46 protein-coding genes, 1 tRNA gene and 2 pseudogenes (1 of these 49 only partly in view) are annotated in these 56,973 nt (G+C 64.6%); 16 read left to right on the forward strand and 33 right to left on the reverse strand.

What is annotated here, in order from left to right:
* Nucleotides 1-165: 165 nt before the first annotated feature.
* Genes phnE (SJI00_RS00005) through SJI00_RS00020 form a run of 4 tightly spaced genes read right to left on the reverse strand, consistent with a single transcriptional unit; the run spans nt 166 to nt 3,387 of the window.
* Nucleotides 166-927 (reverse strand): phosphonate ABC transporter, permease protein PhnE, encoded by a 762-nt coding sequence (gene phnE / locus SJI00_RS00005; protein ID WP_322459733.1) that lies wholly within the window; start codon nt 925-927, stop codon nt 166-168.
* Entirely contained in the window at nt 924-1,748 is an 825-nt protein-coding gene (gene phnE, locus SJI00_RS00010; protein WP_322459734.1) for a phosphonate ABC transporter, permease protein PhnE, read from the reverse strand. Before phnE (SJI00_RS00010) ends, phnE (SJI00_RS00005) begins: the two co-directional genes overlap by 4 nt.
* Nucleotides 1,742-2,539: a phosphonate ABC transporter ATP-binding protein gene (locus SJI00_RS00015; protein ID WP_322459735.1), complete on the reverse strand. Its 798-nt coding sequence runs from the start codon at nt 2,537-2,539 to the stop codon at nt 1,742-1,744. Before SJI00_RS00015 ends, phnE (SJI00_RS00010) begins: the two co-directional genes overlap by 7 nt.
* Nucleotides 2,536-3,387: a putative selenate ABC transporter substrate-binding protein gene (locus SJI00_RS00020; protein WP_322459736.1), complete on the reverse strand. Its 852-nt coding sequence runs from the start codon at nt 3,385-3,387 to the stop codon at nt 2,536-2,538. Before SJI00_RS00020 ends, SJI00_RS00015 begins: the two co-directional genes overlap by 4 nt.
* Nucleotides 3,388-3,535: 148 nt before the next feature.
* On the opposite strand from SJI00_RS00020, the gene selD reads away from it, so the two are divergent.
* The 3 genes from selD to SJI00_RS00035 all read left to right on the forward strand — a co-directional run bounded on the left by selD (nt 3,536) and on the right by SJI00_RS00035 (nt 7,818).
* A complete protein-coding gene (selD, locus tag SJI00_RS00025) occupies nt 3,536-4,570 on the forward strand; it encodes a selenide, water dikinase SelD (RefSeq protein WP_322459737.1) in 1,035 nt (344 codons plus the stop codon).
* Nucleotides 4,570-5,661, forward strand: a complete 1,092-nt coding sequence (gene mnmH, locus SJI00_RS00030; protein WP_322459738.1) for a tRNA 2-selenouridine(34) synthase MnmH — start codon at nt 4,570-4,572, stop codon at nt 5,659-5,661. Before selD ends, mnmH begins: the two co-directional genes overlap by 1 nt.
* Before the next feature lie 303 nt (nt 5,662-5,964).
* Entirely contained in the window at nt 5,965-7,818 is a 1,854-nt protein-coding gene (locus SJI00_RS00035; RefSeq protein WP_322459739.1) for an ABC transporter ATP-binding protein, read from the forward strand.
* A 248-nt stretch (nt 7,819-8,066) separates the two neighbouring features.
* Here the strand turns inward: SJI00_RS00035 and SJI00_RS00040 are convergent, their stop codons facing one another.
* The 4 genes and pseudogenes from SJI00_RS00040 to SJI00_RS00050 form a co-directional block, all read right to left on the reverse strand.
* Nucleotides 8,067-10,376 (reverse strand): autotransporter family protein, encoded by a 2,310-nt coding sequence (locus SJI00_RS00040; RefSeq protein WP_322460441.1) that lies wholly within the window; start codon nt 10,374-10,376, stop codon nt 8,067-8,069.
* Between the two features lie 276 nt (nt 10,377-10,652).
* Nucleotides 10,653-11,033 (reverse strand): annotated as a pseudogene (locus tag SJI00_RS22465) (hypothetical protein); the annotation flags it as partial.
* Between the two features lie 142 nt (nt 11,034-11,175).
* A pseudogene (locus tag SJI00_RS00045) lies at nt 11,176-11,628 on the reverse strand (alpha/beta hydrolase); the annotation flags it as partial.
* Nucleotides 11,629-11,717: 89 nt separating this feature from the next.
* The gene (locus SJI00_RS00050; RefSeq protein ID WP_322459740.1) at nt 11,718-12,029 is read right to left on the reverse strand and encodes a hypothetical protein; all 312 of its coding nucleotides are present in this window, start codon (nt 12,027-12,029) and stop codon (nt 11,718-11,720) included.
* Between the two features lie 557 nt (nt 12,030-12,586).
* On the opposite strand from SJI00_RS00050, the gene SJI00_RS00055 reads away from it, so the two are divergent.
* Entirely contained in the window at nt 12,587-12,997 is a 411-nt protein-coding gene (locus tag SJI00_RS00055) for an immunity 22 family protein (protein WP_322459741.1), read from the forward strand.
* 208 nt (nt 12,998-13,205) lie between these two features.
* Here SJI00_RS00055 and SJI00_RS00060 read toward each other — a convergent pair whose 3' ends face one another.
* Genes SJI00_RS00060 through SJI00_RS00080 form a run of 5 tightly spaced genes read right to left on the reverse strand, consistent with a single transcriptional unit; the run spans nt 13,206 to nt 19,661 of the window.
* A complete protein-coding gene (locus SJI00_RS00060; RefSeq protein ID WP_322459742.1) occupies nt 13,206-14,684 on the reverse strand; it encodes a 4-hydroxyphenylacetate 3-hydroxylase family protein in 1,479 nt (492 codons plus the stop codon).
* Nucleotides 14,681-15,931, reverse strand: a complete 1,251-nt coding sequence (locus SJI00_RS00065) for an acyl-CoA dehydrogenase family protein (protein WP_322459743.1) — start codon at nt 15,929-15,931, stop codon at nt 14,681-14,683. The genes SJI00_RS00060 and SJI00_RS00065 overlap by 4 nt, the downstream gene beginning before the upstream one ends.
* Nucleotides 15,932-15,956: 25 nt before the next feature.
* A complete protein-coding gene (locus tag SJI00_RS00070; protein WP_322459744.1) occupies nt 15,957-17,354 on the reverse strand; it encodes a tryptophanase in 1,398 nt (465 codons plus the stop codon).
* A 49-nt stretch (nt 17,355-17,403) separates the two neighbouring features.
* Nucleotides 17,404-18,093 carry a DUF6875 domain-containing protein gene (locus tag SJI00_RS00075; RefSeq protein WP_322459745.1) on the reverse strand — a complete coding sequence of 230 codons (690 nt, stop codon included), beginning with the start codon at nt 18,091-18,093 and terminating at the stop codon, nt 17,404-17,406.
* 44 nt (nt 18,094-18,137) lie between these two features.
* Nucleotides 18,138-19,661 (reverse strand): MFS transporter, encoded by a 1,524-nt coding sequence (locus SJI00_RS00080; RefSeq protein WP_322459746.1) that lies wholly within the window; start codon nt 19,659-19,661, stop codon nt 18,138-18,140.
* Between the two features lie 102 nt (nt 19,662-19,763).
* Between SJI00_RS00080 and SJI00_RS00085 the strand changes: the two genes are divergently transcribed.
* The 5 genes from SJI00_RS00085 (at nt 19,764) to SJI00_RS00105 (ending at nt 25,858) form a co-directional block, all read left to right on the forward strand.
* Nucleotides 19,764-20,666, forward strand: a complete 903-nt coding sequence (locus SJI00_RS00085) for a LysR family transcriptional regulator (RefSeq protein ID WP_322459747.1) — start codon at nt 19,764-19,766, stop codon at nt 20,664-20,666.
* A 366-nt stretch (nt 20,667-21,032) separates the two neighbouring features.
* Nucleotides 21,033-22,757, forward strand: coding sequence for a type I secretion system permease/ATPase (locus SJI00_RS00090; RefSeq protein WP_322459748.1), 1,725 nt, complete (start codon nt 21,033-21,035; stop codon nt 22,755-22,757).
* A gap of 7 nt (nt 22,758-22,764) precedes the next feature.
* A complete protein-coding gene (locus tag SJI00_RS00095; protein ID WP_322459749.1) occupies nt 22,765-24,099 on the forward strand; it encodes an HlyD family type I secretion periplasmic adaptor subunit in 1,335 nt (444 codons plus the stop codon).
* 14 nt (nt 24,100-24,113) lie between these two features.
* On the forward strand, nt 24,114-25,424 hold the full coding sequence (locus SJI00_RS00100) for a TolC family outer membrane protein (RefSeq protein ID WP_416220986.1): 1,311 nt from the start codon (nt 24,114-24,116) through the stop codon (nt 25,422-25,424).
* Between the two features lie 200 nt (nt 25,425-25,624).
* Nucleotides 25,625-25,858, forward strand: a complete 234-nt coding sequence (locus SJI00_RS00105) for a hypothetical protein (RefSeq protein WP_322459751.1) — start codon at nt 25,625-25,627, stop codon at nt 25,856-25,858.
* A 120-nt stretch (nt 25,859-25,978) separates the two neighbouring features.
* On the opposite strand, the gene SJI00_RS00110 is transcribed toward SJI00_RS00105, so the two are convergent.
* From SJI00_RS00110 to bglX, 5 genes are all read right to left on the reverse strand, one after another.
* A complete protein-coding gene (locus SJI00_RS00110) occupies nt 25,979-26,590 on the reverse strand; it encodes a flavin reductase family protein (RefSeq protein WP_322459752.1) in 612 nt (203 codons plus the stop codon).
* Nucleotides 26,591-26,895: 305 nt separating this feature from the next.
* Nucleotides 26,896-28,215 (reverse strand): MFS transporter, encoded by a 1,320-nt coding sequence (locus tag SJI00_RS00115; RefSeq protein ID WP_322459753.1) that lies wholly within the window; start codon nt 28,213-28,215, stop codon nt 26,896-26,898.
* Between the two features lie 266 nt (nt 28,216-28,481).
* On the reverse strand, nt 28,482-29,816 hold the full coding sequence (locus SJI00_RS00120; protein ID WP_322459754.1) for a sigma-54-dependent transcriptional regulator: 1,335 nt from the start codon (nt 29,814-29,816) through the stop codon (nt 28,482-28,484).
* Entirely contained in the window at nt 29,810-31,567 is a 1,758-nt protein-coding gene (locus SJI00_RS00125; RefSeq protein WP_322459755.1) for an ATP-binding protein, read from the reverse strand. Before SJI00_RS00125 ends, SJI00_RS00120 begins: the two co-directional genes overlap by 7 nt.
* 132 nt (nt 31,568-31,699) lie before the next feature.
* Nucleotides 31,700-34,003, reverse strand: a complete 2,304-nt coding sequence (gene bglX / locus SJI00_RS00130; RefSeq protein ID WP_416220980.1) for a beta-glucosidase BglX — start codon at nt 34,001-34,003, stop codon at nt 31,700-31,702.
* Between the two features lie 187 nt (nt 34,004-34,190).
* Here bglX and SJI00_RS00135 point away from each other — a divergent pair, with 187 nt between their 5' ends.
* Nucleotides 34,191-34,802 (forward strand): hypothetical protein, encoded by a 612-nt coding sequence (locus tag SJI00_RS00135; protein WP_322459757.1) that lies wholly within the window; start codon nt 34,191-34,193, stop codon nt 34,800-34,802.
* Between the two features lie 97 nt (nt 34,803-34,899).
* Nucleotides 34,900-36,123, forward strand: a complete 1,224-nt coding sequence (locus SJI00_RS00140; RefSeq protein WP_322459758.1) for a class I SAM-dependent methyltransferase — start codon at nt 34,900-34,902, stop codon at nt 36,121-36,123.
* A 6-nt stretch (nt 36,124-36,129) separates the two neighbouring features.
* On the opposite strand, the gene SJI00_RS00145 is transcribed toward SJI00_RS00140, so the two are convergent.
* Complete coding sequence (locus SJI00_RS00145; protein WP_322459759.1) at nt 36,130-37,143, reverse strand: DUF4917 family protein; 1,014 nt, start codon at nt 37,141-37,143, stop codon at nt 36,130-36,132.
* 182 nt (nt 37,144-37,325) lie between these two features.
* Here SJI00_RS00145 and SJI00_RS00150 point away from each other — a divergent pair, with 182 nt between their 5' ends.
* Entirely contained in the window at nt 37,326-37,799 is a 474-nt protein-coding gene (locus tag SJI00_RS00150) for a hypothetical protein (RefSeq protein ID WP_322459760.1), read from the forward strand.
* Between the two features lie 4 nt (nt 37,800-37,803).
* Here the strand turns inward: SJI00_RS00150 and SJI00_RS00155 are convergent, their stop codons facing one another.
* From SJI00_RS00155 to SJI00_RS00180, 6 genes are all read right to left on the reverse strand, one after another.
* On the reverse strand, nt 37,804-39,558 hold the full coding sequence (locus tag SJI00_RS00155; RefSeq protein ID WP_322459761.1) for a SulP family inorganic anion transporter: 1,755 nt from the start codon (nt 39,556-39,558) through the stop codon (nt 37,804-37,806).
* A gap of 369 nt (nt 39,559-39,927) precedes the next feature.
* Nucleotides 39,928-40,001, reverse strand: a tRNA-Gly gene (locus tag SJI00_RS00160).
* A 90-nt stretch (nt 40,002-40,091) separates the two neighbouring features.
* Nucleotides 40,092-40,988, reverse strand: a complete 897-nt coding sequence (locus SJI00_RS00165) for an alpha/beta fold hydrolase (protein WP_322459762.1) — start codon at nt 40,986-40,988, stop codon at nt 40,092-40,094.
* 278 nt (nt 40,989-41,266) lie between these two features.
* On the reverse strand, nt 41,267-41,959 hold the full coding sequence (locus SJI00_RS00170) for a pseudouridine synthase (protein WP_322459763.1): 693 nt from the start codon (nt 41,957-41,959) through the stop codon (nt 41,267-41,269).
* Nucleotides 41,960-41,992: 33 nt separating this feature from the next.
* Nucleotides 41,993-42,214, reverse strand: coding sequence for a cysteine-rich CWC family protein (locus SJI00_RS00175; RefSeq protein WP_322459764.1), 222 nt, complete (start codon nt 42,212-42,214; stop codon nt 41,993-41,995).
* Complete coding sequence (locus tag SJI00_RS00180; RefSeq protein WP_322459765.1) at nt 42,207-43,697, reverse strand: sensor domain-containing diguanylate cyclase; 1,491 nt, start codon at nt 43,695-43,697, stop codon at nt 42,207-42,209. Before SJI00_RS00180 ends, SJI00_RS00175 begins: the two co-directional genes overlap by 8 nt.
* A 210-nt stretch (nt 43,698-43,907) precedes the next feature.
* Here SJI00_RS00180 and SJI00_RS00185 point away from each other — a divergent pair, with 210 nt between their 5' ends.
* Nucleotides 43,908-44,369, forward strand: coding sequence for a hypothetical protein (locus SJI00_RS00185; protein WP_322459766.1), 462 nt, complete (start codon nt 43,908-43,910; stop codon nt 44,367-44,369).
* 547 nt (nt 44,370-44,916) lie between these two features.
* Here the strand turns inward: SJI00_RS00185 and dspII are convergent.
* Nucleotides 44,917-46,026, reverse strand: a complete 1,110-nt coding sequence (gene dspII / locus SJI00_RS00190; RefSeq protein ID WP_322459767.1) for an enoyl-CoA hydratase/isomerase DspII — start codon at nt 46,024-46,026, stop codon at nt 44,917-44,919.
* 260 nt (nt 46,027-46,286) lie between these two features.
* Here dspII and ung point away from each other — a divergent pair, with 260 nt between their 5' ends.
* Nucleotides 46,287-46,991 carry a uracil-DNA glycosylase gene (gene ung, locus SJI00_RS00195; RefSeq protein ID WP_322459768.1) on the forward strand — a complete coding sequence of 235 codons (705 nt, stop codon included), beginning with the start codon at nt 46,287-46,289 and terminating at the stop codon, nt 46,989-46,991.
* Nucleotides 46,992-47,474: 483 nt separating this feature from the next.
* Here ung and SJI00_RS00200 read toward each other — a convergent pair whose 3' ends face one another.
* The 5 genes from SJI00_RS00200 to SJI00_RS00220 all read right to left on the reverse strand — a co-directional run bounded on the left by SJI00_RS00200 (nt 47,475) and on the right by SJI00_RS00220 (nt 53,104).
* Entirely contained in the window at nt 47,475-48,497 is a 1,023-nt protein-coding gene (locus tag SJI00_RS00200; protein WP_322459769.1) for an AbrB family transcriptional regulator, read from the reverse strand.
* Nucleotides 48,490-50,004 carry a tripartite tricarboxylate transporter permease gene (locus SJI00_RS00205; protein ID WP_322459770.1) on the reverse strand — a complete coding sequence of 505 codons (1,515 nt, stop codon included), beginning with the start codon at nt 50,002-50,004 and terminating at the stop codon, nt 48,490-48,492. The genes SJI00_RS00200 and SJI00_RS00205 overlap by 8 nt, the downstream gene beginning before the upstream one ends.
* Nucleotides 50,005-50,007: 3 nt before the next feature.
* On the reverse strand, nt 50,008-50,466 hold the full coding sequence (locus SJI00_RS00210) for a tripartite tricarboxylate transporter TctB family protein (RefSeq protein WP_322459771.1): 459 nt from the start codon (nt 50,464-50,466) through the stop codon (nt 50,008-50,010).
* 337 nt (nt 50,467-50,803) lie between these two features.
* Entirely contained in the window at nt 50,804-51,784 is a 981-nt protein-coding gene (locus SJI00_RS00215; protein ID WP_322459772.1) for a Bug family tripartite tricarboxylate transporter substrate binding protein, read from the reverse strand.
* 30 nt (nt 51,785-51,814) lie between these two features.
* Nucleotides 51,815-53,104, reverse strand: coding sequence for an OprD family porin (locus SJI00_RS00220; protein WP_322459773.1), 1,290 nt, complete (start codon nt 53,102-53,104; stop codon nt 51,815-51,817).
* 199 nt (nt 53,105-53,303) lie between these two features.
* Here SJI00_RS00220 and SJI00_RS00225 point away from each other — a divergent pair, with 199 nt between their 5' ends.
* Both SJI00_RS00225 and SJI00_RS00230 read left to right on the forward strand, forming a co-directional pair.
* The gene (locus SJI00_RS00225; protein WP_322459774.1) at nt 53,304-53,975 is read left to right on the forward strand and encodes a response regulator; all 672 of its coding nucleotides are present in this window, start codon (nt 53,304-53,306) and stop codon (nt 53,973-53,975) included.
* Nucleotides 53,968-55,347 (forward strand): sensor histidine kinase, encoded by a 1,380-nt coding sequence (locus tag SJI00_RS00230; RefSeq protein ID WP_322460442.1) that lies wholly within the window; start codon nt 53,968-53,970, stop codon nt 55,345-55,347. The genes SJI00_RS00225 and SJI00_RS00230 overlap by 8 nt, the downstream gene beginning before the upstream one ends.
* Before the next feature lie 186 nt (nt 55,348-55,533).
* On the opposite strand, the gene SJI00_RS00235 is transcribed toward SJI00_RS00230, so the two are convergent.
* The gene (locus SJI00_RS00235; RefSeq protein WP_322459775.1) at nt 55,534-56,340 is read right to left on the reverse strand and encodes an HDOD domain-containing protein; all 807 of its coding nucleotides are present in this window, start codon (nt 56,338-56,340) and stop codon (nt 55,534-55,536) included.
* 56 nt (nt 56,341-56,396) lie between these two features.
* Nucleotides 56,397-56,973, reverse strand: partial view of a CAF17-like 4Fe-4S cluster assembly/insertion protein YgfZ gene (ygfZ, locus tag SJI00_RS00240; RefSeq protein ID WP_322459776.1) — the 3' portion only. Its footprint extends 365 nt past the window's final position; only the last 577 of its 942 coding nucleotides appear in the window; the start codon falls outside the window, past its right edge; it ends in the stop codon at nt 56,397-56,399.

The raw sequence follows: 56,973 nt of genomic DNA on the forward strand, positions 1-56,973 counted from the left end.
GGCGAGCTTGAAATCACCCGTGACGGTGACACCACCACACGCCGTCCTGCGCGTCCGGACTGGCTGTTCTTGAGCGATTTGCCCAAGGCAAATCGGCCTGGAGCCACTTGCCAGTTGTCTCCCTGAACATTGCCGCCCTGCACAGCATCATCATCGACGCCCAACTCACGCCCAACGCTGCCGCGACCAGCCACTCAAGGCATCCACCGCCAGCACCAGCAATAACATGGCGAGTATCACCGTACTGGCCTGGGCCTCCTGGAACAGGCTGAGGCTCACGTAGAGCATTTGCCCCAGCCCCCCGGCCCCCACGAAACCCATCACCGTAGCCATGCGGATGTTGTTTTCCCAGCGGTACAGGGTATAAGCCAGCAGCTGCGGCCACAGGGTGGGCAGGGTGCCGTAGCAAAACGCCAGCCAGGCGCTGCCGCCTTGCAAGCGGATGGCTGCGGCAGGTTGTTCCGGCGTGTTTTCCAAGGCTTCCGCAAACAGGCGGCCCAGCACGCCTGCGGTGTGCAGCGCCAGCGCCAGCGTGCCCGCGTTGGGGCCCAGGCCTGCGGCCAGCACCATCAGTACGGCCCACACCAGCTCCGGGATGGCCCGCAAGGCGTTGAGCAGCAGACGCGTGATTCTTTGCAGCGGCCAGCCCATGCGACCGGCTGCAGGCAGCGCCAGGGCGAGACCGGTCAGCGCGGCGAGCAACGTGCCCATGGCCGACATCGCCAGGGTTTCCAGCGTTGCCCCTGCGATAGCCCACAAATGCCCTGCAGTGAAGTCAGGACGCATGAAGCGAGCGGCATAGCCTGCCATCTGGTCGAGGCTTGCGCAGGTGGCCAAGCCGGCCAGGTCGAGATCCAGATACCAGAACGAGCCAACGATCGAGAACAGGATTCCCGCGATGAGCAGGGCAGAGGTGCTGCGCCTCATGCCAGCCTCTTGCGCAGCAGGCGGCTGAGCTGGTCGGCAAGCAATACCAAAAGCAGAAAGGTCAGCAGCATGCTGGCGACTTCGGCGCCGGCGAACATGCGCATCGACAGGTCGAGCTGTTGACCCAGCCCACCGGCGCCAACGAAGCCCATCACCACTGAGGCGCGTACGGCACATTCCCAACGGTAGACGGTATAGGACGTCAGCTCGGCGATGGCGCCGGGGAGCACGCCGTAGCAGAACGCAGCCAGGCGACCCGCACCAGCCTGCGCGAGCGCCTGCCTGGGGCGTTGGTCCACCGACTCGAAGATTTCCGCATACACCTTGCCGAGCATACCGGCGTAGGTGATGGCGATGGCCATTACGCCAGCGGTGGGCCCGAGGCCGACCGCACGCACGAACAGCAGCGCCCAGACGATTTCCGGCACGCTACGCAGGAGGATCAACACGATGCGCGCGAGCCAGCGCACACACTCGCCCAGCGTGCCCGGACGGCCTTGATCGACCTTCGAGAAGGACAGTGCCCGACTCGCCAGCAGGCTCGCCGGCATGGCCAGCAGCAATGCCAATGACATGCCCGCCGTGGCGATGGCCAGTGTCTGCAACGTGGCAGCCAGCAGCAGGGTGAGAAAATCCTTGTCTCGTGCCGGCGGCCAGAAGCTTTCGAGGAAACTTCCCATCGATTGCGTGCTGTCTGGGTGTACCAGCACGCTCACATTCAGCTCGGACAGCTGTATACCTGGCCAGAGCAGGATGATGGCCAGTACGCTGAGCAGAAGGCGTGGGCCGGCGGCCGGGTCGCGCTTTTCGCTGCTTAGCATCGGGCTATCCAGGCCGCCGTTGAATGGCTGCCTTGGAGGAACGGCTGTAGTTGCTCGTTGGCGTACAGCGCATCGAGCTGTGCCTGGTCGACCTGTGCGCTGGGTAGATCGAAGGCGATCGAGCCGGCGCGGATGCCGATGACGCGAGGAAAATGCCGCAATGCCAGTTCGACCGTGTGCAGGCTGGCGATCAGGGTGATCCGCCTCGACTCGGCATCCTGACAGAGCAGCGACAGCGTATGCTCGGCCAGGCGCGGATCCATCGCCGAGACCGGCTCGTCGGCCAGCAGCAACTGCGGTGCCTGATACAGGACGCGGGCAATGCCGACCCGTTGCAGTTGGCCACCCGAAAGCTGGCTGCAGCGCACGAACAGCTTGTCGGCCATATCCAGTTTTTCCAGCTCGGCACGGGCGCCGGGGATGTCCACCGGATGCAACAGGCTGAGCAGGCTTTTACCGAGCCCCCATTGCCCGAGCCTGCCGGCCAGCACAGCAGTGACCACACGTTGGCGCGGTGGCAGCGGCGGTGCCTGGTGAATCAGCCCGACCTGCGTGCGCAAGCGCTGACGCGCCCGGGGCGACAATTGCCAGGGCTGCTGGCCAAGCACCTCCAGCTCGCCCGAACTGGGCGGCAGTGCGGTTGCCAGCAGATTGAGCAGGCTCGACTTGCCGGCGCCGGACGGGCCGATGATCGCCACCCGCTCGCCTCGTGCGACCGTAAGATTCAGATGCTGCAGCGCCTCTACGCCGTTGCCGTGGCGTAGGCCGACGCCGGCCAGACGCAGGGTCATTTCAGCAGGTCGGCGGCGCGCGCGGCTTCTTCGATACCGGTGTAGTTTTCAGGCTTGGTGTCGATGAAGCGGCTCGCTGCCTGCAGGTCCAGAATTGCCTTGTGCTCAGGCTTGGCGGGGTCGAGGGCCAGGAACGCCTGTTTGATCTTTTGCGCCAGGGCCGGATCGAGAGTGCCGCGCACTGTCCAGTTGTAGTCGAAATAGGCCGGCGTGGTGGCGAAGACCTTCACTTTGCGGGTATCGACCTTACCGGTTGCGACCAGCTTGTCCCACACGCTGGCGTTGAGCACGCCAGCATCGACCTTGCCCGCCTGCACCCAGGCAGCGGTGGCGTCGTGGGCCCCGGAATAGCCTATGCGGCTGAAGAAGGACTCTGGCTTGATGCCGTCCTTGAGCATGAAATACCGCGGCATCAGGCTGCCTGAGGTCGAGGAGATCGAGCCGAAGGCGAACGTCTTGCCCTTGAGGTCGCTCAGGGATTTGACGTCGTCCCTGGCCGTGATGAATTTGCTGGTGAACTGGGCGTCCTGCTCGCGTTGCACCAGAGGCACTGCGTTACCGGTTCTCTGCTGCACCTGAACGAAGGTGAAGCCACCCAGCCATGCCATGTCCAGGCGATCCGAGGCCAGCGCTTCGACCACGGCAGGGTAGTCCGCCACCGGTACGAACTGCACCTTCATGCCCAATTGCTGTTCGAGGTACTCGCCCAGCGGTTTGAACTTGCGCAGCAATTCGGTGGGTGCCTCGTCGGGAATGGCCGATACCCGCAAGGTCTCGGTGGCATGGCTTGCCAGGGCGAAAATGGACAGGGCAAGGCCTGCGAGCAGCGACAGCGTGCGCTTGAGCATGGTGAGTTCTCCGGTTCAATGACGGAAAAAACGAAAAGACGCCGCTGGCAGCGCCGGTAAAGAGCGTCGCGATTATAAGAGGCAGGGCGGGAAAGGCCAGCTTTGCTAGAATCCGCAACCTGTTTTTCCAATTGCAGAGAAAATCGCCATGAGTGAGCCGATCCGCCTGACCCAGTACAGCCACGGCGCCGGTTGCGGCTGCAAGATTTCCCCCAAGGTGCTGGATGTGATCCTGGCCGGCAGCGGGGCGCAGAACCTGGACCCCAATCTCTGGGTCGGCAACGCCTCGCGTGACGACGCGGCCGTGTACGCACTGGACGAAGCGCGCGGCGTGGTATCGACCACCGACTTCTTCATGCCCATCGTCGACGACCCCTTCGATTTCGGGCGTATCGCCGCCACCAACGCGATCAGCGACATCTACGCCATGGGCGGCAACCCACTGATGGCCATCGCCATCCTCGGCTGGCCGGTGAACCTGTTGCCGGCGGAGGTCGCACGTGAAGTCATTCGTGGGGGGCGGGCCGTCTGCGATGCGGCTGGCATTCCGCTAGCGGGCGGCCATTCCATCGATGCCCCGGAGCCGATCTTCGGCCTGGCGGTGACCGGTGTGGTCGAGAAGCAGCACATGAAGCGCAACGATACGGCCAAGGTGGGCAACCGCCTGTACCTGACCAAACCGCTGGGCATCGGTATCCTCACCACCGCCGAAAAGAAGTCCAAGCTGCGCCCTGAGGATGTCGGCCTTGCCCGTGACTGGATGTGCACGTTGAACAAGCCGGGCAGCCATTTCGGCAAGCTCGACAGCGTTACTGCGATGACCGACGTCACCGGCTTCGGCTTGCTAGGCCATTTGGTGGAAATGGCGGACGGTGCCGGCCTGACTGCGCGCCTCGACTATGCCGCCGTACCGCGACTGCCTGGGGTCGAACACTACCTGGCGCAAGACTGCGTGCCGGGCGGCACGTTGCGCAATTTCGACAGCTATGGCGAGCGCATCGCGGTCATCACACAGGCTCAGCGAGACGTGCTCTGCGATCCGCAGACCAGCGGCGGCCTGCTGGTTGCGGTCGACGAGGAGGGTGAAGAAGCGTTTTTGGCCACTGCCGCCCAGTTGGGTCTGAACCTTGCGCCCATCGGTGTACTGGTGGAGCGACAGCCTCACGCTGTCGAAGTGTTCTGATGCGCGAGGACGTCCGCGACTTTCACCAGCTGTTTCTCAACGACACGCCGATGATGGATACCCGTGCGCCGGTGGAGTTCGTCAAAGGCGCTTTCCCAGGCACGATCAACCTGCCGTTGATGACCGATATCGAGCGCCAGAAGGTGGGTACCTGTTACAAGCAGCAGGGGCAGGATGCAGCCATCCGGCTTGGTCACCAGCTCGTCTGCGGGGAGGTCAAGGCGCGCCGGATCGCCGCCTGGACGCAATTCGTCCAGGACAATCCGCAAGGCTATCTGTACTGTTTCCGCGGCGGCCTGCGCTCGCAGATCGTGCAGCAGTGGCTGCGCGAAGCGGGAATCGACTATCCGCGTGTGGTGGGCGGCTACAAGGCGATGCGCACCTTCCTGATCGATACCCTGGAGCAGGCCGTCGCGCAGTGCGATTTCGTGGTGCTCGGCGGTATGACGGGCACGGGCAAGACCGAGGTGCTGGCCAAGCGGCCCGACGCATTGGATCTGGAAAGTTACGCCAACCACCGCGGATCGAGCTTTGGCAAGCGTGCCACCGGGCAGCCGGCGCAGATCGATTTCGAGAACCGTCTGGCCATCGATGTCCTGAAGAAACGCCATGCCGGCATTGATCGTTTCGTGCTCGAGGACGAGGGCCGCACCGTGGGCAGCTGCAACGTGCCTATCGGGTTGTATCAAGGGATGCAGCGTTACCCGCTGATCTGGCTGGAAGACAGTTTCGAGAACCGTGTCGAACGTATCTTGCGTGACTACGTGACCGACCTGAGTGCGGAGTTCCTCGATGTGCATGGGCAAGAGCACGGCCCTGAACGGTTCGCCGAACGCCTGTTGCAGAGCCTGGACAACATCCACAAGCGTCTTGGCGGCGAGCGCCACCAGCGCTTGCGTGCGTCGATGTCAGCGGCGCTGGACGAGCAGCGTGGCTCCGGTTCGGTAGACCTGCATCGCGCTTGGATCGAAGGCCTGTTGCTCGAGTACTACGACCCGATGTATGCGCATCAGCGGCAAAGCAAAGGCGAGCGCGTCGAGTTCGTGGGGGACATCACGGCCGTCGAGCAATACCTGGCGCGACGGGACTGAGCGGAGCTCATGTATGCCCCCGTGGTCGCCTGCCTGCGCTATATCGCCGGGCAGTTCGGCCAGGCGCGCATCATTCGGCAGACGATCTGCACTTCCATCGCGCTACGTTTGAAGGTCCCGAGCTGGTCGTGCGGCTGCAAAGGTGATCCACCGCAGCGTCCAAAACCCTTGACCAAGCAGAGCTTGCCAACCTGACCAAGTCGTATCGTCCGATGCACACGCACGCAGCATTCCGCGCCTCCAACAGGTCAACTAACGACGATTACTGGCAAAATCGCCCCCTCGACCTACTTGGAGCCCTCCATGCTGCGCGCCTTCGAACGCTGGCTAGACCCATTCCCCCCTGACGAAGCACCGCCGCCACCCATGGGCCTGGCGCGCTTTCTGTGGGCCTGCACCCGTGGTGCCCGCCGCTACATCCTGATGATGGCGCTGCTCAGCGCCGCCGTGTCGATCTACGAGGCCTGGCTGTTCTCTTTCCTGGGCCAGGTCGTGGATCTGCTCTCCACCTGGCAAGCGGGCGATGTGGTCAGCGACCAGGAACGCCGAGTGCTGTGGGGCGTCGGCATCGTGCTGGTCATCAGCATCGGCCTGGTGTCGTTGCGCACGCTGGTGCAGCACCAGGTACTGGCGATCAACCTGCCGCTGCGCCTGCGCTGGGACTTTCACCGGTTGATGCTGCGCCAGAGCCTGTCGTTCTTTTCCGACGAGTTCTCCGGGCGGGTGACCACCAAAGTCATGCAGACCGCGCTGGCCGTGCGCGAGGTGCTGTTTACCCTGGTCGAAATCATCCCCGGTATCGGTGTGTACTTCGTGGCCATCGTCGCCCTGGCAGGCGGCTTCGCACCCCGGCTGATGCTGCCGTTCCTGGCCTGGCTCGCGCTGTTCGGCCTGACCTTGTGGTACTTCGTGCCGCGCCTGGGCCGTGTCGGTCAGGAGCAGGCCAATGCGCGCTCGTCCATGACCGGGCGTATCTCCGATGCCTACACCAACATCACGACCGTCAAGCTGTTCTCCCATTCCAAACGTGAAGCCCACTTCGCGCGGGCGGCGATGGAAGACTTCAAACAGACCGGCTTTCGCCAGATGCGCCTGGTCAGTCAGTTCGAGATCGCCAACCAGGTACTGGTCGTCGCGCTGATCATGGGCGCTGGCGGCTATGCACTGTGGCTCTGGCACCAGGGCGCCGTGGGTGCTGGCGCGGTGGCGGCGATCACCGCCATGGCGCTGCGCATCAATGGCATGTCGCACTGGATCATGTGGCAGATGACCTCGCTGTTCGAAAGCATCGGCACCGTGCAGGACGGCATGGACACGCTCGCCCGCGGCCCCAAGGTGCAGGATGTGCCCGATGCCAGTGTGCTGCGAACCTGCGGCGGGGCGGTGCGCTTCGATCAGGTGAGCTTCAACTACAACGGCGAACGTCAGGTGCTCGACGGCCTGAGCCTGGACATCGCCGCAGGCGAGAAGATCGGCCTGGTCGGCCGCTCCGGTGCGGGCAAGTCCACGCTGATCAACCTGCTGCTGCGTTTCTACGATGTCGACAGCGGTGCGATCAGCATCGACGGTCAGGACATCGCCCATGTGACGCAGGACAGCCTGCGCAGTGCGATCGGCATGGTGACGCAAGACACCTCGCTGTTGCATCGCTCGATTCGCGACAACATCGCCTACGGCAGACCCGACGCCACCGACGAGCAGATTCGTCTTGCGGCCACCCATGCCCAGGCCGATGGCTTCATCCAGCAATTGAGTGACAAGCACGGGCACAGCGGTTACGACACGCTGGTCGGCGAGCGCGGCATCAAGCTCTCCGGTGGCCAGCGCCAGCGCGTGGCCATCGCCCGCGTCATGCTCAAGGATGCGCCTATCCTGCTACTGGACGAAGCCACCAGCGCCCTGGATTCCGAAGTGGAGGTGGCGATCCAGGAAAGCCTCGACGAAATGATGCAAGGTAAGACCGTCATCGCCATCGCGCATCGACTGTCGACCATTGCCGCGATGGACCGGCTGATCGTCATGGACAACGGGCGCATCGTCGAGCAGGGCAGCCATACCCAGCTATTGGCCAGAAACGGCACGTACGCGCGGCTCTGGCAGCACCAGAGCGGCGGGTTCCTGGGGGAAGATCAAGGGGTGGTCGAAACGCCGGAGTGACGGGGCTTGCAGCAACGTCTATCGCCTGGCGACAAGACCTTAGAGGGCGTAAAGCTGCTCTCTGGAGCGACGGGGATGTCACTTGGGCTGCTCTGCAGCCCCTCGCGGCTGACCGGACCGGCCGCTCCCTCAGGACAGGTGCCCCCTTGTGGGGCTACTGCCGCGATGGGCCGCGAGGCAGCCCGGGTCGCGTACGTGAACGGCAAGGCCGCATGGGCGAGCCTTGCGGTTTCAGGCAAAGGGTTCGATCAGAACGCGTAACTCACCTTCGCACTGAAGGTATCGGCGTCGAAACCGCTGCTGGTCAGGTAGTTGTAAGACCCACCCACACGCCATGCGCCTACGCGGTAGTTCGCACCCAGGCCCAGCTCGTAGCTGTCACGCGCAGGGGTCGCGCCGGTGGTAGTGAACGCGTTGCCGCCCAGCAGGAAGGTGGAGGTGGTGCCCGTCTTGTCGCCGATGAAGTCGTGCCAGGCCATCAGCTTGGCTTCGGGCTCCAGGCTGCCGACGCCTACATCGAACGCGGCGGCAAGGCGAGCGCCCAGGCCCATTTCGCCGATTTCGTAACGTTGGCTGCCGACCTTGAGGGCAGCGGAGCTGCCTTTTTCGCGGTACGAATCGATCGAGATGTTGGCGTAGCGCGCGCCGACTTGAGGCTCCAGCAGCCAGTGCTTGTCGAGCTGGAAGGTGTAGCCAGCCAGCGCGTTGACGCCGAACATTTCACTGTCGTAGTCGGCCTTGGCGCGGGTCCCGGCAACGTAGCGCTTGGATTCGTTGTCGTTCCAGCCGTACATCAGCGAGGTATCAACGAAGACGTTGTCGTGGGTCCAGTTGCCATACAGGGTCACTGCATGGCCGTTGACGTCGGTTTTGTGGCCGAGGTCGGATTTGACGTTGCTGTTCAGGTAGCTGTACGCCAGGCCCACGGTGGTGTCGGCGTTGAGCTTGCCGTCGGCGCCCACGGCGATGCCGGAGGTGTTGGCGTCATAGCCTGCAACGCCATGGCGGCGGTCCTGGTCGGCATCGCTGGACAGCGCTTGCACCCACACGCCTGTGTCTGCCACGCCATCGCCGGAGGACAGGCCGCTACGCGCGGCGCTCGCGCGGTGCTGGATGGCACCTGCGACCAGATTCTGGCTGTTGGTGGCGGCATGGATCACGCCACGGCTGACATCCGGGGTCAGGTTTTCGGCCAGCTTGGCCAGCTCTTCGCGGGTGGCAGCGTTGGCAAAGCTCTGGAACACCGGGTCGTTGGCGTCCAGCTCGCCCATGACCGTGTTCTTGAGCGGGATAACGGCGTCCACCGCACCGCTTGAACCGTTTGCACCTTGCAGTTCTTCTTTGATCACTTCATCACTACGGGCGGTCACCAGGGCTTTCACGTCCTGACCCTCGATGCCGAAGTTCTTCACTTCAAGCAACGCCGAGGAGGAGACCACCGACAGGTTCTCGGGGTCTTCCCAGGTGCCGGAGTTGAGCAGGGTGTAGCGCGTGCCTTCGGCGGAGGTGCGGAAGTCATCGGAGCGCGCTTGCAGTTCGATCTGGCTGCCGGCAGAGAAGAAGGTGTTGCCGGTCACTTTCAGGATCGGTGTGTTGGGCTGCGTGTCGTTGTCCAGCAGCAGACGCAGGCGCGCGGTGGCGCTGTCCATGTCGAGGTCGCCCTGGATCGTGGTCTGCGGGCGGAGCAATGTCAGGCGGCCACCGTCGATGTCGACGAAGCCGGCGCGGATGGTCGAGCCATCGAACTTCGCATCGCCTTGCACCAGCACGCCGCTCAGGCCCTGGATGTCACCTTTTACGTCACCGCCTTGCCAGTAGAAGTACGATGGGGGTGCATCGTCGTCGGCCAGAATGGCGGCGACGCCGCCTTCGATCAGGCCACTGGTTTGGGTGAGGGAGAAGAGGTCGCCACGGCCTGCAGTGCTGAATTTGCCCTCGGTGTCGAGGTTTACCAGGTAAACACCTACGCCATCGGCTGAGATGGTCCCGCTGTTAGTGACATCGGTGTGGGGCGCAACGCCGTTACGTGGGCCCAAGAAGCGCGCGTTTTCGATCTCGATACCCGTAGCATTGTTGCCACGCGCGATGATCGTGCCTGTGTTGTTGATGCTCGATTGAGTCGAGGTAACCAGCACGGCATCCGCACGGTCCCCGGCCACTGTGATGTTGCCGTTGTTGGTCACAGCACCTGCGATCTCTGCCATGTACAGGTCAAGGCCTGTACCGCCCTTGCCGCTGACCGTGATGTCACCGTTGTTGATGACGTCGCCCGCGACAGTGGTAGCGAAGTTCACGGAAAAACCGGCCGGGAAATCGGTGGGGCTTGCAGCGGCGAGGTTGATGTTGCCTTGGTTGATCAGATTCCCTGTCAGAGTCGTCTGGACAAGCTCTACACCTGCGTTTTGCGAAGTGCCTGTGAACGTGGCGTCATTGAAAGCACCACCAGAGACGGTGTAGGCCCCCGTACTCAAGTCATGGGTGAAATCAGGTGCGGCATGAACCGTGGCAGAGGCAGCTGCAACGGAAAGCGCCAACAACGAGCGGCGCAGGGGAGACATGTTCACGGCAGTTTCCTTACAGGGCAGAAACTGGCAGCGGCCAACGGGCGCGTTAGCGTCTGTTTCTGGGCGTCCCTGCCGGCTTTTCAATTAAGTACTGATTCAAACGCGTGCAAACTTACACGATGTTTGTAGGACAATTCATTCTAAAATTAACTGGTGGCGAATAAAGATTTTAAAAATGCGACGTGTCATTTGCTTTTCTGCGCAGTTTCAATGTTATGCAGTTATCTGCGGAACTTGAGGGTTAATGTGCGGTCTTGTCACGGTTGGGCTTTAGTCAGAGCAATGAGCGGAGCGAGCAGAACACGCCGGCTTATGTTCGATTTCAGAAGTCTGAAGGATCAGTGGAGTGATCATCCACCGACGCCATAGCACTTCCCATCCCCCATCATGGCTGGCGCCTGGAACGTGGACGAACTGAGGAAGAGGCAAGTCCAAGGCGTCTTTGTAGTGCGTCGCTAATCGACCTGGAATGATCATGTCCGCTTTTGCGATGAAATGCCGTTGCGGCAATTGGGCGAGTCGATCGCGATAATCCAGCGGGTCCTGTAAACCGTCGAGTCGCGACAGCCCTCTCATCGTTGCCCACAGCCGTGGACTCAGATTGCCCGCCAAGGTTTGTACCTGGGCGATATCAGTGCGCTGAGCCGCTAGGTTCTGTACGAAAAACCTCGATACTCGCCCATGCTGCGTTGAAAACGCCCTCGGAATGCTCATGTACTCCAGTACACTCCGCTTCCTCGGCCGTTTTCGCCTTGCCTGGCCTTCGTCTCAAGGCTTTTCGTACAGAACCTAACAGCAACGCGAGTGCGGCACCGGCTGAATAGCCCACCCGTTCAAATTCCCGGTTGCCATAGCGCTGTTTCAACTGCTCCAGCGCCTGGCTGAGGCGGGTGAGCACTGCCTGAGAAAACCGTCGGTGCGTCCACAGAGCAGTTTCACACGCGTTGGCCATGACGAATTGGCAAGGCCGTGCCAGGTAGACATTGGGTGTCGGATCATCGACCGCCAGCCTTGCTACTAGCAGGTTGTGCGGACTTGGGTCCAGGCTGGGTTGGGTGGCAGTCGCCCAGGCATGGCCATCGCCCTCCAGGTAGATGCGCAGGCGCGTCGTCTTTTCTGCAGCGCGCGGCGCGACGATCAAGAGGGGGAAACCGTACCCCGGCAGGACTTCCACGTGTCGACCATGTGCATCAGCCAGCTGTTGCAGTGCCTCGCGCGGTGATTGGCAAGCGCTGATCACCCTCACCCTGCCGGTGGTAGCACGGCGGGTTTGTGTCTGCTCGCGGCAGGCGTCATCACGGGGGCGCACCATGCTCGGATCTCTGCAGCTGCAGCTTATCGGCGGCCTTCGCAGACGGATGATTCGCCAATGCGCCCTTGCTTGCACAAGTCGAGATGATCCCGGCGCAACAACCCAGCATCTTTCATGCAATAGAATCGAGTGAGCACAACATCAATGGGCGAAGTGTCGCCTACACCATCGAGGTTGACATATCCGCACGCACGCATCGCGTTATCGACATCTGTTTGTGAGGCTCCTTTTTTGTACCACTGAGTAAAATCTCCGGGCGGTGGTCGAAAGCCTCTTCCTGTGCAGCCAACCATTAAGACAGCGCAAATGCTCGATAACAGACGTGTGCTGTGCATGGTTCTATTCCTAGGGTATTGATAGGGGATGATGAACGATCATGGGGTGGCACTGATGTCCCAGGCGCGTATGTGGAGAGTCTCAACCTGAGCGATCTGAAGCGTGCCACGAAAACCGGTGTCGCGACCGTTTCGAGAAAACACTAGCGGCCCTGTGAAACTACTGTCCGGCTGATCGCTTGGACTTCTCATGAGCTAGGGTGAGCAAGACCCCGTTTACCTACCGTTCGTTAATCGTTCTTAATGTCGGCACAGCCAGCACATCGGATAAGTGTCCAGGCAGCCGCTTTGCAAAACCAGCCGACTGGACCGCGAGGGGAAAACACGAGGTGAGGCTATCCATAGCCTCAAAACACTCACAACAGACTAAATGGCGAGGTCGTCATATCGCCGCATGCGCCTGATACGCTTGGCTCGGGTTGCAGGTGTGCGACCCGAGCATAGCCGGCAAAACGCGCGCGACCGTATCCCAAATCGGCACTCAGGCAGGTGGGGTAGAAGCACGCCTGCGCTGCCGAGTACACAGACACCTTCTGCGCCACTCAGGAACCCCTTCAATGGACCCCTACGGCATCGACCGCTACCAGAAGCTGCACATCTGGATCGGTACCAACTTCGCTCCAGAAGCTGATTACCAGCGCTATTTCGACTTGGATTATTCAGTCGAGCTCGACGATCCCGCCTATCGCGTCTGTGGCTTTTGCCAAGACATGGGTCTCAGGTGGTACGACGAGGACTTCATCGGCATCATCCCGCGCCGGGAGCAGCCGGTCAGCCTCGATGAAATCCTTGCGGACTCTTCGGTCGACCCGCACCAGCTCGGCGCGCTCAAGGCCGCCTGCGAGCGGCTGGGTATCACCCATGCCAATGCGATCTTCTGGTACTCCGATGGCGGCGTGGAAGTGTCCAGGCCGCTCAAGGCCCACTACAACGGGTTGTGCTATATCGGGCTTTTCGAAGGTGACTAGGCCCTGCACGAAAAGCCTCGAGACGAAGGCCCGGCAAGGCGAAAACGGCCGAGGGAGTGGAGTGTACTGGAGTACATGAGCATTCCGAGGGCGTTTTCAACGCAGCATGGGCGAGTATCGAGGTTTTTCGTACAGAACCTAGGCCCTGCACGCCACGCCTTGATACTCGCGTACACCGTCAAACGCGAGGTGAACAGGCACCTGTGCGTCAGTCCAGCCCGGCCGTGTCCACCAGCGCCGAACACGCCAAGGCTTTCGCCCCGGCCCAGTCATACTCGCTGTGCACTCGCGACAACGCCACGAAGTGCGGACCGGAATAGAACATCTCGTACTGCAAGTGCCGTGAGCCGAACTCCGAACCTATCGCATCCCAGGCCAGCTTCATCAACTGCACCCGCTCCAAGGGCGTTGCCGTAGACGAATACTGGGTCTGTTCGACCAGCGCACGGGCTTCGGGGTGGTACAGGTCATCGACGCTGGAGGGCAGCATGATCACGCCGCCGCCAGCCAGCTTGCGCAGCGCTTCGATGAACTTCGGGTACACCGACTGGGCCACAGCCTGGCACATGTACAGGTGTTTCTTGTCCGGGATCACAAAGCCGTTCTGAGTGACCGGGCAATGGATCAGGCTCTTGAACAGCCCTTCGATCATCAGCGTATTGCAGGCCATTTCCCCGAGCATCTCGCGCACCGCCGGAAAATCGTTGACGCCGGTGATCTCGGTCATGCGCTGGGCCAGGCCGGTGAGAAAGTGCAGCTTGGTGGTGAGCCGCGCCAGGCTCTGGGTGTCCATCAGTACTTCGGCGGCGGTGCTGTGGAACTGGCGGCGGCACATGGCCGTGTCGCCGTAGACGAACAAGCGGTCCCATGGCACCAGCACGTTGTCGAAGTAGATCAGCGCGTCGTTCTCGTCGAAGCGGCTGCTCAGCGGGTGGTCGAAGGTGTTCTTGCCCTCGGCGTAGGAGGCGCGCGACAGAATCCGGATGCCCGGCGTGTTCAGCGGCAGGGCGAACGACAGCGCATAGCGCTCATCTACCCCCGGCTTGAGCGGGTTCTGTACGCCGACCAGCACCTCGTCGGCGAGCACGGCGGCGGTGCCGAGCATTTTCGCGCCTTTGACGATCACCCCGGCGTCGGTTTCCTTCACCACGCCGAGGGTGTGGTAGAGGTTGTCGGTGTGTTCGCCCGGGCTGCGCGAGCGGTCGCCCTGCGGGTTGACGATGGTATAGGTGAGGTATAGGTCGCGCTCGCTGGCGTATCGAATGTAGTTTTTCAGCGCCAGTGCGCGGTCAGGCGAGTGGGCTTGGAACACCTCGATGTGGGTCAGCATGCCCGTCAGGGCAGCCGCCACATGGTCCGGGCTGCGGCCCAGCCAGCCGAGGCTTTGCCGAGCCCAGGCGAGGGAGGCGTGGGCGCGGCCCAGCAGTTGCTCATGGCGTTGCGGCAGCTCCCAGGCCTTGCTGACCCGGCGCTCGGGGTCGAGGGCGAAGGTCATCTCATCGAGGTGCCTGGCCTGGTAGTCGTACAGGCTGGCGACCGAGGCCACCGCGCCGGAAAACGCCGGGTGCTGACTGTGGCGGGTGACACATTCGCCGTTGATGAATACTGCACGGCCATCGTCGATGGCCTGGAGATAGTGCGCGCCCGTGCGCGACAGCCCCGTGGGAGCCGCTGGAGGGGTGATCATAGTTCGAGAAACTCCAGGGGCAGGCCCAGTTCGGCGCGACCGACGTAGGTCGAAAACGACTCCCACTGCGCGCCGACATGGCCGCGGTACATCGAGACATCGCTGAAATAGCGCAGCATCCGCGTGTCGCAGCGCGCTTGTGAGGTGCCGCAGGTGCGGAACAGCAGCTCGACCGCTTCGCAGGCTTGCCGGCCGGCCTGTTGCAAGGTGCCCCAGGCGCGCACGTTGTCGGCCACGCTGATCGGCTGGCCGTCCTGCTGCCAGCGCAGCGCCAGGCGCTGGTGCTGGTCGCAGGTGTAGAGCAGGGTGGCTTCGGCGGCGTCGGTCATGGCCAGGGCTTGGCCAAAGGCGCGCTGGTACTGCGGGTCTTCGCCACGCAAGTGGCCGGGGTCGAGTGGGTGGGGCTGGGCCTTGAGCAGGCACTGGTATTCGTCCAGCGCCGCCCGCGCCGCGCCAATCACCGGTGCCAGCAGGTTGGCGTGGTAGGGCAGCATCAGGTAGCCCAGGTACAGCGGGTTGCCGTGCAGGCGGGTGCCGACGGTGCCGTTGCTGACATCCTGATTGGCGAAGAAACCGGCGAACGGCACCACCGCCTGCTCCGGCACGAACACGTCATCCAGGCGAATGCTGTTCGAGCCGCTGGCGCGCATGCCGAGGATCTCGCTGCCGCCCCAGTCGTTGAGGATGCTGAACTCGCTGCGCGGCACCAGGCAGGCCAGGCTGCGGGCCTCTGGCGTGCCGGCGCCGTCCATGACCGTGACGATGGCGTGGGTGGAATAGGTGACGCCCGTGCAGTAGGCGAACACACCGCTGATCCGGTAGCCGCCGTCGACCCGTGAGCAGTGGCCGCCGGGGAAGGCACGGTGCGGCGCGATGAACTGCCCGTCGCCGGCGAACACCTCGTCCTGTACCGCCTGCGGCCAGTGCGAGGCCACGGTCAAGGCATGCCCGGCGGCCAGCGTCAGGCTCCAGCCAAGGGCCGGGTGGCCACGGGAAATCTCGATCATCACCCGGTAGAAGTCGCCCAGACTCAGCGCGTGGCCGCCATAGCGCTTGGGCTGCAACAGCCGGTAGAAACCATGCTCACGGAACCATTGGTGCATGCCCGGGCTGTAGGTGCCCTGCGAGTCGCTCACTTCCTGTTCGGCCCGTAGCTTGTGGCGTATTTCCCGTGCGAGCTCGAGATACTCATCTACTGTACGGTCGGCCTCGTGCGCCGCCGTGACAGGGGTATTGGGGTGGCCCATGGAAATGATCCTGACGTAAGGGTGGTCAAATTTCTTTGAAACGCGCCGTGAACTGGCGCAGTACCGGCGGCTCGTAGGTAAAGTCGAGCGGGCGCAGGCTGGCAGCCCGCTCGATCACTTCCACCAGCGAGTCAGCCACGTAGTCCATGTGGTTGTCGGTGTAGGTGCGCCGTGGAATGGTCAGGCGCATCAGCTCGAACAACGCGGGCTCCTGCTCGCGGGTCTGTGGGTGGCGGCCCATCATCAGCGAGCCGATTTCCGTGGCCCGCACGCCGCTTTCCAGGTACAGCGCATTGACCAGCATCTGCGCGGGGAAATGATACCCCGGCACATCCGGGCGAATCTTGCCGGCATCGACAAACACCGCATGCCCACCGACCGGCGTCTGAATCGGCACGCCTGCGGCCTGCAAGCGATCGGCCAGGTAGGTGACCTGGCCGATCCGGCTGGCCAGGTGGTGCACGTCGCAGGCTTCCTCCAGGCCCACGGCCATGGCTTCCAGGTCACGCCCGGCCAGGCCGCCATAGGTGATGAAGCCTTCCATCGGCACGCAGCGCAGCTGGGCGGCGCGCAGCAGGTCGTCTTCTTCGCGGAAACAGCACAGACCCCCGATGTTGACCATGGCGTCTTTCTTGGCCGACATGGTGAAGATGTCGGCGTGCTGGAACATCTCCCAGACGATCTCGGGGATCGAGCGCTCGCGGTACAGCGGGTCGCGCTGCTGGATGAACCAGGCGTTCTCGGAGAAACGCGCGGCGTCGATCACCACCGGGATGCCGTGCTGGCGCGCCAGGGAGGCGGCGTCGCGGATGTTGTCCATCGCCACCGGCTGGCCGCCGACGCTGTTGCAGGTGATGGTGATGACCACCGCCGCCACCTGGTGCGCGCCCTGTACTTCGATGTCGTTGGCCAGCGCAGCCAGGTCGAAGTTGCCCTTCCAGTCGTCATGCCGCGCGGTGTCCAGCGCGGCTGGGCAGATCAGGTTGCGCACCATCGCCCCGGCAATTTCCACGTGCGCCTTGGTGGTGTCGAAGTGGTGGTTGGAAATGAAGATGGGCGCCGTGGCACCACGCGCCTTGGCGCGCTCGACCAGGCAGGGGAAGAGGATCTGCTCCGCGCCACGGCCCTGGTGGACCGGGATGGTGTGTGGGTAGCCGAACAGGCGCTCGACGGTGTCGCTGAGCTTGAAGAAGCTGCGGCTGCCAGCGTAGGACTCGTCGGCGCCGAGCATGGCGCTCCACTGTCGGTCGCTCATGGCGCCGGTGCCGCTGTCGGTCAGCAGGTCGATGAACACGTCGTCGGCACGCAGCAGAAACGGGTTGAGGCCGGCTTTTTTCAGCGCCTCCTGGCGGTACTGCGCGGTGGTGGTTCTGAGTGGCTCGACCATCTTGATGCGGAACGGTTCTGGCATACGAACGGGCATTTCTAGGGCCTCCAGGGCACTCAGACAAAAGGGGGCGGGAACGGGTGCTTCAACTGCCGACGATGCGCCGCAGCACTTCCCATTGTTCATTGCTCAGGCTCAAGCGGTCTTCCTGGTGCAGCACCGAGTTGATGCCGATCCGCGCCCGCGCGCCGTGGGTGCGCAGGTAGGCGTCGACGAACTGCGGCTGGTCGGACAGAAAGGCGATGTCCAGCTCGACCATCTCGCGCACCACCAGCAGCGGCACGGGGGAGCGCAACGGGTTGAAGTGGTCGCTGCGCAGGCCAGGTTTCGGGCAGTGCGAATAGAACTCGCCGAGCATCAGGCCGGCCGCGAGGAACTGCGGCTTGAACAGGCTGTGGTAGTGGTTGACCTGCGCCGGGTCGTCGAGGTCGTGCAGCACGCAGACGATGGTCTTGAACTGGCTGGCGGTGCCGCTCTGCGGCGCGCGTTGCTTGAAGGTCTCGATCAGGCTCAGCAGGTCGGCGGCGATGGCGTCGTCTTCACGCCCGGCCAAGCGCACGTCTGTGAGCCAGAAGGTTTCGCGCTTCATGGCCGGCGGCGACCACGGGCACACGGCGCCGCTGCGGCCCAGTTCCGGGTGCGGGTTGCACAGGTACGACACGCACCACTGGGCGATGTCGACCATCTGTTCGGAGCAGTCGGCGCCCACACCTTCCAGGGCGCGAGCGATGGGGACCAGCGTGAGCGGCGCAGCGGGGGTGTGGTCACGTTCCATCATGACGTCCTCAACAACGGTGATTGATCGAGCCGAGCGCGTGATCAACGTGGGGCACGCGGCGCGGCAGGCGCCGGGCAGGGGGCCACGGGCTCACGCAGGGCCCAGCGGCTGACCACGGCGGCAGCCAGGGTCAGCGCCGCCAGGCCGTAGGTGAGGGTGGCGAAGGCGTTGCCATAAAAACCCATGAGGGCAGGGCCGGACAGCGGATGGGCGTTGGCCTGGGCGGCGGCGAAGCTACCGGTCGCCAGTTCCCCGGCCACGGCCTTGGCGCTGCCCTCGGCCAGCACGGCGTCGAGCGGTTGCTGCAAGAGGCTGTTGAGAACCGCCAGCGCGGCGGCCACGCAGATCGCCTCGCCGCAGGCGCGCATGGTGGTGAAGATGCCGGTGGCCATGCCGGCGCGTTCGACCGACACCACCTTGATCGACAAGTCGTCCATCAGCCCCCAGGGCATCGCCGAGCCGATGCCGATCAGCAGCAGCGGCAGGCACAGCGCCAGCCAGTCGGCGCCCACCTCGATGCGGGCCAGCCAGAGCAGGCCGATGCCAGCCAGCAGCAGGCCTGCGAAACACAGGTTGGCCGACGCGATGTGGCGCGCCATCAATGCAGCCAGGAAGGGCACCAGCAGCATCGGCAGCGACAGCCCCATCATCATCAGCCCCGCCTGGCCCGCGCTCAGTTGCTCGACGCCCACCAGGCGCAGCGGCAGCAGAATCAGCAGCACGATGAAACTCAGGGCGGTGGCAATCGGCAGCAGTTGCACACCGACGAAGCGTTTGTCGGCGAACAGCGACAGGTCGAGCATGGGCCGTGCCTGACGCCGCTCGATGCCGATGAACAGCGCCAGCATCAGCACTGCGGCGGCCAGCAGGCCCATGACCGTAAGGCTGCGCCAACCCGCAGCGGGCACGTGCATGATGGCGAAAGTCAGCAGTACCAGCATGGCGGTGAAACTGAGCACGCCGGCCCAGTCGAGGTGACGGGCGTCGGGGTCGCGACTCTCGACCATGCGCGGCGCGGCCAGCCACCAGGCCAGGGCGCCGAAGGCTGCGCCGAGCAGGAAGATGGCGCGCCAGTTGAAGCACTCCACCAGCATCCCCGACACCACCGGGCCGAACGCCAGGCCCAGGCCAAAGGCGGTGCCCAGCAGGCCAAAGGCGCGGGTGCGGGCGTGACCCTGGTATTCCTGGGCCAGGGTGGCCGAGCCACCGGCCATGGTCAGCGCCGCGGCAATGCCTTGCAGGCCGCGGATCAGGTCGAGAAACACCACGTTCGGGGCGCAGCTGACCACCACCGACAACAGTGTGAAGCTGCCGATGCCCCAGCAGAACAAGCGCTTGCGGCCGTACAGGTCAGCCAGGGTGCCGGCGGCCATGATGGCGCTGCCGAAACTCAAGGCGAAGGCGTTGACCACCCAGGCCAGGGCCAGTGAACTGCCGCCCAGATCATCACCAATGGCCGACAGGGCCATGGCGGGGCCGGTGTATTCCAACGGCAGGATCAGGCCGGCCATGCACACCGCGCACAGCACCAAGGCCCGTCGCGTCGCGTCTTGCTGGGCTTCCATGGCGTCTCTCCCTCCTTCCCTGAGCCAGTAGACGGGGGATGGTATTTGAGGGATAAGTGCACTTGAAGGGGACAATATTCAAAAGAGAATTGCGGTTAATGCATGAATGATGACATTTCGCTATGGCGCCTGTTTTTTCGCATCGTCGAGCGTGGCAGCCTGACCAAAGCCGCTGATGACCACGATCTAGAGCCATCCTCGGTCAGCCGACGGATTTCCTCGCTGGAAAAGCGCCTGAACGTGCGCCTGCTCAATCGCACGACGCGGCAAGTGGCCATGACCGAAGCCGGCTCGCGGGCCTATGAGCTGATGAAACCGCTGATCGACGAGATGGAGGGGGTCATCGCCGAGCTCGACGGCGGTTCGCCGCTGATCGCCGGCACGGTGCGCATGACCGCCCCGGTGAATTTCGGCGAACGCCACCTGGTCGGCTGGCTCACCGCCTTCCAGCGTCAGCACCCGCAGGTCCTGCTGGACCTGGTGTTGTCGGACTCACGCATCGACCTGCGCGGCGAGGCCATGGACCTGGCCCTGCGGGTGGGCGAGCTGCCGGTCTCGGACATGCTCACGCGCAAGATCGGCAGCATGCCCAGCGTGCTCTGCGCCAGCGCAGGCTACGTACGCGCTCACGGTTTGCCAGAGAAACCGCAAGACCTCGCCGGCCACCGCGCCATCCTCTATTCCCTCGGCCAGGAGCGCCACCGCACCCGCCTGCGGCTGAACCGCGATGGCAAACAGGCCAGTGTCGAGCTGCAAGGGGTGTTCTACCTCAATAATGTCGGCGCGATCCTGCAGGCGGTGCGCCAGGGCGCGGGGCTTCACCCAGGGCCGCGCTGGTTGTTCCAGGAGGGAATCGATTCGGGCGAGCTGGTGCAATTGCTGCCGGAGTGGAGCTTGACCGGCCTGCCGGTGCACTTGGTACGGCTGAACAATCGGTATGAGGCCAAACGGGTCAAGGCGCTGGAGGACTGGATCGAGCAGTGCTGGGTGCGCGAGATGGTCTGAATAACGGTTTTACCCCCCCCTACAGCGGTGAGGTGGAGCGCTCGGCCTGATGGTCTGAATGCGCCTCGAATCGACTGCAGCGCCGGCGCGCGGCAGCAACGCACGCAGTGCCCCCGGTGCAGCCAGCGCGCAGCCTCCGCCATCCGGCGTGGCAGCCACCGCGATGGCTGGGCCAGGCGTCGCGACCAATGGCGTCGGTCACGCGCAGCCAAGCCCTCAAGAACCCGCCCTCCAGGCCGATGAACTGGTCACGACGCAGCGTTCGCCCAGCCGTTCATCGCCCTTGAGCAAAGTGCTGGCACCGGCCGCCGCTCGGCATCGACCGTCCCGTCGTTCTCTCCAACGCTGTTCACCTGTCGGACTTCCATGCGCCTGTTCCTCGATCCCTCCCGTGAAATCGACGCTGCCTTGCTGCGCTACCGCCGGCTGTTCGGGGTGCTGGCCCTGTTCAGCGGGGTGATCAACCTGCTGATGCTGGTGCCCTCGATCTACATGATGCAGGTGTTCGACCGGGTGCTGACCAGCCGCAACGAAACCACGCTGCTGATGCTCAGCCTGATCCTGCTTGGCTTCTTTGCCTTGAGCTGTGCCCTGGAATGGGTGCGCGGGCAGGTGATGATCCGCATGAGCGCCGGGCTCGACACGCACCTGGGCGAGCGGGTGTTCGACGCCGCCTTCGAGCGCAGCCTCAAAGAGCACAACAGCAACCCGGCGCAGGTGCTCAGCGACCTCAACAGCATCCGCCAATTCGTCACCGGCCCCGGGTTGATCGCGCTGTTCGATGCGCCGTGGCTGCCGCTGTACCTGATCGCCACCTTCCTTTTCCACCCCTGGCTGGGGGTGTTCACCGTGATCGGTTCGCTGATCCTCGCAGCCCTCGCGCTGTGGAACGAGTTGAGTACGCGCAAGAGCATGGCCGAGGCCAATCGCCTGTCGGTGGCGTCTTCGAGCTACGTCAACGGCACCTTGCACAACGCTGAGGTGATCCAGGCCCTGGGCATGCTCGCGCCCCTGCGCAGGCGCTGGTTCAACGTGCAGCAGCGCATGATCGTCGAGCAGGCCCGAGCCAGTGACCGCAGCGCGCGGATTGCCTCGCTGTCGCGTTTCGTGCGCATGACCTGGCAGTCGCTGGCGTTGGGCCTGGGGGCGATTCTGGTGATCGAGAACCAGATTTCCGCCGGGGTGATGATTGCGGTGTCGGTGCTGCTGGGTCGCGCCATGGCGCCGGCCGAAGCGCTGATCGGCTCGTGGAAACAGATGGGCAACGCCAAGAGCAGCTACCTGCGCCTGAACCGTCTGCTCAACGATTTTCCCAAGGCCAGCGTACGCATGCCGCTGCCGGCGCCCAGCGGTGCGCTGAGCCTCGACCGTCTGGTGATCACCCCGCCGGGCCAGCAGACGCCGGCCGTCAATGGCGTCACCCTGAAGCTGGCCAAGGGCGAAGTACTGGCGATCATCGGTCCGAGCGCATCGGGTAAGTCTTCCCTGGCGCGGGCCATGGTCGGCATCTGGCCGCCCCGCCAAGGTTCGGTACGGCTCGATGGTGCCGAGATCGGCCAGTGGTCGCGCGAAGCCCTCGGCCCGCACCTGGGTTATTTGCCGCAAGACATCGAACTGTTCGACGGCAGCATCGCCGAGAACATCGCCCGCTTCGGCGACGTGCAGGCCGAGCAGGTGATCGCTGCGGCGCAACTGGCCGGGATCCACGACATGATCCTGCACCTGGCCAACGGCTACGACACCCTGCTCGGCACCGGCGGGCTGGGCCTGTCGGGCGGGCAGAAACAGCGCATCGGCCTGGCCCGCGCGCTGTACGGCAAGCCGGCGCTGGTGGTGCTCGATGAGCCCAACTCCAACCTCGATGATGCCGGCGAGCTGGCTCTGGTGCAGGCCGTGCGCCAGCTCAAGGCCGACGGCTGCACGGTGGTGCTGGTGACCCATCGGCCGAACATTCTCAATGCGGTCGACAAACTGCTGTTCCTGCGCGAAGGCGTGCAGCACCTGTTCGGCCCGCGTGACCAGGTGCTCAAGACCCTGGTGCCCGCCACGCCCCCCGGCAAGCCCGCCGAAATCAGCAGCCAATCCGCCTGAGGCCGCCATGCACGCCAGCTCCCACGATCTGTCCCCCGTCGATCATCGCCCCGACGCCGATGCCGCCGGCATCGCCCGTATCGGCATCTGCTGCCTGCTGCTGGGGCTGGGCGGCTTTCTGCTGTGGGCCTGCCTGGCGCCGCTCGATCGCGGTGTGGTCGGCAGCGGCACGGTGGTGGTGTCTGGCGAGCGCAAGACCGTGCAGTCGCGCACCGGCGGCATGCTCGAAAGCATTCGCGTGCGCGAAGGCGAACGGGTCGAGCAGGGCCAGGTACTGATGCAGCTGAACACTGTACAAGCGCGCTCGCAGCTCGACGTCGCCCTCGGCCAGTGGCTCAGCGCCCGTGCTGTGGAAGACCGGTTGATGGCCGAGCGCCTCGACCTGGCGCAGGTGAAGTGGTCCGACGCGTTGCTGGCGCGCGCCAACGACCCGCGCGCGGTGGCCGCCATGGAGCTGCAGGGTTACCTGTTCGCCACCCGGCGTGCGGAGCTGGCCAGCCGGCTGCAGATCAGCCAGCACGAAATCGCCTCGCTCAACGACCAGCTCAAGGGCTTCGAAGAGATCAGGCGCAACCACGCCGCACAGGCGCAGTTCCAGCAGCAGTCGCTGCAGGGCATGCGCGAGCTGGCGCGCGAGGGCTACTTGCCGCGCAACCGGCTGTTCGAGGCCGAAAGCAGCGCGGCGCAATTGGGCGCGCAGCTGGCGGCGAGCATTTCCGACATCGGCCGCACCCGCCAGGGCATCAATGAAAGCCAGCTCAAGGGGTTGCAGCAGGCCCAGCAGTTTCGCAGCGACGCCGAGACCCAGCTGACCCAGGTCAGCGCACAGACCTCAAGCTTGCTCGACCAGATCAAGTCACTGGAATTCGACGTCAACAGCGCTGCCATCACCGCGCCCGTCAGTGGCCAGGTGATGGGCATGACCGTGCACACGGTCGGCGGCATCGCCCAGCCCGGCCAGCGCCTGATGGACATCGTGCCGCAGGGTTCGAGCTGGGTGGTCAAGGCGCAGTTTCCGCCCATGATGGCCGATCGCTTGAAACCTGGGCTGCCGGTGGACGTGCGCTTCGGCTCGTTGCAGCGGGTGCATACGCCGGTGATCGTTGGCCAAGTGGCGACCGTCTCGGCCGACCAGTTGGTCGATGAAAAAACCGGCTCTGCGTATTTCTCGGTCGAGGTAGCGGTCAGCCCGGAAGCGGTGATTGGCCTGCGTGAATTGGGCCTGGACATCAAGCCGGGCATGCAGGCCGAAGTGCTGGTCAAGACCGGCGAGCGGACCCTGGCCAGCTACCTCATGCAACCGGTCGCCGAGCGCATGGCCGGCGCCTTGAAGGAAGAGTGACCGTGCGCCTGCCCATGACCTTGCTGCTGAGCCTGTTCGCCGCTGCCCCGGTATACGCCGAGGAGCCGCCGCTGTCGCTGCTGGGGCTGTACGATGCCTCGCGCCTGAACGACGCCACCTACCAAGTGGCCGGCCACGATTACGACGCCTCGCGCCAGGAACGCGCCATCGGCCGCAGTGCGCTGCTGCCGCAGGTCGGTATCAATGGCCGCTATGGCCATGGCGGCCAGTTCGGCAGTGCGTCCAGGAGCAACCGTCAGGATGATCAATACGCCTCCGACAGCGTGGCCCTGACCGTTACCCAGCCGCTCTACGACAAAGGCCGCTGGGCCGCTTACGAGCAGGCCAAGGCCCGTGGGCAACTGGGCGAGGTGCAGCACGAAAACGCCGACCAGGCGCTGTTCGACCGGGTGGTGCAGGCCTATTTCGACCTGGCCCAGGTGGAGAATGACCTGGCCTTGACCACACAGCAGAAGGCCTCGATCGAAGGCTTGGCCAAGCAGTCCCAGCGTCTGTTCGACGCTGGTGAGGGCACCGTCACCGACCTTGCCGAGGCACAGGCGCGGCTCGACTCGGTGCGCGCTCAGGAAATCCAGTTGCAAGCCCAGCACCGCTCGGCCCTGCGCCGCCTGGCCGGGCGTTCGGGGCTGAACGTGACACAGATTCCCGCCATGCAGGAGCAGGCCCCGGCCGCAGCCTTGCTGGCCCCCGAGCAGGACCTCGACTACTGGATGAACAAGGCCGACCAGACCGCCGGGGTGCTCGGCGTCAGCCGCGCCTCGATCGATCTGGCCGAGGCCAACCTGCGCCAGCAGAAGGCCCAGCATTATCCGACCCTGGCTTTGAGCGGGCGGGTAGCGCGTATCGATCAGAGCGACATCAATGAGCTGTCTCAGCGCCAGTCGACCTATTACGTCGGTGTGGTGCTGGACATTCCGCTGTATCAGGGTGGCGGCGTCACGGCCTCGTCCGAGAAAGCCCGCGCCGCGCTGGAAAGCGCCCGCTCCAGCCTCGATGCGCAACAGCAGCAATTGAGCGAGGACGTCGAGGTGAACTACCTGGGCGTGGTTGCCGGTTTCGAGAAGATCAAGGCCCTGGCTACCGCCGTGCGCTCCAGCGAAACGGCGCTGACCTCGGCGCAGAAGGGCTATGGCGCCGGGGTGCGCTCGACGGTCGACATTCTCGACGCCCAGCAGCGGCTGTTCTCGGCCAAGCGCGACCTGCTCGACACCAAATTGGCGATGCTGCAGAGCTACGTGAACCTGCACACCCGCACTGGGCAGATGACTCGGCGCGAGCTTGAGAAGGTGCAGGGGTTGTTCTGAGGGAGGGTCACAGTCTGGTCAGGCGCAGCCGGCCTGTGGCTCAGCATTCGACCTGCCCGATAGTGCGCAGCGTCAGGATCCGAGCGGCTGTGTGGGAGATCGCGACCGATCGCAGCACCGAACCGACTGCTCTCTCACAGGACCGTGCGCACCCTGACCTCGGTGTACAATCGCCGCCCTTTGCACACCGGAGCGCCGTCATGGCCCGCAGAGTATTCCCGCACTTCGAAGCCGTTTCCGCCATGGTCCCCGCCGAGGGGGGTGGCTATCACGCCGCCATTGCTGTGAAACATTTGGTCAACGGCGGCGCGCCGCGTTTCCACAAGGTGCTCGCCAGCCAGCACTTCGCCAGCGCCCTGGCAGCCGATGCGGCCGCCAGTGCGGAGCTCGACCGCTTGCAGGATGTCAGCAACGATGCCGAGCTGATCTGGTAACCGGCTTTCGAGACTGAACGTCTGCTGGGTGTCAGTGACGACGCCGAGCTGCCTTGGTGATCGGCGTTCGAGCGGGAGCGCTGGCGGGCGTTCAGTAAAGGCACCGTCCTGCTCTGGTCATCAACCCTGCGCCTGCGGCCGGCGCATCTTGAACAGGTTGCCCAGCTCGAAGTAATCCGCAGGGCCGCCACCGCGCAGGATGGGTTCTGCCGCGGCGGTGTCGTAGATGCCGTCCTTGAGCAGATGCTCGGCGATGTGCACCGCCACCACTTCGCCCAGAATCAGCCAGCTGGGCACCAGCTCCTGATCGGCACGTTTGAGCTGCACGATCTGCGTGACCTTGCACTCGAAGGCCACCGGCGTTTCACCGACTCTCGGTGTGCGAATGATGCGCGACGGCGCAGGGGTCAGGCCGCTCAACTGAAACTCATCGACATCGGCCGCCACCGCCGCGCAGCTCTGGTTCATCGCCTCGGCCAGGGGTTTGGTGGCCAGGTTCCAGACGAACTCGCCGGTCTGCTCGATGTTGTTCAGGCTGTCTTTACGCCCGACGCTGCAGAACCCCACGATCGGCGGAATGTAATTGAAGGCATTGAAGAAGCTGTACGGCGCCAGATTCAGGCGGCCGTCGGCGTCCTGCGAAGAAATCCAGCCGATGGGCCGCGGGCCGACGATGGCGTTGAACGGGTCGTGGGGCAGGCCGTGGCCTTTGGCAGGTTCATAGAAATGCATCGGGTCAGGCCTTGTGCGGGGGAAGGGTTGCCTAGTGTGCCAAGGCTGGGCGTGGCTGCAAGTGCCGTGTGTGGCGTAGTACGGTTTGCTTGAGCTACGTCGACAGCCCTTGGGGCCATGCTCAGCTCTCCGAAAAGCGATGAGCCGAATGTTACGGTCATTCGGCTCACAGAATGAGCCGAACAATCGCCCCTTTCGGCTCATTTAAAATGTGAGGCAAAGAAAAAAGGCGCTTCGTCAGCCGAAGCGCCCCTCTCAGTGTGCACAGTCGTCAGGGCACGGACCTCCACGCCCCGTCGTCGGCTTCAGTCTGTCGTGATCCGCGAATGCTTGCGGGTGTCCTTCATGGTGGCGTACACCAGCAGCGAGCAGGCGATGCAGCCGGTGACATACCAGTAGTAACCGGTTTCCATGCCCGCGCTCTTGAACCACAGCGCCACGTATTCAGCGGTACCGCCGAACACCGACACGGTCAGCGCGTAGGGCAGGCCGACGCCCAGGGCGCGGATTTCGGTGGGGAACAGTTCGGCTTTGACCACCGCGTTGATCGAGGTATAGCCGCTGACGATGATCAGCGCGGCCATGATCAGGAAGAACGCGCCCCACCAGCTCTGGATGGTGTGCAGGGTGGTAAGGATCGGCACGGTGAAGATCGTGCCGAGCACACCGAAGGCGATCAGGATCGGGCGGCGGCCGATCTTGTCCGACAGCGCGCCGATCACCGGTTGCAGGCACATGAACAGGAACAGCGTGGCGGCCGAGATGGTGGTCGAGTCGCTGATGCTCATGCCGACTGTGTTGACCAGGTATTTCTGCATGTAGGTGGTGTAGGTGTAGAAGGCCAGGGTGCCGCCCATGGTCAGGCCGACCACGGTGAGCAGTTCCTTGGGATGGCGCAGCAGGGTACGCATCAGGCTTTCCTTGGCCTTTTCCTTCTTGGTGAAGGAGGCGGTTTCTTCCATGCCGCGGCGCAACCACAGGGCGACCACTGCACACAGCGCGCCGATCACGAACGGTACGCGCCAGCCCCAGGCATACAGCTCTTCGGTGGTCAGGGTGTTCTGCAGGATGATCAGTACCGCCAGGGCGATGAGCTGACCGGAAATCAGCGTCACGTACTGGAAGCTGGAGAAGAAGCCACGACGTTCCTTGCTGGCCATCTCGCTGAGGTAGGTGGCCGAGGTGCCGTATTCACCACCCACCGACAGGCCTTGCAGCAACCGGGCGAACACCAGCAGTACCGGGGCCGCGACGCCGATGGTTTCGTAACCGGGGGTCAGGGCGATCACCAGCGAGCCTGCGCACATCAGCAGGACCGAGGCCATCAACGCGGCCTTGCGGCCTTTGCGGTCGGCATACAGGCCCATCAGCCAGCCACCGATGGGGCGCATCAGGAAGCCGACGGCAAAGATCGCGGCGGTGTTGAGCAATTGTGCGGTGGTGTCGCCCGCCGGGAAGAAGGCCTTGGCGAAGTACAGCGAGAAGGCGGCATAGACGTACCAGTCGTACCATTCGACCATGTTGCCGATGGAACCGCTGAAGATCGATTTGAGCCGGCTGGAGGTGCTGCGCGCAGTGTTTGGCGCAGACGCTGCCCCGGCGGGCAGAGACGTGGTGTTATCCATCAGGAAGACCTTCTCGTTGTTTTTTTAGGAGGCGCGCCGAAGCGGGCAGGCCCAGGCGATTGCAGAAGGTGTGCCAAACGGGTGCGCGCGTGGCTCACAAAGGTGCGCGGTGGGCCCATGGCGGCGGACAAACGCCCGGGTTACAGGGGTTACCGCCTGGATCGAGGTGCGTCTTGATTGCGCACAGGAAAACCTGTGCGCCACGTACTGGGACGGCAATGAGCAAGAATCCGCCTATTGAATCCCGCTTTTGGGCAAGATTCCGCCTATCTGCGCTCGATGAAGTCTTCGCGCACCAGACCATGGCGATGCATCTTTTCGTTCAAGGTACGCCGTGGCAGCTGCAGCGCCTCCATCACCGATTTGATTTCGCCCTGGTGCTGGCGCAGGGCGGCACGCAGGCATTGCGCCTCGAACGCTTCCAACTGCTCGGCCAATGATGGACTGCCGGCGTGCGCGTGCAGCTCGGGGCTGTCCAGGCCCAGCGCGTGCCGCTCGGCGGCGTTGGCCAGCTCGCGCACGTTGCCGGGCCAGTCATGGGCCAGCAGTTGCGTGAGCTGAGCGCCGGAGATGGGCGCAGCGGGGCGGCCCAAGCGCTCGGCGCAGTGCCGGGCGAAATGCTCGAACAGCAAGGGAATGTCCTCGCGGCGCTCGCGCAGCGGCGCCAGGCGCAGTTCGGCGACATTCAGGCGATAGGCAAGGTCTTCGCGAAAACGCCCCGCGCGGGCCTCTTCGAGCAGGTCCGGCTTGGTGGCGGCGATCACCCGCACATCGACGCGGATGCTCTGATTGGCCCCCAGGCGCTCGAGCGTCTGCTCCTGAATCACCCGCAGCAGCTTGGCCTGCTGGGCCAGTGGCATGCTCTCGATCTCGTCGAGGAACACCGTGCCGCCGTCGGCGTACTCCAGCTTGCCGATGCGTTTGCCCTGGGCGCCGGTGAAGGCGCCGCTTTCATGGCCGAACAGCTCGGCCTCGAACAATGCTTCGGGGATCGCTGCGCAGTTGAGCGCCACGAATGGCTTGCCGGCGCGCGGGCCGAAGTCGTGCAGGCAGCGCGCCACGCGCTCCTTGCCGCTGCCGGTTTCACCGCGAATCAGCACATTGACCGGCAGCGCGGCCAGTTCCAGCACCTGCCGGCGCAGCTGCTGCAAGCCCTGCGACATGCCTAGCAACGCGCTCTCAAGACGCGACTTGAGGTCGGCCTGCTCGTGCAACCGGCGGTTCTCCAGCACCAGCTGACGCTTTTCCAGCGCGCGGCGCAGGCTGCCCAGCAGGTGCTGGGGGGTGAAGGGTTTTTCCAGGAAGTCATAGGCGCCGCGGCGCATGGCATCCACCGCCATCGGCACGTCGCCGTGGCCGGTGAGCAGGATCACCGGCAGGTCCGGGTCCTGCTGTTGCAGTGCTTCGAGCAGTTGCAGACCGTCCATGCCGGGCATGCGCACATCACTGATGATCACCCCGGGAAAGTGCGCTGGCAGCTGCGCCAGGCAGGCTTGGGCCCGATCGAACAGCTGCACCTCGAAGCCCGACAAGCTCAGCCATTGCTCGACGGCGCTGCGGATGCTCGCTTCATCATCGACGACGATTACCGAATTCAACATACAGGCTCCAGGTCGCGGGGCAGGGACAAGGTGAAGCAGGCACCACCGGCGAGGTTCTCCACCCGCAGCTGGCCGCCGGCCTCGTGCACGATACCGTAGGAAATCGCCAGGCCCAGGCCCAGCCCGTCGCCCACCGCCTTGGTGGTGAAGAACGGGTCGAAGACCTTGCCGATGTCTGCGTTGGCAATGCCGCCACCCGAATCCAGCACGCTGAGCCGCCAGTCCGACTCGGCATGCTCGATACGGATCTCCAGGCGCTTGAAACGCTTGTCGGCCATGGCGTCGAGGGCGTTGTGCAAGAGGTTGATCAGCACCTGCTCCAGGCGGATGGCATCGCCGCGGACCCAGGCTGGGCGAGCCAGGTACAGCGCCAGGTCGATGCCGTCGCTGCGCAGGCGGGTGTCGAGCAGTTGCAGGGCTTGGTCGACCACACGCGCGAGGTCCAGGCGCTCGCGCAGCCCGCCGGGGCTGTTGCGGGCAAAGGTTTTCAGGTGGCCCGTGAGCGAGGCCATGCGCGTGAGCATCTGCTCCAGCGGCTCCAGCGCTTGCCGGGCTTCGTCATGACGACCGTGGTCGAGCAGCAGACGCAGGGTTTCCAGCTGCATGCGCTGGGTGGTCAGCGGCTGGTTGATCTCATGGGCCAGGGCCGCCGACATCTGCCCCAGGGCGGCCAGCTTGGCGGTCTGCACCAGGCCTTCCTGGGCGGTGCGCAGCTCGCGGGTGCGTTCTTCGACCTCACGTTCCAGCGCTTCGCGGCTGCGTTGACGCAAGCGCGCCAGGCGCAGGCGCTGGCTGAGAAACAGTGCCGCGAACACCAGGCTCAACCACACTGCGGCCGCGCCCAGTGCGGCATTGCGCCCGTCCTCGGCGACCTGCGGCTGGCGCAGCAGGTGCAGGGTCCAGCCTTCGCTGTCCAGCGGCAGGCTCTCCCACAGGTAATCGACAGTGCCCTCGGGGCCGTTGACCCGGCTCAGGCGGCTGTTGTCGCCGAAGCGGGTCAGCACCTGGTGCTGCAAGGGGCGCAGTGGCTGTTTGTCGTACTGCCGGGTTTCGGCCAGCACGGCGCGGTCTTCGCGGCTCAGTGTGCGCAGCTCGCGGTAGCGCCAGCCTTCCTGGTTGGCAATGAAGATGATCCCGCGGGCATCGCTCACCAGCACCACGTCGTTGCCTTGGCGCCAGTCCCGTTCCAGCTCGGGGAACTCCAGCTTGACCACCATGGCGCCGAGAAAACGCTCGCGCGCGTCATTCACCGAGCTGGCGAGGAAGTAGCCCGGCACGCCGCTGGTGACGCCGACCGCGAAGAAGCGTCCGCTGCCCTCACCGCGTGCTTGCTTGAAGTACGGACGAAAACCGTAGTTCGAGCCCACGTAGCTGGTGGGCAGGTGCCAGTTGCTGGCCGCCACCGCGAGGCCGGTGTGGTCCAGCAGCTCCAGGGTCGAGGATTGGGCGGCGCCGTTGATGCGTTCAAGTTTGTGATTGAGCGCCGCCTGGGTGGCTTGATCGACCGGGCCGTGCAGGGCGGCGATCAGTTCCGGGTCCAGTGCCAGTACCGCCGGCAGGGCGCGGTAGCGCTCGATCAGCGTGTGCAGGGAGGTGGCGTACAAACCCAGTTGTTCGTTGGCGCGGCGCGCATCGGCTTGCATGGCATCGCGCTTGGCGTGGTGCAAGGCCCAGCCGGCGCTGAGCACGGTGCCGGCCAGAATGGCCAGAATCATCAGCCCCAGACGCAGGGCACGGTAGGAGAAGGGCATGGGGTGATCCGTTGGAGGAAGTAGCCGAACACGGGGCCGCCGCTGGCGAACCCGGTCTCCTGGGGGCGTTGTCCGTCCTGTGAGTAACGCCCGTGGTGCGTGTGCAGGGGGCCGCACCGTCGGCCCCCGGTTTCAGCGCAGCTCGAAGGCCTGCTGCTGGACATCCTGGGAATCCAATCCCACTTGCACGTTGAACGTCCCGGCTTCTGCGACATGGTGAAGCTGGGTGTTGTAGAACTTCAGGTCATCCTCGCCCAGGGTGAAGGTCAGGGTGCGCGACTCACCGGCCTTGAGCATCAGCTTCTCGAACCGACGCAGCTCCTTGACCGGCCGGCTCATGGAACCGGCCACATCCTGCAGGTAGAGCTGCACCACGGTTTCGCCGTCGAGCTTGCCGGTGTTCTGCACCGTGATCCGGACCTCCAGGGGCTCGCCGCGTTGCAGCTCGGTGGTGGACAGGGTCAGCTCCGACAGCGCGAAGGTGCTGTAGCTCAGGCCATAGCCAAACGGGTACAGCGGGCCATTGGGTTCTTCGAAGTACTGCGAGGTGTAATTGCCGGGCTGGCCGGGGGTGTAAGGCCGGCCAATGCTCAGGTGGTTGTAGTACATCGGAATCTGCCCGACCGAGCGCGGGAAGGTGATCGGCAGCTTGCCGGAGGGGTTGTAATCGCCGAACAGCACATCAGCGATGGCATTGCCGCCTTCGGTGCCGCTGAACCAGGTTTCCAGGATGGCGTCGGCCTGCTCGCGTTCCTTGACGATGGACAGCGGCCGGCCATTCATCAGTACCAGCACCAGGGGTTTGCCGGTGGCCTTGAGGGCGTCGATCAAGGCGCGCTGGGTCGCCGGGATTTCCAGGGTGGTGCGGCTCGACGACTCGTGCGACATGCCGCGTGATTCACCGACCACGGCGATCACCACGTCGGATTGTTGCGCGGCTTTCACCGCCTCGTCGATCAGCACGGCGGCGGGGCGCGGGTCGTCGACGATTTCCGGGGCATCGAAGTTGAGGAAGTTGAGGTAGTCGAGTACGGCCTTGTCGCCCGTGACATTGGCGCCCTTGGCGTAGAGCAGCTTGCCTTTGCCCTCGAGGGCGCGGCGCAGGCCTTCGCGCACCGTCACCGAGTGCTTTGGCTGGCCGTCGGCAGCCCAGCTGCCCATCATGTCGATGGGCGCATCGGCCAGCGGGCCGACCACCGCCATAGCAGCGGATTTCTTCAACGGCAGGGTCTGTTCGCGGTTCTCCAGCAGCACCAGGCTGCGGCGCGCCACGTCACGCGCGGCCTCGCGGTGCAGGCGGGACTCGGCGTAGGTGTCCTTGGGGTCGTTCTCAGGCTTGCCGATGCGCACGTACGGGTCCTTGAACAGGCCCATCTCGTACTTGGCGCCGAGCACCTCGCGCACGGCATGGTCCAGTTCGGCGGTGCTCACTTCGCCCGATTTCAGCAAGCCCGGCAGCTCTTCGCCGTACAGCGAATCGTTCATGCTCATGTCGATGCCGGCCTTGATCGCCAGCTTGGCCGCCTCGCGGCCGTCGCGCGCGACACCATGGCGAATCAGCTCCTTGATCGCGCCGTGGTCGCTGATGGTGACGCCCTTGAAGCCCCAGTCCTTGCGCAACAGGTCGTTCATCAGCCAGGTATTGGCGGTGGCCGGTACGCCGTTGATCGAGTTCAGCGCGACCATCACCCCGCCGGCCCCGGCGTCGATGCCGGCGCGGTAGGGCGGCAGGTAGTCGTTGTACATTTTCGGCAGGCTCATATCGACCGTGTTGTAGTCGCGCCCGCCTTCCACGGCGCCATACAGCGCGAAATGCTTGACGATGGCCATGATGCTGTCGCGTTCGGCCGGGCTCTTGCCCTGGAAGGCGCGGACCATGGTTTCGCTGATTTTCGAGGTGAGGTAGGTGTCCTCACCGAAGCCTTCGCTGGTGCGGCCCCAGCGAGGGTCGCGGGCGATGTCGACCATCGGGGCGAAGGTCATGTCCAGGGCATCGGCCGAGGCCTCGATGGCCGAGGTGCGACCGACCTGGTTGATGGCGTTCAAGTCCCAGCTGGCCGCCAGGCCCAGGCTGATCGGGAAGATGGTGCGCTCGCCATGCAGGGTGTCGTAGGCGAAGAACATCGGAATCTTCAGCCGGCTGCGCATGGCGGCGTCCTGCATGGGCCGGTTCTCGGCGGCGGTCCGCGAGTTGAAGGTGCCGCCGATGCGACCTGCGGCGATTTCCTCGCGAATCTTCTCGCGGGTCATCTCCGGGCCGCCGATGCTGATCAGACGCAGTTGACCGATCTTTTCCGCCTCGGTCATCTGGCTCAGCAGGTGGTCGATGAACGCCTGCTTGTCTTGCAGGGCGGGGGCGGCGTTGGCGGCGAGGGCCACCTGACTGACAAGGCCGAAGGCCAGGCCCAGCAAAGGCAATTTCATGGTCGATTCCATCGTCGAGGCGCGGGGCGTATCAAGGCTGATACGGGCAAGCGAAGTGTTCAGGCGGCTATTGTTGTACAGTGCGTCGGGCCACGGCGTGCCGGTCTGCCAGTGGCCGCGCCGAATTATGCCTGATTATGGCGCAGGCTCCAGAACCACGATGCACCCACAACTATAAGAACGATCCGAGACCCCGGGCATGACACCGCTCAACCTCTATCACCAGCGCCAGATCGTCGAGGCCATTGCCTGCGCCGAGCGGCGCACGGGCACTGCGCTGATGGCGGTACTGGCCCGCCGCGCCGATGACTACGCTTACCTGCCGCTGTTCTGGGCCGCCTTGCTGGCCCTGGCCTTGCCATGCGTCTTGCAGGCCGCGTTCGGCTGGCCGCCGGGGCGTGCGCTGATGGTGCTGCACGGGCTGCTGTTCATCGGCCTGTGCCTGCTGTTGCGCAGCCCGCGCCTGGCCGCCTGGGTCGTGCCTGCGGGGCTGCGCCACTGGCAGGCCGCGCGCCTGGCCCGGCAGCAGTTCGCAGCCCAGCGGCAACAGGGCCTGCCGCCTGCGGCGCTGATGATTTTTATCTGCGAGGCCGAGCGCTACGTGCAGATTCTCTACGACCAGGCGCTCACGCCGAGCTTGAAACCCAGCGCGGTCTACGCCATCGAGCGCGACCTGCAGGCGCGGCTGCGCCACGAGCCGTGGGTGCCCGGGCTGCTGGAGGCCATCGAACGCTGCGCCGAGCTGTTCGACTCTGCCGGGCCACCCCATGCACCGCGCCCTGGCATCGAGCGCCTGCTGCTGCTCGATTAGCCGCGCCCATCGCCTGGCCCTTCGCCTGCTGGCGACGGGCACGTAGAATGCGCAGCACTGCATTCCATGCGCCCGTCTTCAGAGGCACCCGTTGTCCATGTCCGCTTCCTCTTCTGCCACTGCTGCGCCTGATGCGCGCGACCAGTTCCTGGCCTTGCTCGATCAAGCCTTGGCCACCCATCGCCTGACCAAACTGGTCCTGGCCCGCCCTGTGGGCAGCGATACCAGCCTGCAGCGCATCATCGCCAAGCCTGTGCAGATCAAGGGCCAGCCGTGCCTGTCGCTGGTCTATCGCCACCAGACCCGCGACATCACCCGCAACCTGCCCGTGGCCCAGGTGCCGGCACTGGTCGCCGAGTTGTTGCCCGAGGCGTTTCGCAATGCCCACTTGTTCGAGGCTGACGGCGAGGTGCAACTGACCTTCAGCAAGAAAGGCAAGGCCATGCTCCAGCGCCACGCCGCGCAAGCCCCCCGTGAGGCCGCCACCAGCACCGGCCATGACCGCGAGAAGAAGCGCTATCTGGAGTTGTCGCGCCCGTTCCTGCGTGACCTGGGCGTGACCGATGCCCACGGCGCGCTGATTCCGTCGATGTCACGCAAGTGGAAGCAGATCAACAAGTTCATCGAGGTCTTCGAGCATGCCCTGGGCAGCGCAGCGCTGCCGGCGGAGCAGCCGCTGCGGGTGGCGGATTTCGGCTCGGGCAAGGGCTACCTGACCTTCGCCATTCACGACTACCTGCGCGAGACCTCAGGCCGCGAGGCCCAGGTGACCGGCGTTGAGCTGCGCCCCGACATGGTCGAGCTGTGCAACGCCGCCGCCGCGCGCCTGGAGCACCCGGGCCTGCACTTTGAGTGTGGCGATGTGCGCAGCGTGGTGCCGGCGGCCATCGAGGTGATGATCGCGCTGCACGCCTGCGACATCGCCACCGACTATGCCATCCACACCGGCATTCGCTGCAACGCGGCGATCATCATGTGCTCGCCGTGCTGCCATAAACAGCTGCGCCCGCAACTGCGCAGCCCCGACCTGCTGCAGCCGATGCTGCAATACGGCCTGCACCTGGGCCAGCAGGCCGAAATGCTCACGGACAGCCTGCGTGCGCTGTACCTGGAGGCTTGTGGTTACGAGACCAAGGTGTTCGAGTTCATCTCGTTGGAGCACACCAGCAAGAACAAGATGGTCCTGGCCGTCAAGCGCGAGCGGCCGCTGCCCAATGGCGAGCTGCTGGCGCGCATCGAGCAGTTGAAGGCGTTCTACTCGATCACCGAACATTGCCTGGAAACGCTTTTGCGCGCCGACGGCCTGCTGCCGAGCCATTGAGCTGGCTCAGCGCCGGTACAGGGTTTTCGGGGGGGTGATGGCCAGGGCGGGCTCGGCCAGCGGATGACTGCTGGCGTCGAAAAAGGCCAGCGTGGTACCGGGCAGGTTGCCCAGGCGCTCGGTGAAATGCCGTTGCTGGTTGAGCACCGAGGCCTCGCCCAAGGGCCGGATGGCCACCGCGACATGCGCAGGGCGCGCCTGGCGCAGGGCTTCTAGCAGGTGGGCGTCGCTGTCGTCCAGATGCTGGCCGAGCAGGCACAGGTTGCCGCCTTCAGCGGCCAGCTGCGCCAGGCTCCACGACAGGTAGTCGCTGCTACGGATGGCCTGCAGCTTCTGCGCGCTAGGCGCTTCATTGATGAACAACGGCACTTCACCCGGTACGTTGACCGCTGCACCGTCGAGCAGCTCACGGCCCTCGGCGGCACGCAGGCGCGTGGTGCCGTCGGCCTGGCGCAGCAGGTGCAGGCCGCCATGCAAGTGCAGCACCCGAGTGCCGTTGCCTGCGGTACGACGAACATCGAAGAAGCCTTGCTCGTCGAACAGCCCAGCAAACCCATCGGGCTGCTGCTGCACGGCCCACGGCAGGATCAGGTCGTAGTTGCTGGTGTAGACGCTGCGGTAGCGGCGCAACTCGGTGTTGATCTGCGCCAGGGTGCTGTCGGGCACCAGGCTCAGCGGCACATGCACGGCGCGAATGGCGTGGATCAGCGCCTGCTTGATCGAGTAGTAGCGGTTGAGCGGCGCGGTGGAGTTGATCGCCAGGGCGGCGTTGGCGCGGATGGTGGTGTTGAGGGTGTTCAGTACCGGCTCGAACAGCTCGGTGCCCAGGGCCTTGAACAGTGCCTGGTCACTGACGCCAAGGGCCTTGTGCCGCACCTGCTGGGCCTGCTCGAACAGCGAGAAGTAACCGAAGGGCTTCCACAGTGCGCGACTGGCGCCGTTGCCCAGCAGCAGGGCGGTAGCAGGGTGACGGTCGTTGAGCTCGGCCCAGGAGGGCAGGTAGGCATCGCGTGCTGACATGAGACTTCCATTGGCGGGCGCAGAAACGCCGGGACTGTAGCACGCGGGCCGGGCTGCTCGCTCACGCCTGGGCCGGTCGGCTGGCAGAAACCGTCGTGCGGCGTGCGGCAGTTCTTGAGGTCGCGGGCGGCTGGCTATATCGTCCGCACCACTGTTCATCTATGTAGGAAAAATTACAGGCTATGGCAACCGAACATCTTGGCCCCGAGCATTATGTCGAAGGCCGTCTGGTGGCCCTGATCCTGCTGGTGATCACCGGCCTTGGCGCGTTTGCCGCCACCACCTTCTGGGGTGGGCGGGCGTGTGCCGTGGCCGCCCAGGTCATCGCCGGCGCCGTGGTGGTGGCGGTGGTATTGCTGGCGGTGCTCAACCGCGGCGCGAAGCGGCCCAAGCGCGAAGGCCGCAGCTATTTGCTGACATTTGTCCTGGCCCTGGTCTGGGCAGGCCTGGCCACGTGGGTGGTGGTCAGCCAGACTTCGCCGCATGAAGAGCACCTGGCGCTGCTGGCCGGTACGCTGTCTGGCGTGCTGGGCGGCATCGCCGCGGCCATCGCAGCGCACCTGTGGCATGAGCACACGCCCGGCGCCGGCTGGAAACGCCCGCGCCGCCCGTCCAAGGCCGAGCAGGCGCTGTCGCAGGTCAAGGCGCGCTTGTGACCGCTTAGCCTGGGCGCGGGTTGCCTGATTCGGCAGATGACGTGCGGCTGTTGTGCGGCGCCGGTGTGAGCTGCGCGCCGCGCTGACGGTTGCGCCACAGGCGGTAGGCGCGGATGCCTGCGCGCACCGAACCGTACAGCAGCGCACCTTCCATCTCCCGCGCCATTCCAGAGCGCACCAGCATGCGCAAGAACCTGCCACGCGCACGGGCGATGGCAAAGTGAATGCCCTGCGCGCTGAGGGTGGCGCGCACTTCGCGCAAGGCCTCGAGCCCACTCACATCAATCCCGCTCACCGCTTCGGCGTCGAACAGCACGGCCGTGAGGCCAGGCGCGCGCTGCGCCGCTTCGAGCAGACGCACTTTGAAGTAGTCGGCATTGAAGAACAGGATCGCGTCATCGAAGCGATACACCAGCAGCCCAGGCACCGTGCGCGCCTCGGGGTACTTGCGCACATTGACCTGGCCCTCGATGCCCGGCATCCAGCCGAGCACGGCGTCGGTAGGTTGATAGATGGTGTAGAGCAACCGCAGGATCGCCAGGGTCACGGCGAAGATGATCCCCGGCAACACGCCCAGGCCCAGCACGCCGACGGTGGTCAGCACGCACAACCCGCACTCGAAGCGGCTCAGGTGGGCGATGCTGCGCAAGGACTTCACATCGATCAGCCCCCAACCCGCCATCAACAGCACCGCACCCAGCGCCGCCTGGGGAATCCACGCCATGGGTGCGGTGAACAGCAGCAGGATCAGCGCAATCACCAGCGCCGCGATGATGCCCACCCATTGGCTGCGCCCACCGACCATGTCGTTGACCGCCGTGCGTGAATCCGCGCCGCTGATGGCAAAGCCTTGAGACAACCCCGCTGCCAGGTTGCTGACGCCCAGGGCGACGAACTCGTGGTTGGCATTGATGGCATAACCGTGCCGGGCGGCAAAGCTGCGCGCCGTCAGCATGGCACTGCAGAAACTCACCGTGGCGATGCCCAGCGCATCGCGCAGCAGGCGCTTGGTTTCTTCCAGATTGATGTGCGGCCAGGCCAGCGCCGGCATGCCTGCCGGCACCGGCCCAAGCACCGCGACGCCGAACCGGTCCAGCCCCAACAGCCCGGTGAGCGCGGTGAACACGGCCACCACCACCAGTGCTGCCGGCAGTTTCGGGTAGCGCCGGGGCAACACGATCAACAGCGCCAGCGCGGCCACGCCCAGGCTCAGGGTCAGCCAGCGGATTTCACCGAGGCGCTGGCTGAAGTCGATCAGGCCCACGAGAAAACCATCGCCCGCGAAGCTGAACCCCACGACCTTCGACAGCTGCCCGACGATCAAACTCAGGCCGATACCATTGAGGTAGCCGATCAGGATCGGCCGGGAAAAGAAACTGGCGATGAACCCGGCGCGCGCCATCCCGGCTGCGATCAGCATCACCCCCACCAGCAGCGTGACCATCACCGACAGTTCGACGATGCGCTGCGGATCGCCCATCGCCAGCGGCGCCACGGCCCCGGCGATCATCGCGCAGGTGGCGGCATCCGGCCCGACCATCAACTGCCTTGAGCTGCCGATCAATGCGTAGACGATCATTGGCAGCACGCAAGCGTACAAGCCGTACTGCGCCGGCAGCCCGACGATCTGCGCATAGGCGATGGCAATCGGTATCTGAATGGCGGCCACCGACAGACCGGCTTGCACATCTGCGGCGAACCATTGGCGACGGTAGTGCAACAAGTTGGCAAGGCCCGGAAGCCAGCGCGAGAGAAACATGTGCAGTCCTTTGGAGATGTTTCGTGGGGCAGTGGCGTTATGCGGTGCAAGCAGAGCAGGAGGCAAGAGGGAGGTCGCGGGCGACCGGCTACGGGGGACTGAAGAGCCTGCAGACTCGCGGCGCTGACAATCCTCTCCCTTCATTCAACACGCTTCTGGCGCAGCCCACCCTGATCACCTCCATCACCGGGTAACGACGTCGAGGGTCGGGTGGCAACTGAACCTTGCAAGTGAGATACAAACTGCGACGTTTGCAATTTCATCGACCGCCATGACGCATCAATGCGTACGCAGATTCACTACAGGGGATTACAGCAGGCATTCGCTGGGTTTTGGAGCGGCGCTTGGATAAGCACAAGGGCAGGAAACTGGAGCGGGTAGAGGGAATCGAACCCTCAACTAAAGCTTGGGAAGCTTTCGTTTTGCCACTAAACTATACCCGCTTCGCAGGGCGACTTTTTACCAGAACGCGGTTGCTATTGAAAGCACGAACTGAAAATTAGCGCGGTCGCGGTGCGTCTTCCTGGTAGAACTTACAGGGCTAGCGCATGCCCAGCCTCCGCACCTGCGCCCATACCGACGCCTGAGCGGCGGTAATCGCGCTGATTCGCTAGCAGAAACTCCAGCAGCACGCGGCGCGTTTCATCGCTCGCCGCCTTGTGCTCCATCTCCAGAAAATGCCCTGCCTCTTCAATCACGCCGAACCGGCTGTTGCGCACATGCCGGGTAAATTGGCGTGCGTCGCTGACGGTGGTGTATTGATCGCGCGTGCCGTTGATAAACAGCACGGGAATATCGATGTGCCGGGCATTGCGCAGGGCGATGTGCAGATCCTGTTCGCGCATCTGCTGGATATGAAAGTGCATCTGCGCGTATTCGTGGTCCTCCAGGCTGCTGACATGTCGGTAGTTGAAGCGCTTGAACAACGCGGGCAGGTGCTGGCCGATGGTGTCGTTGATCAGTTGGCCGATGCGCGGGCGGTCAACGCTGGCCAGGTAGACGCTGCCGCGCTCCAGGTAATCGAGCATTGCGGCGTTGATCACCGGTGAGAACGAACTGATCACCGCCGTCTGTATGCTGCGCGGTTGATGCGCCAGCGCCATCAGGGTGCAGGCCCCGCCCCACGAGAACGACAGTACGTGGTCAGCATGGAAGTGCTCGATCAGCTCCAGCAATACCTGCGCTTCGTCTTGCTTGCTGATCAGCCGTGCATGGCGATTATGTGGGCGCGATCTGCCGGCGTAGGGTGGGTCATACAACACCACGTTGAACTGCGGATACAGGTTGCGCACTGCCTGGGCGAAGGAGGCGGTAGTGGCCAGCGAGCCGTTGACCAGGATAATGGTCTGTTCGGCAACCTCGCTGCGGTAGCACTCGGTATGGACCCGGTACTGGCCCTGGATATCCAGCACTGCGGTGTCTGGGCTCATGGCGTTGACTCCTGGCGCAAAAAAGGGCGTTTGGCAGGCGTCAGGCTGCAGGGTTTTCATGACAGCTGGGTGGTGGGCGGGAGGAAATCGACAGGCTGCGCCGCCCATCGCGGCAATCCGGAGCGCCGGACCGGCCGCGCCTACACGGGTTGTGTGAGCTTCGGGGTTTGTCGTGCGTCGGCCATAGCGGGTGAAGCTGCTCCTACGAATCGAGCGTTCAGCGCGACCGCGCGCGCCTTGCGGCGGGCGGAGGCCTACCCGAGCGAGTCAATTCGCGCTCAGACCGAGGCGATCTCGTCAGCATCGAGCGCCCGGTATTGCCCTGGCGCAAGGTCTGGATCGAGGCAAATATCCCCCATCCGCTCCCGATGCAGCGCCACGACCTTGTTGTTGAAGTGGCCGAACATGCGCTTGACCTGGTGGTAGCGCCCCTCGACGATCACCAGCCGTGCCTCGCGAGGGCCGAGAATCTCCAGCTGGGCGGGCAGGGTAGTGAGGTCTTCGAAGGCGAAATAGAACCCCTGTTGAAAACGCGCCACGTAGTGCGCGGCGATCTCGTCTTCGGTACGCACGTGATAGGCCTTGGGCTGCTTGGTCTGCGGCTGGGTCAGGCGGCGTGACCACTGACCGTCGTTGGTCAGCAGCAAGAGCCCGGTGGTGTTGTAGTCCAGGCGCCCGGCAATGTGCAGGCCCTCGCGCAGCGCGGCGGGCAGCAGGTCGAGCACGGTCAGGTGTTCGGGGTCTGAGGTGGCGCTGACGCACCCCGCTGGTTTGTGCAGCATCAGGTAACGCGCAGGCTCACCGGCTTGCAGCACCTGCTCATCCACCATCACCCGGCTGAATGCGCGAACCTCGTGATGCGCGTCGCACGTCACCCGGTCATCGACGCTCACCCGCCGCTGCGCCAGCAGCACGCGCACCTGCTGGCGGTTGAGGTGGGGCAGGTTGGCGAGAAAACGGTCTAGGCGCATGGCGGTCGAGGTACGGCGAGCGGGGCACGCAGTCTAGCGGTTTGGCGGTGGTGGCGCTGCGTCGAGTTGCGCCAGCACCTGGGCGCAGCGCGGGCACAGGCAACGGTTGTTGCGCTGCTCGGGGGGCAGGGCTGCCAGCACGGCGGGGTCGATGCTCACGCTGTAGCACCAGCATGCCTGGGTCGCCCGTTGCGGGTCTGCCAGGCTACAGTCGTTGCGCCCGCCACAGGCTGGGCAGTATCGGGCATCAATCATGCGCGGCCTGCACAAGCTCGCCGCAGACCTGGTTACGCCCACCTTGTTTGGCGCGGTACAGCGCGTGGTCGGCGCGAGTCAGCAGGCTCTGCAAGGTGTCGTGCGCGTGCAGGCTGCTGACGCCGATGCTGGTGGTCAGGCGTAGCGGTTGGTCTTCGAAACTGAAAAACAGCTGCTCGGTGCGCTGGCGAATCTTGTTGGCCACCTCCAGGGCCACCTCGTCAGGCACCCCACGCAACAGCACGATGAATTCTTCACCGCCCCAGCGGCAGAGAATGTCGGTCTGGCGCAAGCTGCCCCGCAGCACGTAGGCAAACTGGCGCAACACCTCGTCGCCGGCCAGGTGGCCATGGGTGTCATTCAGGGCCTTGAAGTGGTCGAGATCGATCAGCAACGCCACCAGCGGCGTCTGCTCGCGTTGCGCCTGCAGCAGTGCCTTTTCGGCCAGCAGGTCGAAGCTGCGCCGGTTGGGCAGCCCGGTGAGGCTGTCGAGGGTGGCCAGGGCCTCGGTGTTGGCCTGGTGGCGCTTGACCATGGCGTTGAGCAGCAGCAAGACGATCACGGTGATCATCGCGCAGATGATCAGGTTGATGTACAGCGATTCGCGCACCCGATCCAGCGCGCCGGTCTCGCGCTTGTCGACCATCAGGTACCAGTCCAGCTCGGGAATCAGCCGCACGTTGAGAAAGTGGCTGTGCCCGGCGGCGTCTTCATAGCTGTGGCTGCCGGGCGCAGGGGCGGGCATGCGGCTTATCAGGTTGTGCAGGGCGGCGCTGTCGGCCAGTTGATCACCGGCGCGCAAACCGTGCGGGCCGCCATCGGAAGCTGTCAGCACCACCTTGCCGCTGGCGTCGGTGAAGAACACCGAACGCTGATACCGGCGCTGGTAGTCGTCGATCAGCTTGATCACAGTGTCCACGCTCAGGCCCACGCCCGCCGCGCCGATGAAGCGCTGCTGGTCGTCGAGCACGCGGTAGTTGATGAACACGGTGAGGGTGTCGTGGTTGGCCATGTCGAGGTCGACGTTGATCTCGTAGGGCGCAGCGTGTTCACGCAGGCGGAAATACCAGGCATCGCGCCAGGTATCGGCCTCGACGGTCTTGAGTACGCCTTTGGCCTGGTAGTAGATGCGGCTGGTCTCAGAGACCAGAAACGCGGTGAAGATGCCTTGCTTGGCGACGATTTCGCCCAGGTAGCGGGTGACGCGCCTGGCGTCTTGCTCGCCGGTTTGCAGCCAGTCACGCAGGAAGGTGTCCTGGGCCATCATCGAGGCCATCAATACCGGTCGGATCAGGTCTTTCTGTATTTCCGAATACACCGTGTTCGACGTCAGCGGCAGCTCGGTATTGATGATGCTGTCGCGGATGGTGCTGCGCGAGGCGAGATAACTCAGCAGTGAGGTGGCCAGAAAACCGCAGGCCAGCAACACCAGCAAGGCCAGGATCAGCGAACGCTGCGAGAACACTGCAGAACGAGACGGCATGATCTTCCCATGATGTTTGCCAAGGCGGCCATTCTAGTGAGAAGGGCGCGAAATGACCGCATGTTTTTCAGGCTTTGACTAGATGTTTCAACTTGTTGCTTCAATGGCACTGAACACCGATCAAGCAGTCTTACCCATGTCGATCAACACCTGCGATCGACGCCCCTCAGCGCCGCTGACCCGGGCACCCCAGCGGTCCAGGAGGCCGCCATGCTCCCTCGAATCCTGCTCATCGCCCTAGTGGCGCTGCTGACGACCGCCTGCGTGCCGTACACCACCGGCGGCTATACCCGTACGGAGGTCTATCGCGTCGACCGCCAGGCCTATTACCCGAGTGACGGCTATTACGTGGTGCCGCAACCGCGCTACTACTCGGCGCCCCCGCGCTACTACCCGGCCCCGCCGCGTTACTACGCGCCGCCGCCTGGGTATTACCGCGTACCGCCTGCGCCGGGGTATCGGCCTTATGCCCCGCCCGAGGTGATCATCTGGCAAAGCCGTCCGCGCAACGACTACGGCCATCGCCAGCGCTATGACTATGGCCGTGATCGCGAGCGCCATGATTATCGCCAGGGCCCGCGGCGTGATGGACCCCAGGCGGGTTGGCCCGGTGGGCCAGGGCGTGGGCCGGGTGGTGGCGGGCCCTCGCGTCATCACGGTCAGCGGCGGTAAGCGATGGGCGTGCGCCCGCCGCACGGCGCTGCGTTGTCGCGCAGAGGGCGGGTTGCAGGTCGCAACGGCCGTTCCGGCGCTCTGGTGGGTCGTCGCGACGGGCTGCGAAGCAGCCTCGACGGCTGCAATCGCGCTTTACCGGGTGGTTCATGCCGCTTGAGTCAGGGCGGCTCTGGCGCCCATCGCGACGCTCCTGCCTCGATCGCATTCGTCTGCTGGAAGGATTCGTCCGGCTTACCACGATCCTGTAAGAGCGGCCGGTCCGGCGCTGCCGTCGGCGCGCTGGGCGGCGAAGCCGGTCCATTGCGCGGCCTTGGTAGGACTGCTGGTCGACGCGAGCCCTAGGCTCTGTACGAAAAACCTCGATACTCGCCCATGCTGCGTTGAAAACGCCCTCGGAATGCTCATGTACTCCAGTACACTCCGCTTCCTCGGCCGTTTTCGCCTTGCCTGGCCTTCGTCTCAAGGCTTTTCGTACAGAACCTAGGACTGTTGGCGCCTGCACAGCCTTTTTCAAATCAAAAACGCTGTGTAGTGCTGTGGAACCTTAACCGTCCAGATCCGCCAACGGATGACGCCCTTCCCATGCCTTGCCGAAGTGCGCTTCGACCACCGCCGCCGGCACTTGCGCCACATCGGGCCAGTGCCAGCGCGGAGCGTTGTCCTTGTCGATCAGGCGCGCGCGCACGCCTTCGCTGAATTCCGGGTGCCGGCAGCAGTTCAGGCTCATGGCGTATTCCATCTGCAGCGCTTGGGCCAGCGACAGCCGGCGCGCGCGCTGCACCTGTTGCCAGACCAGATGGGCGGTCAGTGGGCAGCCGCGGTAGGTCTGTTCGCCGGCCTTGGCCAGGAGGGGGTCACTGTGATGGCGCAGGGCAGCCAGCGCCTGCCAGGCCGAGGCGGCGTCGGCGACGTCGAGCACCTCGTCGATCAGTGCCCGGCGCGGCAGCCACTGCGCCTCGGGCAGGTGGGCCTTGGCGCACTGGTGGCCGGAGCGCAGCAGGCTGTTCAGCTGCAGGGCGGTCTGCTCTTGCCAGTTCAGCTGCAGCAGCTCATCGATCAGGGTCTGCTGTTGGTCGTCCAGCCAGACCCGATCGGCCAGGTCCAGGTCCAGCGCGTCACGGGCATTGATCGGTGCGCCGGTCATGCCCAGGAACAGCCCCAGCTTGCCCGGCAGGCGGCCGAGGAAGTGGCTGGCACCGACATCCGGGTACAGGCCGATGCCGATTTCCGGCATCGCCAGCCGACTGCCCGGCGTGACAATACGCACCCCCGCGCCTTGCAACAGGCCCATGCCGCCGCCCAGCACATGACCGTGAGCCCAGCACAGCAAGGGCTTGGGGTAGGTGTGCAGGCGATAGTCGAGGGTGTATTCGGCGGCGAAGAAGCGGGCGGCGGCGGGTGGTACGCACCCCGGCCGCTCGCGACAGGCTTCGGCCAGCGCCCGCACATCGCCGCCTGCGCAGAACGCCTTGGGGCCGTGGCCACGCAGCAGCACGCAGACCACGTGGGGGTCACTGGCCCAGGCGCGCAGTTGCGCATCGAGCGTTTCGATCATGCTCAAGGTCAGGGCATTGAGCGTCGGGGCGGCGTCGAGGGTGGCAACGCCGATGCAGGCGCCGTCAGCGCCTGTGAGAAGCTCGCATTGAAGGGTCATGGGCTACCTCGCACAGATGGTTGTTGCAGTATGGCTGGGCGAACCGAATACGGCGCTCGCCGGTCGGATGAATGGGCATGGGCGCACCGCGTTCCCAGCCTTTGCCCGACACGGCCCTGCATTCGCCAGACGGCGTTGGAAACAGGGCTTGGAAAGTTCATGCACTTCGGTACAGTCGACGCCCCGATTTCGCCTTGCCTGACCTGAGCGCAGACCTGTCGACGATGCTCAGGTTGCGCCACCTGATTCTGGACCACGCCATGACCGACGAAGATCGCATCAAACTCGAACCCACTTGGAAAGCCGCCCTGCGCGACGAATTCGACCAGCCCTACATGCACCAGTTGCGCGCCTTCCTGCGCCAGGAGCATGCCGCTGGCAAGCAGATCTATCCGCCAGGGCCGTTGATTTTCAACGCACTCAACACCACGCCGCTGCCGCAGGTCAAGGTGGTGATCCTCGGCCAGGACCCGTACCACGGCCCCGGCCAGGCGCATGGCCTGTGCTTTTCGGTGCAACCGGGGGTACCCACGCCACCGTCGCTGGTGAACATCTATAAAGAGCTGCACCGCGACCTGAACCTGCCGATCCCCAACCACGGCTACCTGCAAAGCTGGGCCGAGCAAGGTGTGCTGCTGCTCAACACCACCATGACGGTGGAACGCGCCAACGCCGCGTCCCACGCCAAGAAAGGCTGGGAGCATTTCACCGACCGCATCATCGAGGTGGTCAGCGCGCAGTGTGAAAATGTGGTGTTCCTGCTGTGGGGCGCCCATGCGCAGAGCAAGCAGAAGCTGATCGATGGCACCAAGCACCTGGTGCTCAAGTCGGTGCACCCGTCGCCGTTGTCGGCGTATCGGGGATTCATTGGCTGCGGGCACTTCGGCCGGGCAAATGGTTTCCTGGAGCAGCGCGGGATCACGCCGATCAACTGGGCGCTGCCAGCGTTGGGTGTGGAGCAGTAGAGGTCGATCCCAGTGGTGGGCCGGTTTTTGTTTATGCAGCAAAACCCGGTCGGGGTAGAAGCGGCCGGTCCGGCGCTCCGGTCAGTGGCGCTGGCAGGCTTGGCCGGTCTGATCCAGACACCGCGCAACACGAGGTGAATAGAGGTTGCAGAATTAAGCCGGCTTTTTGTCGACTTTTGCCCCGAGCGGGCAGCCGCCAAGCAAAAGTAGGTCGCCGTGAAGGCGAAACGCTGAGCAAACGCCTACCGACCCTGCGCATGAACCCCAAAACCCCGAGCCCCCCCTCAAAAAAGCCAGCTGCAGGCAACCCATGCGCTCGGCAAGAACTATCCGTTGCTGTTGGACCGGTTCTCACAGGAGCGCACGCCAACGCACGACAGCGTACGCAAAGTAAGCAAACATGCGCCAAGGTACGCCAAGGTACGTAAAGTACGCAAAAGCACGCAAGCGCACGCCCCGCCGACGATCACCGAGCAACCTCGCCTACCGCCGCCACATCCGAAACAACGGCTCAGCCAGAAACAGCACAAACAGCAGGCGCATCACCTGCAACGCCGTCACCAGTGCCACCGAGAGCTGCAAGGTCTCGGCCGTCAGGCTCATCTCGGCGATCCCACCGGGCATCATGCCCAGGGTCAGCGAACGCACGTCGAGCCCGGTCAAGCCGGCCATTGCCCATGCCGCCCCCGTCGCGATGACCATGCTCAGGCCAGTCGCGACCAAGGTCCGAGCAAGAAACGCCGGCGCGCGGCGAAAGAACGCCCGGTTGAAGTGGCAGGCCAGCCCACTGCCGATCAGCCACTGGCCGATCTGGCTGGCGCCATTGGGCAAGGACAATTGCAGACCTGCGCCCAGGCTCACCGTCGCCGCCACCAGCAACGGCCCGAACAACCAGGGGTTGGGCTGGCGCAACCGCTGCCACACGAAGGCACTGAGCAGGGCCAGCGGCGCAATCAGCGCCAGCCACGGCCAGCTCACGGTGCCAGCGAGATGCACCGCCGCGCCGTCACCGAGCAGCAGCTTGAACAGCGCCGGCACACACAGCACCACCGTCAACACGCGCAAACTCTGCGCCGCCGCCACCTGGCTGAGCACCGCGCCATTGCGTGCGCCGAGGTTGACCATCTCGCCAGAGCCCCCAGGCATGCTGGCAAAAAACGCCGTGGCGTGGTCTTCGCCGCTGCGGCGCAGCCACCACACGCCAATCACGCTCGACACCGTGGTCAGCAACGCCCCGAAAAAGATGAGCAAGAAATGGCTGGCGACCTGTTCGATCACCAAGGGTGTGAAGTGCAGGCCGATGCCGACCCCGATGATCCACTGGCCGCACTTGCGCCCGTGGGGGATTTCCGACAGCTGCCAAGGGGTCAGGCAGCGCACCAGGATGATGGCCAGCAGGGCGCCGACCATCCACGGCAAAGGCCAGCCGACCTTGCTGGCGAGAAACCCGCCTGCAAGACCGACCAGCCCTGTTGCCCAGTACAGCGGCGGACCGCGATCAGGCATCGGCCATGGCCTGGCGCTGCTTGGCCCGGCGACGCCAGATGCGAATCAGCGGTAGCGAGATCATGCACGCCGTGAGCATCCACACGCCCAGGCTGATCGGGCTCGACCAGAGAATGCCCAGCTCACCGTTGGAGATCGACAGCGCGCGGCGCAGGTTCTGCTCCATCAGACCGCCGAGGATGAACCCGAGCAGGATCGGCGACAGCGGGAAGTCCAGCTTGCGCAGGATGTAGCCCATGATGCCGATGGCGACCATCAGGAACAGGTCGAAGGTGGTGGCGTGGACGGCGTAGACGCCGATCCCGGTGATGATCGCGATGACCGGCACCAGTGCCCAGTTCGGCACGGCGAGGATGCGGGTGAAGATGCGGATCATCGGGATGTTCAGGATCACCAGCATGATGTTGGCGATGAACAGCGAGGCGATCAGGCCCCAGACGATGTCGGGCTGCTGCTCGAACAGCATCGGGCCTGGCGTGATGTTGTACAGCGTCAGCGCGCCGATCATCACCGCCGTGGTGCCCGAACCCGGAACGCCGAGCGTCAGCATCGGCACCAGGGCGCCGCAGCAGGAGGCGCCGATGGCGGTTTCCGGTGCAGCCAGGCCCCGGGCGTCGCCCTGGCCGAACTTGCCGCTGGCACCGGCCATGCGTTTCTCGGTCATGTAGGCCACGGCACTGGCCAGGGTCGCACCAGCACCCGGCAACACGCCCATGACGAAGCCGAGCAGGCCGCAGCGGATGTTGACGGCGAACACCGACGCCGCCTCTTTCATGTTGAACAGCATGCGCCCGGTGGCTTTCACCGCCTGGTGACCGTGGTGGGTCTTCTCCAGCAGCAAGAGGATTTCACTGATCGAGAACAGCCCCAGCACCAGCACCACGAACTGAATGCCGTCGGCCATGTGCACGCTGTCGCCGGTGAACCGGTACACGCCACTGTTGGCGTCGATGCCGACCGCCGAGAGGAACAGGCCGATCAGCGCAGCGATGAAGGTTTTCAACGGCTTGTCGCCGGCCATGCCGCCCAGCGCGACGATGGCGAATACCATCAGCACGAAGTACTCCGCAGGGCCAAAGGCAATCGCCCATTTGGCCAGCAGCGGGGCGAACAGGACCATGCCGCAGGTGGCGATGAAGGCACCGATGAACGAGCTCCAGGCCGACAGCGACAGGGCGACGCCTGCCAGGCCCTGGCGGGCCATGGGGTAGCCGTCCAGCGTGGTCATCACGGTCGAGGCTTCGCCCGGAATGTTGAGCAGGATCGAGCTGATCCGACCACCGTATTCACAGCCCAGGTACACCGCCGCCAGCAGGATCAGCGCCGATTCCGGCGGCAGGCCCAGGGCGAAGGCGATGGGGATCAGCAGTGCCACGCCGTTGATCGGACCCAGGCCCGGCAGCAGGCCGACCACGGTGCCGATCAAGGTGCCGCTCAGCGCGGTCACCAGGTTGTAAGGGGTCAGGGCGACGCCGAAGCCCTGGCCCAGGTAGCTCAAAGTATCCATGTTTCAGTTCTCCAGAACGCTGAGCAGGCCCAGGGGCAGCGGCACGTCCATCATGTGGTCGAACAGCCAGTAGAGAAACACGCTCATGCCAGTGACGACGATGGCGCTGTGCAGCCAGCGGCCGCCGTACAGACGGGCCATGGGCAGGCCGGCGAGGATCGCGCTGAGGATGAAGCCCAGCGATTCGAAGGTGGCGGCGAACAGCAACAGCAAGCCGATGCAGGCACAGATCTTGATCAGGGTGGCGCGGTCCAGTTCTGGCTCGTCGTCCTTGCGCACGATGGGCGTGGGACGGATCGCCATGTACAGCAGGCCCAGGCTCATCAGGCCGAGCATCAGCAATGGATAGGCCCGCGGGCCGACCGGCTCATAGGAAAACGCGGCCTGGTACGGCCAGGCAATCACCGCCAGAGCGGCGCAAACGGCCAGCAGGACGAGCGCGAAGATGCGTTGCAGGATCATGGGGGAATCCTCGAACTAGGTAAGTGCGTACCGGCAGAGGCCGGCGATGTTTGGCCCAACTCGGACAAACGTCTGTGTATGGGCCGGGCTGGTCTTGCTGATGACCTGGTCAGTAATGGGCGGGCTGCGCCGGCCCGGCTTCATTTGCCCGGTTGATCACTGGGTTTGTGCTGGGTCGGCGTTGCCGGCCATCGCGACTGACCGGAGCGCCGGACCGGCCGCTCCTACAGGGGGGCGGTGAGCCCGTTGAAGCTGCTCATGCAGGCAAGTCCAAAACTTGTGGAAGCGGCCGGTCCGGCGCTCCGGCTAGCCGCGAAGGTCCGAGGCCGAAACCGTGCTACTGCACCAGGCCAAACTCCTTGGCCAGGACTTTGTACTGCGCCACTTGCTGCTTCACGTACTTGTCCAGCTCCTCACCCGTCATGGCGAAGGGGAACAGCTCGCGCTGGTCACGCAGCTTGGCGAACGCTTCGGAGGCCAGCATCTTGTCGAAGGATTCCTTCCACCAGGCGTAGTCTTCGTCGCTCACCTTTGGCCCAAGGTAGAAACCACGCACCACCGGCCAGACGATGTCGTAGCCTTGCTCTTTGGCGGTCGGGATGTTCTTCATTTCCGGATCGTCCAGGCGCTCCTCGGAGAACACCGCGAGCAGGCGCATGTTGCCGCTCTGGATGTGCGGCATGGAGTCGGAGATGTCGGTCGAACCCACCTGAATGTGCCCGCCGAGCAGCGCAGTGGCGATTTCACCGCCGCCTTCGAGCGCCACGTAGCGCAGGTCACGCGGGTTGATCCCGGCGGCCTTGGCGATCAGTGCGGTTTGCATCCAGTCCTGGCTGCCGACGGTGCCGCCCGAGCCGATCACCACTTTGCTTGGGTCTTTCTTCAGCGCGGCGACCAGATCGTCGAGGGTCTTGTAGGGCGAATCGTTCTTCACGGCGATGGCGCCGTAACTGGTGCCCACCGCTGCCAGCCACTTCACGGCGTTCTCGTCGAAGCGACCGAATTTGCCCTGCGCCAGGTTCAGCAGCGAACCACTGGACCACGCCACCAGGGTGCCGGCATCGCCCGGACGCTGGGCCACCACGGCGTTGTAGGCCACCGCACCCACGCCGCCGGGCATGTAGGTCACGCGCATCGGCTTGCTGAGGATCTTCTCGTTGATCAGGGCGCTCTGCACCAGCTTGCAGGTCAGGTCGAAGCCGCCGCCGGGCGAGGCCGGGGCGATGCATTCAGGGCGCTTGGGTTCGGCGGCCAGGGCGTTGCCGGCCAGGACCAGGCAGCCAGTAGCGAGTACGAGGCGGCGCAGGGAAAAGGTCATCGTCTTATCTCCGTCAATTGTTCTTATGGATTACCAAAGGGCCACGCTGTAGCTCACCAGCACACGGGTTTCGTCCGCGTCACGGGTGAAGTTGGAGCGGAAACTGGCATTGCGCAGGCGCACCGCGACGTCTTTCAACGGGCCGCTTTGCACCACGTACTTGAGTTCGGTGTTGCGCTCCCATTCCTTGCCCTCGCCACCGCCTGCGCGGCTGACGTTGTCGCCACTGATGTAGCGGGTCAGGAAGCTCAGGCCGGGCATGCCGATGGAGGCGAAGTTGTAGTCGTAGCGCAGTTGCCAGGAATGCTCGTCGGCGTTGGCGAAGTCGTTGATCTGGACGAAGTTGACCAGATGCGGGTCGGCGCCATCGAGGTAGGGGAAGGCGCTGTCGCCCGACACATGCTGGTAGGCGCCGCTGAACTTGTGGCCGCTGAGGGCGTAGCTGAGCATGCCGTTGGCCGTGGTGTTGTCGATGCGCCCGGCCTTGGCCTGGCCCTGGTCGTCACTGGTGGACAGGCGCAGGTCGGCGCCGAAGGTGCCTGGGCCCCACTTCTGGCTGGCGAGCAGGCCGAGGTAATGCTGGCGGTAGATGTCGTCGAGCTGGGCAATGTAGTAGGTGCCGGTCAGCGCCTTGCTGAACGCGTAATCGACGCCGGCCATGTCGAAATGGTTGCCACTGAAAGTGCCGCCGAAGCGCCCGCCCTTGTTGTTCAGGGCCAGGTCTTCCCAGTTGGTGTCGTTGCGGTCCTTGACCTTCTCCATGCGCCCGCCAATGAAGGTCAGGCGGTCGATGTCGCGCGAGGTGAGCAGGGCGCCTTCGAAGGTTTGCGGCAGGATGCGGCCGTCGTTGGGGCGCAGTACGGGTGTGACCGGAATCAGCGAGCCGACTTTCAGTTCGGTGGCGGAAATGCGCACCTTGCCGGTCAGGCCGAGCTTGGAGTATTCGTCGGCCGCTTTGCCGTCGTCGTGCACAGGCAGCAGGCCGGTGCCTGCGCGATCACGGCTGGAGTCGAGCTTGATGCCCACCATGCCCAGCGCATCGACGCCAAACCCCACGGTGCCGTCGGTGTAGCCGGACTCGACGTTGAGCATGAACCCCTGGGCCCATTCGTCGCGCTTGGATTGCTGCGCGCTGGTGCCGTCGCGAAAGTCGCGGTTGAAGTACATGTTGCGGGTTTCGAAGGTGGCGGTGCTGTCTTCGAAGAAGGCGGCCTGGCTCATCGGCGCAACGCCTGCCAAGGCAAGGGCGCTGGCGAGGGTGCCGGGGCGTGAACGAAGCGGACGGGAAGGCGCAAGCGCCTGTAGCTGTGTCGACAGCATCAGGGGATGACTCCAATTCTTGTTCTTATTGGCTGCACCTTTGAGGTGCATTGCTCGGCAGATCGGGCTGCCGTGGTGCGATCCTAGGTAACCAACCTTTCACCAACCTTTCACGGTCACAGGTTTGTTACAAAGGGCTTCACAGACCCGAGCGCAGGGGTACACTCCGCGCCAATCGAACGACTCAAGGGTGAAGGCGATGCGTGTGTTGCTGGTCGAAGACCACCTGCAACTGGCTGAAAGCGTGGCGCAGGCCTTCAAGAGCCAAGGCCTGACCGTGGATGTGCTGCACGACGGCGTGGCGGCCGACCTGGCTCTGGCTAGCGAGGAATACGCCGCCGTCGTGCTCGATGTCGGCTTGCCACGCATGGACGGCTTCGAGGTTCTGGCGCGGCTGCGTGGGCGCGGCAAGACCGTACCGGTGCTGATGCTCACTGCCCGCAGCGACGTGAAGGACCGCGTGCACGGCCTGAACCTTGGCGCCGATGACTACTTGGCCAAGCCTTTTGAACTGAGCGAGCTGGAAGCCCGGGTCAAGGCGTTGTTGCGTCGCAGCGTGCTGGGCGGCGAGCGTCAGCAGTGCTGCGGCCCGCTGGTCTATCACCTCGACACGCGGCGCTTCACCCTCGGCGCTGAACACTTCACCCTGACCTCCCGCGAGCACAGCGTGCTCGAAGCCCTGATCGCCCGACCCGGACGGGTGATGAGCAAAGAGCAATTGGCTGCCCAGGTGTTCGGCCTCGATGAAGAGGCCAGCCCGGATGCCATCGAGATCTATATCCACCGCCTGCGCAAGAAGCTCGATGGTCACCCGGTCGCCATCGTCACCTTCCGCGGCCTGGGTTACTTGCTTGAACACCGCGATGCGTGACAACGGCAGCCTGCGTGGCCGCTTGCTCGGCAATCTGGCGCTGCTGCTGGTGGTGCTGATGGTCGCCAGCGGCCTGAGCGCCTACTGGAACGGTCGCGAGGCCGCTGACACCGCCTACGACCGCACCCTGCTGGCCTCGGCGCGGACCATCGCCGCTGGCCTCTCGCAGCGCGACGGCACCCTCAGTGCCGACGTGCCGTACGTGGCTCTCGACACCTTTGCCTACGACAGCGCCGGGCGCATCTATTACCAGGTACTGGACATCCAGCAGCGGCTGATCTCCGGCTACGAGCATCTGCCGCCCCCGCCGCCTGGCACGCCGCGTACCGACGATTACCCGGCCCTGGCGCGCTTCTACAGCGCCACCTACCAGGGCCAGGATGTGCGCGTGGTCAGCCTGCTCAAGCCTGTCAGCGAGCCGAACATGAACGGCATGGCAGAGATTCGTGTGGCCGAAACCGAAGAAGCGCGGGTGAGCATGGCCCGCGACCTGATGACGGACACTCTGCTGCGCCTGGGCATGCTGGCGTTGGCTGCGCTGGTGATGGTGTGGTTCGCCGTGAGCGCCGCGCTGCGCCCGCTGGAGCGCTTGCGCCGCGCCGTCGAAGAGCGCCAGCCCGACGACCTGCGCCCGCTGCCCCTGGTGCAGGTGCAACGCGAACTCGGCCCGCTGGTGCGCGGGCTCAACCACTTCACCGAGCGCCTGCGCGCGCAGTTCGAGCGCCAGGCGCAGTTTATCGCCGATGCCGCCCATGAGTTGCGCACCCCCCTGGCGGCGCTCAAGGCGCGGCTGGAGCTGGGTCGGCGCTCCTCGGACCCCGAGCACTGGCGCCAGACCCTGATCGAAGCCGCTCACGGCACTGATCGGCTGACCCATCTGGCCAATCAATTGCTGTCGTTGGCGCGGGTCGAGCATGGCGCGCGGACCATCGCCGAGGGCGGCGCGCAGCGTCTGGACCTCACGCAGCTGGCCCGCGAGCTGGGCATGGCCCTGGCGCCGCTGGCCCATGCCCGCGGTGTGGCATTGGCGCTGGAGGCCCAAGCGCCGGTGTGGCTCAAGGGCGAGCCTACCCTGCTCAACGAACTGCTGAGCAACCTGGTGGACAACGCGCTGGCCCACACCCCGGATGGCGGTACGGTGATCTTGCGGGTGCTGGCGCCTGGCGTGCTGGAGGTCGAGGATGACGGCCCTGGCATTCCCGAGGCGGAGCGTGAGCGGGTATTCGAGCGCTTCTATCGACGCAGTGCACAAGGGACAGGGCTGGGGCTGGCCATCGTGGGTGAAATCTGCCGCGCGCACCTGGCGCAGATCAGCCTGCATGAGGGTCGCCGCGGCGGGCTGAAAGTACGGGTGAGTTTTACCGCAGACTGAGTGCTCGGCCCTCGACGCAAGCCGCTCCGAGCGAGGTCCAACGTGCTGATGTAACAGGGACATGCAGCAATGGCCGGTCCGACACTTGGCTCAGCCGCGACGGGCGGGGAAGGCGCCGGTTATCGGCAGTGCACACGGTGCGGGTTGCAAGGTGGCAGCCAGGGCCCCGAGCCAAGGCCCAGCCATTCAACCGAGCATTGCGCGCGCTTTGATCAGGTCGTCGACGTCGATTTCCGTGCCGGCAGGCAGCTTCAGGTGACGCCAGGCCGGCAAGGCACTGGCGGGCAGGTCGGGGTCTTGCTGGCGTAACTGCCGGGCGATCTGCACCACATCGATGTAGTCCGGGCGCAGGGTGGTGCGCTCGAGGTTGTCGATCTGGCTGGGCAGCCTGACCAGTTGTTCAGGGAAATCCCAGGCGCTGAGGATCTTGTCGCCCAGCACGGGCTGGATGTGCTCGATGACATAGTGCAGGCAGACCGGATCGGCCAGCAGCTCGTTGTGTTCTTCGGCGTAAATCAGCACCGGCAGGGCGCCGATCTGGTGCACCAGCCCGCCCAGCGCAGCCTGATCAGGCTTGAGCAAGGTGTAGCGGCGGCACAGCTCATAGCTGATCCCGGCCACCTCCAGGCTACGGGCCCAGATGTCGCGCAGCTTGTCCTCGACCGACGGGGAGCGGGCATGGAAGATCTGCTCGATCACCAGACCGATGGCCAGGTTGCAGCTGTAGTTCACGCCCAGTCGGGTAATGGCGGTGTGCAGGTCGGTGACCTCCACCAGAGCGCGCAGCAATGGGCTGTTGACGACCTTGATCAAGCGTGCCGAGAGCGCGGCATCCTGGCCGATCACCCGGCTCAACGCCGCCACGCTGATCTCGCTGTCTTCGGCGGCCTCACGGATGCTCAGGGCAACTTCGGGCAGGGTCGGCAGCAGCAGTTCATCGTTCTCGATGGCGGCAAGCAGCTGTGCTTGCACCCTCTCGGCCAACTTGTTCATGAAGGATCTCTACCGCGGTGAAGGGAGGCGGCCCGACGCAGGGTGGGCCGGGCTGATCAGCGTTGGATTTCCCTGTCGCGGTCAAGTTCGTATGGCAATTGCAGGAGGCTCAGGCGAGGGCCATCGGCTGCGCCCAGGTGCAGGTTGTCGTCGGCCACCGAATCTGCACTCAGCACCGCCAGCAACTCGCAACCTTGCCCGGTACTGGCGGCTAGCACCACCTCGCCAACCGATGAGCCGTGGGTGGGCGAGAACACTTCGCTACCCGCTGCCGGAAGGTCGGCCTGGGCCAGTGCCAAGCGATACAGGCGGCGTTTGAGCTTGCCCAGGTACTGCATGCGCGCGACGATTTCCTGGCCGGTATAGCAGCCTTTCTTGAAGCTCACGCCGCCCACGGCCTGCAGGTTGATCATCTGCGGAATGAACAGCTCGCGGGTGGCGCCGAACACCTGGCCCAGGCCTGCGCGCACCTGGCCCAGCAGCCAGTCATTGAGCGTGCCTTCCGGCACATGAGCTGCCAGTTGCTCACGTACGCCAGGGGCCTGTTCGGCGCCGGCCCACAGTTCTACGCGGCCAGGCGAAACACGCACAGCCATCAGTCCGGGCTGACGCGCGGTCGCGCCGGCATTTTCC

It is taken from the genome of Pseudomonas gebzensis (assembly GCF_034427815.1).
Lineage (GTDB): Bacteria > Pseudomonadota > Gammaproteobacteria > Pseudomonadales > Pseudomonadaceae > Aquipseudomonas.

Bases quoted from the DNA above. Each gene is read 5' to 3' on its own strand.
- SJI00_RS00115 (WP_322459753.1), bottom strand. From the start codon at position 28,215: ATGGATAACACCACGTCTCTGCCCGCCGGGGCAGCGTCTGCGCCAAAC.
- SJI00_RS00220 (WP_322459773.1), bottom strand. From the start codon at position 53,104: ATGCTGTCGACACAGCTACAGGCGCTTGCGCCTTCCCGTCCGCTTCGT.
- phnE (WP_322459734.1), bottom strand. From the start codon at position 1,748: ATGCTAAGCAGCGAAAAGCGCGACCCGGCCGCCGGCCCACGCCTTCTG.
- SJI00_RS00035 (WP_322459739.1), top strand. From the start codon at position 5,965: ATGCTGCGCGCCTTCGAACGCTGGCTAGACCCATTCCCCCCTGACGAA.
- SJI00_RS00170 (WP_322459763.1), bottom strand. From the start codon at position 41,959: ATGCGCCTAGACCGTTTTCTCGCCAACCTGCCCCACCTCAACCGCCAG.
- mnmH (WP_322459738.1), top strand. From the start codon at position 4,570: ATGCGCGAGGACGTCCGCGACTTTCACCAGCTGTTTCTCAACGACACG.
- bglX (WP_416220980.1), bottom strand. From the start codon at position 34,003: ATGGAATCGACCATGAAATTGCCTTTGCTGGGCCTGGCCTTCGGCCTT.
- SJI00_RS00125 (WP_322459755.1), bottom strand. From the start codon at position 31,567: ATGCCCTTCTCCTACCGTGCCCTGCGTCTGGGGCTGATGATTCTGGCC.
- SJI00_RS00050 (WP_322459740.1), bottom strand. From the start codon at position 12,029: ATGCACAGCACACGTCTGTTATCGAGCATTTGCGCTGTCTTAATGGTT.
- SJI00_RS00180 (WP_322459765.1), bottom strand. From the start codon at position 43,697: ATGCCGTCTCGTTCTGCAGTGTTCTCGCAGCGTTCGCTGATCCTGGCC.
- SJI00_RS00065 (WP_322459743.1), bottom strand. From the start codon at position 15,931: ATGGGCCACCCCAATACCCCTGTCACGGCGGCGCACGAGGCCGACCGT.
- SJI00_RS00230 (WP_322460442.1), top strand. From the start codon at position 53,968: ATGCGTGACAACGGCAGCCTGCGTGGCCGCTTGCTCGGCAATCTGGCG.
- dspII (WP_322459767.1), bottom strand. From the start codon at position 46,026: ATGACCCTTCAATGCGAGCTTCTCACAGGCGCTGACGGCGCCTGCATC.
- SJI00_RS00155 (WP_322459761.1), bottom strand. From the start codon at position 39,558: ATGTTTCTCTCGCGCTGGCTTCCGGGCCTTGCCAACTTGTTGCACTAC.
- SJI00_RS00225 (WP_322459774.1), top strand. From the start codon at position 53,304: ATGCGTGTGTTGCTGGTCGAAGACCACCTGCAACTGGCTGAAAGCGTG.
- SJI00_RS00055 (WP_322459741.1), top strand. From the start codon at position 12,587: ATGGACCCCTACGGCATCGACCGCTACCAGAAGCTGCACATCTGGATC.
- SJI00_RS00070 (WP_322459744.1), bottom strand. From the start codon at position 17,354: ATGCCCGTTCGTATGCCAGAACCGTTCCGCATCAAGATGGTCGAGCCA.
- SJI00_RS00100 (WP_416220986.1), top strand. From the start codon at position 24,114: ATGACCTTGCTGCTGAGCCTGTTCGCCGCTGCCCCGGTATACGCCGAG.
- SJI00_RS00145 (WP_322459759.1), bottom strand. From the start codon at position 37,143: ATGTCAGCACGCGATGCCTACCTGCCCTCCTGGGCCGAGCTCAACGAC.
- SJI00_RS00060 (WP_322459742.1), bottom strand. From the start codon at position 14,684: ATGATCACCCCTCCAGCGGCTCCCACGGGGCTGTCGCGCACGGGCGCG.
- phnE (WP_322459733.1), bottom strand. From the start codon at position 927: ATGAGGCGCAGCACCTCTGCCCTGCTCATCGCGGGAATCCTGTTCTCG.
- SJI00_RS00040 (WP_322460441.1), bottom strand. From the start codon at position 10,376: ATGTCTCCCCTGCGCCGCTCGTTGTTGGCGCTTTCCGTTGCAGCTGCC.
- ung (WP_322459768.1), top strand. From the start codon at position 46,287: ATGACCGACGAAGATCGCATCAAACTCGAACCCACTTGGAAAGCCGCC.
- SJI00_RS00080 (WP_322459746.1), bottom strand. From the start codon at position 19,661: ATGGAAGCCCAGCAAGACGCGACGCGACGGGCCTTGGTGCTGTGCGCG.
- SJI00_RS00235 (WP_322459775.1), bottom strand. From the start codon at position 56,340: ATGAACAAGTTGGCCGAGAGGGTGCAAGCACAGCTGCTTGCCGCCATC.
- SJI00_RS00150 (WP_322459760.1), top strand. From the start codon at position 37,326: ATGGCAACCGAACATCTTGGCCCCGAGCATTATGTCGAAGGCCGTCTG.
- SJI00_RS00085 (WP_322459747.1), top strand. From the start codon at position 19,764: ATGAATGATGACATTTCGCTATGGCGCCTGTTTTTTCGCATCGTCGAG.
- SJI00_RS00140 (WP_322459758.1), top strand. From the start codon at position 34,900: ATGTCCGCTTCCTCTTCTGCCACTGCTGCGCCTGATGCGCGCGACCAG.
- SJI00_RS00210 (WP_322459771.1), bottom strand. From the start codon at position 50,466: ATGATCCTGCAACGCATCTTCGCGCTCGTCCTGCTGGCCGTTTGCGCC.
- SJI00_RS00105 (WP_322459751.1), top strand. From the start codon at position 25,625: ATGGCCCGCAGAGTATTCCCGCACTTCGAAGCCGTTTCCGCCATGGTC.
- SJI00_RS00075 (WP_322459745.1), bottom strand. From the start codon at position 18,093: ATGGAACGTGACCACACCCCCGCTGCGCCGCTCACGCTGGTCCCCATC.
- SJI00_RS00120 (WP_322459754.1), bottom strand. From the start codon at position 29,816: ATGTTGAATTCGGTAATCGTCGTCGATGATGAAGCGAGCATCCGCAGC.
- selD (WP_322459737.1), top strand. From the start codon at position 3,536: ATGAGTGAGCCGATCCGCCTGACCCAGTACAGCCACGGCGCCGGTTGC.
- SJI00_RS00175 (WP_322459764.1), bottom strand. From the start codon at position 42,214: ATGATTGATGCCCGATACTGCCCAGCCTGTGGCGGGCGCAACGACTGT.
- SJI00_RS00165 (WP_322459762.1), bottom strand. From the start codon at position 40,988: ATGAGCCCAGACACCGCAGTGCTGGATATCCAGGGCCAGTACCGGGTC.
- SJI00_RS00015 (WP_322459735.1), bottom strand. From the start codon at position 2,539: ATGACCCTGCGTCTGGCCGGCGTCGGCCTACGCCACGGCAACGGCGTA.
- SJI00_RS00110 (WP_322459752.1), bottom strand. From the start codon at position 26,590: ATGCATTTCTATGAACCTGCCAAAGGCCACGGCCTGCCCCACGACCCG.
- SJI00_RS00185 (WP_322459766.1), top strand. From the start codon at position 43,908: ATGCTCCCTCGAATCCTGCTCATCGCCCTAGTGGCGCTGCTGACGACC.
- SJI00_RS00090 (WP_322459748.1), top strand. From the start codon at position 21,033: ATGCGCCTGTTCCTCGATCCCTCCCGTGAAATCGACGCTGCCTTGCTG.
- SJI00_RS00205 (WP_322459770.1), bottom strand. From the start codon at position 50,004: ATGGATACTTTGAGCTACCTGGGCCAGGGCTTCGGCGTCGCCCTGACC.
- SJI00_RS00200 (WP_322459769.1), bottom strand. From the start codon at position 48,497: ATGCCTGATCGCGGTCCGCCGCTGTACTGGGCAACAGGGCTGGTCGGT.
- SJI00_RS00135 (WP_322459757.1), top strand. From the start codon at position 34,191: ATGACACCGCTCAACCTCTATCACCAGCGCCAGATCGTCGAGGCCATT.
- SJI00_RS00020 (WP_322459736.1), bottom strand. From the start codon at position 3,387: ATGCTCAAGCGCACGCTGTCGCTGCTCGCAGGCCTTGCCCTGTCCATT.
- SJI00_RS00215 (WP_322459772.1), bottom strand. From the start codon at position 51,784: ATGACCTTTTCCCTGCGCCGCCTCGTACTCGCTACTGGCTGCCTGGTC.
- SJI00_RS00095 (WP_322459749.1), top strand. From the start codon at position 22,765: ATGCACGCCAGCTCCCACGATCTGTCCCCCGTCGATCATCGCCCCGAC.